Below are 56442 nucleotides of genomic sequence, written 5' to 3' on the forward strand. Positions count from 1 at the left end.
AGTAGGTTTGCTCGGTGGTCAGCTCGGCCAACTCCGCTTGAGATTTCAACTTACCACCTTGAAAAATCGGCGCTGAAATCTGACCCAACACGCTCCACACAGGGTTGGTGAGTAGCGCCTCACTCGGGGTTTGCGCTAGGTCGGTCAAACTGGCTGAAAGACTAAATGAGGGCAACATCGCTTTATAAGCGGCATCGGTGCGCAGTGCTTCCGCTTCAATGTTGTAAAAGGCTTGCTGTAAATCAGGTCGACCAGCCATGTTTTGTACACCCAGACTGTCGAGCGGATTGAGCACCGTCGCAAATACCCCAGGCACTTCGTCTCCGCTCAATTGAGTGGCACGCAGCCCAGTGAGCAGTGCTAAGTTGCGCTGACTTTGGGCCAGGTTCTCTCGATATTCCGCCACAGTCGCGCGCGTGGAAGAGGAGTTGGTTTTTGCACTGTCGAGCTCTTCTAGACTGCCTAGCCCAACTTTGTAGCGCTCTAGCACCAGCACTTCGTTGTTTTCGAGAATGTCCAAGCGTCGCTGCTCTATATCCAACAGTTGTTTATTGACGCTGATTTCAAGCCAGCCCCGCATCACGTTGGCCGCAAGCAGATCTTTTGCCGCCTGCAAGCTCGCCTGTGTGGCGGCAATGTCTTTCTGCGCGGCGGCGCTGCTATCCGCCAATTGACGCCAGATATCCAGCTCCCAACTGACATTAAGCTCACCCGTGTAGCTCTCATCACTGCCTTCTGTTTGCTCACCAGACAACCCAGCACTCAGTGTCGGCCATTGGTCCGCCGCGGTGATACCGTGCTGCGCATACGCCATTTTCAGGGCAACAATACTTTGTTGAAGGCTGGGATTATTCTCCATGGCCGCCGCTAAATAGGGCGCTAGCGCTGGAATGTTCACCAAATCGGTGATCGCCTGCAAAGGCTCATCACTTGGTGACTGTTCATCCACCAACTTGCTGACTAGCTGTTCAATGGCCAGCTCATTGCTGATTTGCGCTTGGTCTACGTAATCGGTGCGATTGCCTGAGCTGCAGCCCAGAAGGCTCGCCACGACAAGGCTGATTAAGGTTGTTCGAAAGGTCATGCTTACATCTCTCCCGTCTGATAACGGTAAGAGTAAACAAGGCGGGGTTAAGAGAGGGTTAAGATACAAAAAAAGAGCAGGCGATGCCTGCTCGATAGGGGAAGGTGAGACTTAGATTACGCCACTTTCGTGTCGCGGGGAGCCATACCTTGTAGCTGGTTGTCGAAAAACTCTTCGTGCAAGGCACAAATCGCCGCTTTGTACTCCTTATCACTGACGACAAACTGCACGTTGACGTTACGCATCGACGAGTGCAAAGCGTAAGGCGTAATGTCAGCGTTCATGAGGGCGCTCACTCCTTTCGCTAACGCTTTGTTGGTATCGATTTGCGAACCAATCACCGAAATCAGCGCCACCATTCGGCCTTTGATTTCTGAATTCGGATAGCGTTTTTCCGCTTTGTACAACACCTTGTTCAGGCTATCGCTGTTACCGCCCAAATAATAGGTAATAGAGTTGGCGTTCATCTCTTTACCAATCAAGCTGACATGGGCATCCGAGATGATCTCCATCAGCTCGTAGCTGAAGTTGTCCGCTTCGCCGACCATGGATTGGTCAAAGAGATGCAGCGCAAAGACCTTCTGCTTACCGGCGATAATTTCCACTTTGTCCGCCGTCGGCTGGAACTGGTTGGAAATCAGAGTACCACGATGCTCAGGCTCAAACGTGTTCTTGATTTGCAGCTCAATGCCGCTTTCACGCAGCCCTGCCGCAGCATTCGGGTGAATGGCTTCCATCCCGAGACTTGCCAACTGATCCGCCACGTCATAGTTAGTGTGGCCAATTGGCAATACTTTCTCAGGGCCAACGACGCGAGGGTCCGCCGAGCTAAGGTGATACTCTTTGTGGATAATGGCGAGATCCGCATTGGTCAGTGTGGCGATGCGGCTAAACGTCATCTCGCTGTAGCCACGATCAAAAGTCGACATCAGGCCGTCTTTACATGACGCATAACCCGTGACGATGGGGAGCTCTTGGCTGACATCAATCTCTTTAAAGGCGTTGAGGATATTCTCATCTAAGCTTTCGACTTTGTCAGAGCTCCAGCCTGAGAGGTCAACAAAACGCGCTTCAATGCCCATATTTTTCAGTTTTAACGCCGTGTTAAATGCACTGTGCGCTTCACCTATTGACGCCAAAAATTCACGTACTTGAGGCAAGTAGTGGCGCAAAGTGAACTGGCCGTATTGGCACGTTTCCAGAATATTTGAGATGCAGTTGCGCGCCTCAGAAATACGCGAGCGAATGAACTTGTCCGCGCGCATCCGGTTCATGGGGTCGGCAAACATGTGCTCGTTGGTCAGCAGCATGCGCTGCTCAACCTCTGCCAATGCATCGCTCCAGCTGTCATCGCGTTTCGCGATCAGCTGATACACCCCAGGTTTGCTGGTCTTTTTACACTCCAGCAGCGCATCCGTGATGCCGCCATACGCGGACACCACAAACACTCGATTATAGAGGTTGTCCCGGTTGGGACGCAGGATTATGTTTTCTAGCACGGCATCAAATGCCGTCATTGAGGTACCGCCGATTTTCTCTACGGTATAAGTCATAATATCGCCTTTCGTTCGATTTAATGGTTAGGATTAGGTGCGTTGTTCCTGCTCATTGCCCCTAATCTGCGATGGGATAGACCCCTTTTTCATCATGCACTTCTGCGCCTGTCAGTGGCGGGTTGAAGACACAGGCCATCACCATGTCGGCCCCTTTGTAGGCGCGCAGATAATGCTCATCGTGCTTATCGAGGATGTACAATGTGCCCGGCTCAATGTGGTATGTCTTACCACCGACGACTTCAATTTCACCTTTACCGCTCATGCAGTAGACAGACTCCAAGTGGTTTTTGTAGTGAATGTGCGTTTCGCTGTCTTCGTAAATCGTCGTGATGTGGAAAGAAAAACCCATGTTGTCGTCTTTGAGCAACATACGCACGCTTTCCCAATTATCCGTCGCGATACGACGTTCACTATCACGACATTCATCTAAGGTTCTGACTATCATTCTCTGTTCCTTTTCATTTTCTTTTTCTGCCAACCGAATGGGGTCGGTACGACGTTGTTTTGAGCTTAAGACGCTTGCTTAAACTGCTTAACCGCGACCCGTTGAACCGCCTCTTCAAAGATGCGCAGACCTTGTTCTAATTCTTCTTCTGTGATGGTCAGTGGGCAGAAAAACTTCACCACTTCATCGTCAGGTCCTGCTGTCTCGATCACCATGCCGAGCTCAAAGCAGTGCTTAGCAATCTCGCTGGCAATGTCGCCGTTGACACACTCAATACCCTGCATCATGCCGCGACCTTTCACTTGCTCAAACAAGTTAGGGTGACGCTTCAAGCTGCGAGTAGTCACTTGCGTCACTTTGTCGGCGCAGTTTTTCACGTGGGCTTCAAACTGTGGATCGGCCCAGTAGGTCTCAAGCGCTTTCGCTGCGGTGACGAAAGCATGGTTGTTACCTCTAAACGTACCGTTGTGCTCACCAGGCTTCCAAATATCCAGTTCCGGACGCAGCAGTACGACCGCCATCGGTAAGCCGTACCCACCAATCGACTTCGAGAGCGTCACGATATCTGGGGTGATCCCTGCAGGTTCGAAACTAAAGAAGGTGCCCGTACGGCCACAGCCCGCTTGAATATCATCAACAATCAAGAGAATACCGTTGGCTTTACACAGTGCGTCGAGTTTTTGTAGCCAAGCGTTAGAGGCCACATTCAACCCCCCTTCACCCTGTACGGTTTCAAGCAGTACAGCGGCAGGTTTGTCCATACCGCTTGAGTTATCTTGCAGCATGGTTTCAAACAGTTTTAAGCCATCAATATCGGCATAACCATCAAACGGAATACGCGTCACTTGGCTCTGCATTTGGCCCATTTCTTGACGATGATGCTGGTTACCCGTTGCAGCCAGTGCCCCAGCAGTACAGCCGTGGAAACCGTTGGTAAAGGCGACAATCGAGCTACGTCCTGTCACTTTACGCGCCAATTTGAGCGCGGCTTCTACCGCGTTTGTGCCCGTTGGGCCAGTAAACTGCAGTTTGTAATTGAGTTCACGCGGCGCAAGGATGATGCGATTAAACGCGTCAAGGAACGCCGCTTTGGCGGTGGAGTGCATGTCTAAACCATGCGTGATGCCATCAGATTCGATGTACTCCAACAAGGCCATTTTTAGTACCGGGTTGTTGTGGCCATAGTTCAATGAGCCCGCACCGGCTAAGAAATCGAGATAGCGCTCGCCCCCTTCAGTTTCTAGCCAGCAACCTTTGGCTTTGGTGAATACCACCGGAAAGTTGTTTGAATATGAACGTACTTTTGATTCTTGCTTATTAAAAATATCCATAATAAGACCGTTTGGGTTCCTCAATTATTTATTGGGACGAGTGTGCGTGAGCACGAGAAAGTGGGATGCGATACAAATACTCAGTATCGTGCTCCCCTTTAAAATGGGTGTTTTGGTCCAAGAAAACCGAAATCTCACCGCGCTTGCCATGACGTTTGTCCAGCTTTTCGAACAACATCCACGACGCCGTATTGTTCTTTGTTATCGTCGTTTCTATCGCGTTGATGTCGGACAAGGTGTCGCGAGCGAGCAGGCGGTCTAACATTTTCGAAGCGATGCCTTTACCTCGGTGATCGCTCGATACCGCCACTTGCCAAACAAACAGCACATCTGGCTGTTGTGGCTTGCGGTAGGCAGAGATAAATCCAGCCACCTCATCATCAATCTCAACCAAAATGCAGGTGTCCGCAAAGTGGGTAGACTGAAGAAAGTTACAGTACGAAGAGTTAACATCCAGTGGCGGACAATCTTTGATGAGTTGGAAAATCTGGTCGCCATCGGTATCACTCGGCTCTCTAAACCGCCACGTTGGGCGTTGGGGTTGTGTAATTTCCGGATACATAACCCAGGGCGCTGACGTAATCATGTGCAGATACATTTCCTTTGAACTCTAATTAAATTCGCCATTATTATGAGCAAAATCGGGCACCAAAAATCAAATCTGGCGCCGAATCAACCGCATTTTTGTGATTAAAATCACATAAATCCAAATTGCACATAAAGTTTAACAATGGTTAGTGCACTAAATTATTTCATTCGGAGTATCATGTCGCGCGCGTCTATGATTAACTAAGCTTATATTTATCTTAAGTGACTCGATTGGAACCCCCGATGATTCGAACCCTAATTAGTTTTCTCATGCTCCTCTCACTGAGTTTCCCTACCCTCGCGGAGCAAGAAAAATACTCCGACTCCGAGATGCTCGATCGCCCGCTAATGGAGCGCTATATCCTCGATGAGCTCAAAGCTCTGCGCCAAGACCAACAAGATTTAGAGCGCCGCTTGGTGGTTCAAATTACCGACCGAGAGCTCGAAGTGGCCGACAAATCCCTCAACTATGCCAACGTCACCGTGACCTACTTTTTCTACATCATCGCCGGTGTCGCGTCGTTGATTGCCTTTGTTGGTTGGCAATCTCTGCGAGAGTTCAAGCACAACACCAAAGACATGGCCGACAAGCGACTCGATGCGATTGCCAAAGAGTACGAGAAGAAATTCAGTGCACTGGAACGCGATCTAAAACGTAAGACGCGCGTGATCAGTGAAAACAACAAAGAGATTGAGAAGATCAATGAAATCCACAACTTATGGCTAAGAGCGCAAAGTATGCCGACCGCCGAGCAGCGAATTGATGTGTATGATGAGATCTTGACCATGCGACCGGGCGATCTTGAAGCGCTGACCTACAAGGCGGATGCAGCGATGGAAATTCGCGAGTACCACTGGGCGTTGAGTCTGTGTAATCGTGTCCTTAACCTCGACAACAATAATGGCCCTGCACTCTATCAGCGTGCTTGTGCCTACTCTCGTTTGGGGATTGAAGAGCAGGCAATTCTGGATTTGGAATTAGCGATTGAATCAAGTCCTTCGATTCGAGAATTGATCAATACGGAGCCGGATTTGGAGGGGCTACATGGCAACCCACGCTTTGATGCCCTGCTCCTCGATGAGCACCACTAAGCTTGATAGATTTCCAGCGGTAAACCATCGGGATCTTGAAAGAATGTGAAGGCTCTACCTGTGAACTCATCCACTCGGATGGGTTCCACCTCTACCCCTTGCTCTGTTAAATATTGCCCGTACGCCTCAACGTCATCCACCACAAAGGCTAAATGACGCAATCCTCGCGCTTCAGGTCGGGTTGGTCTTTCAGGCGGTGATGGAAAGGAAAAGAGCTCAATTTGACCACCACCAGGCAAAGCCAAATCCAGTTTGTAGGAGGCTCTTTCCGCTCGATAGTTTTCCGCGATCACTTCAAATCCTAACACCTGAGTGTAGAACGCTTTCGACGTCGAATAGTCAGAGCAGATAATGGCGACATGGTGGAACCCTTTGATAGACATCAGTCATTTTTCCTTATTTTTTTCAGTGTCCTAGAAAGATTATGGACGATTGCGTCCAAAGTGATTGGACAGGATGACACTTTTTCCATTCATAGACCGCGCTTATAGTAACGCCATCGCTTCGCTGCCTCAACGCAGCGCAGAAAACCTTTTGATAAGCGGGCCAAGTGGTGGTTGACCATTGTGAACATCAGCCCTAGTCATCAGTACAACATAGACAATTTAGGAGCCAACATGACTCACCCAATCATTCAAGATTTGAACTCTCGTTACACCGCGAAAAAATACGACCCGAGCAAACGTATCTCGGCAGAAGATATGGCGGTGATCAAAGAAGCATTGCGTTTATCGGCCTCGTCAATCAACTCTCAACCTTGGAAGTTCATCATTGTTGAGTCTGACGAAGCGAAGCAGCGTTTTCATAATACGTTCGCGAACATGCACCAATTCAACCAACCGCATGCGACCGCGGCCTCACACACCATCTTGTTTGCTTACGATCCTAAGTTCACCAAGGAGAAGTTCGCCAAACGTGTTGACGCTGAAGTTACCTCGGGCCACCTACCTGCTGACATGTACGATGCGTTTATGGGTGCCTATGCGTTTGCTGACATGAACACCGATGAGACCGGCTTCAATGGTCACTGGACCAAAGCCCAAGTCTACCTAGCCCTGGGCAATATTCTTCACACCTTAGCTCGCCTTGGCATTGATTCTACGCCAATGGAAGGAGTGGACCCGGCATTGATTGGTGAAGAGTTTAAACAAGAGCTCGACGGTCACGTGGTAGAAGTCGCACTTGCGATGGGTTACCACCTAGACGGTGAAGACTATAACCACGGCTTGCCTAAAGCGCGCTTGGCGCTAGACGATGTAATCACCACGTTGTAAGGCATCAAAATGACTGAACAACCCGTTACTGTCGTCGCCAATGTGATCGCCAAAACGAACGATATTGAACAGGTAGAAGGCGCTCTGACCAAGTTAGTGACGCAAACTCGCAAAGAAGTAGGGTGTATTTGCTACGATTTGCACAAAAACAACGACAATCCTGCCCATTTCGTTGTGTATGAAATCTGGCAATCCGAGCAAGCACTGCAAGCGCACGCCGCCAGCGCGCACTTTCAAGCCTACGGCGCCGAAGTTGAGGGCATGGTGGAGCGTTTCTCCGTCGATAAGATGACGAAAATCGCTTAAGTCTCGCCCAACAAGCAGGCAAATTCAGATGATAAACATCCCCCGCCTATCCATTGATAAGCGGGGGATTTTATTATTTGTTAACAGTCACGAGGCGGTTACTCTGTTTGAGTGGTTAGCAACGTCGATTTACGGCGCTTGGCGACTCGCAAAGCGATACCGACCAACATCACCAAACCACAGACACCGTACACCTGCATTACCGTCGGGTCATTTGAGACAAAACCTACATTCGAGAACATCACATACGCACCCAACACCATGTATAAGATGATCGCTGACGCTTCAAAGCGAAATGCCCACGGTGTCACGTCCATTGACTCGTTGATAGGCATCTCGTACTCGGTGTCACGAGGAGCAATACGGCCAATGATGAACATCAACGCCGTACAAACAACAAATAGAATGGCCAGTTGGTGCAGGAAGTGAATCGGCGTATCGAACACCAACTGCATGGCCGCGTAGGATGACACAAACACCACCAATGCCACTTTCGCCGCCAGTGCAGGCACACGTTTAGAGATGTAACCGACAAATACGATAGTAAAGATCGGCACACTAAAGAAGCCCGCAACCATCTGCAAGTATTGGAACAAACCTTCCGGTGCGTACATGATAAATGGCGCGATGCAAACCGAGACGATAGCAATCAACACACCAAACACACGTCCTTTGCCCACCAGCTCCTCGTCGCTTTTATCTCTGCCAAACAAAGGTTTATAAACGTTAAGTGCAAAAAGCGTGGTTGAGCTGTTGAGTACCCCGTTGAAGGTACTCAATATCGCACCAAACATGACCGCAACAAAGAACCCCACCAATGGCTTAGGCAACACTTCATTGACAAGGCGCGTGTACATTGAGTCTGGATTGCCTGCATCGGCGCCAAACATGTGAAACGCAATGATACCGGGAATGATCAAAAGCAGCGGCGAAATGACCTTAATCGCACCGGCCAAAATCACACCTTTTTGACCTTCTTTGAGGTTTTTTGCGCCCAATGCACGTTGAATGATCGATTGATCCGTTCCCCAGTAGTAAAGGTTCACCAGCAACAAACCCGTAAATAGGGTTGAGAACGGCAGTGGATCGCTTTCGGTACCGACCGATTGCAGCTTCTCTGGCGCCGCCGTTAGTAGAATATCCAACCCTTCGGCAAAGCTGCCACCACCAAGCACCATTAAGCCAAACACTGGGATCATCAATCCCCCAATAATCAGCCCAACACCATTGATAGTATCAGCGATCACCACCGCTTTCAGGCCACCATAAATAGCATAGAAAAATCCGAGTACACCTATGGTCGCGGAGATCAACGCAATCGAGCCAAACTCAGAAATACCAAGCAAACCTTGCACATCAAAGATCTCACCCAATACCACTGCGCCAGCGTACAAGGTGGTCGGGAGAATGTTAATCACATATTGGCAGAGGAAGAGTAAGGTAACGAACTTTTTCACCGACATGTCATAGCGGCTTTCGAGAAAGTCCGGAATGGTGGTAATACCTTGTTTAAGGTATCGCGGGACCAGCAGTAGCGCGATGATCACCAAGGTGACACCGGACGCGACTTCCCACCCCATCACACTCATATTGTGGGTATAGGATTGGGCACTCATGCCGACAAAACTGGTGGCGCTGAGGTTAGTCAAAATCAGTGAGCTAGCAATCAACCCACCGGTCAGGCTTCGTCCACCGAGGAAGAAACCTTCTTCAGAATTGTTCTTATCGTTACGCACTTTGTTGTAGGTAAATACCACCACAAAGCCCGTAAACAGCAAAAACGACAGCAGTACGGTTATAGACATCTTGTTTCCTTCATTATTGAAATATTCTAATTAGCGCTTGGGGATCGCTTTTTCGTTATGTAGGGGATCACGCTAAACCGTGCCGGGGGTCTGCTTAGAAGCTCAGCAGGCAAAGCCTAGCGTGATGGTAAACTTGTGACGTTAATGGGTCTTTTTCAGATGGACAATCAACGCCGATTCCGGGTCTAAAATGGGTAAAGTCACACCAATTTCTTTGAGGTTGTCGCCGCTTAATTTCAGCGTCTTATCCAACCATTTCGGTCTTTGTTTCATCAGTTGGAAGCTGGTTTGCGGCATTTCGACGATCGTCACTTCATAACGCGCGTGTTCATCCACACAGCTGACACGCAGCGGCGAAGGTAGCGCGTGATTCGGCATCGCCAATTGACACACCGTCAGCAGCATTTCTTCGCCGTTTTCCACGCCATAGATGTGCTGGCGATCATCAGCAGGGTCGATGCGAAATGAGCGGCCGTGATGCAACAAATGGCGATAGCGTTTATGCAAGGCGATATAGTGCGCAAAGGCGGCTTTTTCTTCTTTGCTGACCGACACGGGATCAAGTTCAACCCCCATATGTCCACCCAAAGCAGTCACACCACGCATGTTGATGCTGTGACGACGGTTGGTTGAGTGACACTCAGCGGGGCCAATGTGCGCCCCCATCACCTCCGGTGGGAAAAAGTAGCTCATGCCACGCTGAATGGTTTGACGCTCCAACGCATCGTTGCAGTCTGACGCCCAGAAACGATGGGTTCGTTTTAAGACCTCAAAATCAATACGTCCACCGCCCGATGAACAAGACTCAATCTCCACTGTTGGATGTGACTCAAGTAACTTATCCACCAAGCGATAAAGCGCCTTGGTTTGACCATGCACCGCCGGTTTGCCTTGATGGCCAGGTTGAACCAATTCACGGTTCATATCCCACTTAAGATAGGTGATGTTGTAGCGGCTTAACAGATCGTTAAGCCTGTCATAGAGGTACTCAAAGCAGAGCGGATTTTGCAGATCTAGCACATACTGCCAGCGACCTGACGGCTGATGATAGCCTTGTAAGCCCAGCACCCAATCAGGGTGTGCGCGGTAGAGATTGGAATCTTGGCTCACCATTTCAGGCTCCACCCACAAACCAAACTCCATGCCCTTATCATTAACGTGTGCAATCACTGGCTCGAGCCCATCGGGGTATTTGTTTTCATCCAGATACCAGTCTCCGAGGGCGCTTCGCTCACCGTCGCGGCCCACAAACCAACCATCATCAATAATGAATCGCTCCACGCCCATTTCTGCCGCTTCGCTGGCCATCTGCATGATGTACTCCGGCTTGTGGTCAAAATAGATGCCCTCCCACGTATTCAGATGCACTGGACGAGGCTTGGTTTGAGGGAAACGCACAATATGAGAGCGCACGAACTGATGGAAGCGCTCAGAAATACCGTTGAGACCGGCTTGGCTGTACACGCCATAGAGCCAAGGTGATTGGTAAACGTCGCCGGGCGATAAGCGCATTTCACCAGAGAGCAGCAACTCACCCGCTTGAACAAAACGGCGTCCGTCACTTCGCACATCAGCGCGCATTTGATGGTTGCCACTCCAACCAAGGTGAACACCCCACACCTGACCTTGCTGCTCACTAAAGCCATTGGTTCCGACAAACAAGCCTGGGAAATTCTCGTGAGAGGTACGTCCACGGCGATTCTCTTGCATAAAGCCACCATGTTCAAAGCGCTGACGCTGAGTTTGGAACTCATGACACCAACGGCCGTGGAAGGTCATCAGTTCATTCGCGTGATTCGGCAAGGGTAGGGTCGACGAGAGCTTGCCAAGGTAATAGGTTGATGCACCCACATTTTTCACCGCAACACGTTTTTGCAGCACATCGCTGACAGGATCTAGTCGTAACTCAATCGTGAGCGCGAGCCCTGCGACATCATCACTGAGCTCAAAGGTTGCGCTGTGATCGTTGTGAGAGACTCCCGTCACCTGGAAAACCGGTGCCCAGTCTTCTCCATCACGATGCCCTTCTATACCCGGTGCATTAAAATGCCCACTACCGAGTTCAGGACACAAGGACAAAGGCACATCGACATCCAGTCGAGCTTGAGATATTGGTCGCTCGGTAGAGAGCAGTAAATCCTCATCGATTTGAGCAATCTTCGCTCCCCAATGAAGAATCTCAGGAACGCGATCCACTTTAATGATCACACTGTGTTGTTGACTTGATAAATGAATAAATTGGCTCATACACCCTCTTGATGTTTTCGCAAACATAATGAATAGGTTCATTGTGCTAATTTTCACTCGCGACACGACAAAACCAGCCTGTAAATGTGATCAATATTAACCTCATACTGACAAGACTGTGCACCACTTCAATTTGTTTCCGAAAACAAAAGTGTCGTGTTATGATCACATTAAGTTCGTGATATTGGAGTGGTGTTTTTATGTCCGTCACCTTTAAAGATGTCGCAAAATTGGCCGGTGTATCAACGCAGACTGTCTCACGTGTCACCAATGGTGCTGACAGTGTCTCCCCTGCCACACGCGATAAAGTCAACGCAGCGATCAAGGCGTTGGGCTACGTGCCCAACAAGGGCGCTCAAATGCTCAGCCGAGCGAAAAGTCATATGGTGGGCGTGGTGTCATTGGATCTCTCGTTGCATGGCGTGGCGCTGATTGACAGTGGCATTCGCCAACAAGCGCAACAGTTGGGTTATGGCACCGCACTCTCTGTGGTCAGCCAGACAGACATGGACGCGATGAAAAGCGCCATTCGTGAGCTGATGGCGCAGCAAGTGGACGCCATCATTATCAATGCCCCATTAGATAGTGGCCAAGCGGTGCACTTGGTCGAGAAGTTCTCGCAGCTTCGCTTAGTCTTTATCGACGTTCCGCCCGATACGCCAGCCCACTCGGTGTGCGCCGCTCACTATGAGGGTGCAAGTCTTGCGGCCCAGCATTTGATTCACTGTGGTCGCGAGCGTTTTGTGCTGATCTCAGGGCCACAAGAGTCCACGGCGTCATCCCTACGCTTACAAGGCTGGCAAGAGACCCTCTCAAACCATCAAGCGCAAGTAGTGCTGTGTGAAACTGGGAATTGGCAGGCCGAGAGCGGCTATTTGGCCATCAAAACCGCCCTTGCAAGGCGTCTCTCATTCGATGCGGTCTTAGTGGCCAGTGACCAAATGGCGCTGGGCGTTCTCTGCGCCCTCAATGAACATGGTATTCGAGTACCCGATAACGTTTCGGTGGTGGGCTTTGATGGTCAACAGGACAGCGCCTATTTCACCCCTGCCCTCACCACTGTCGAGCAAGACTTTTTCACCATTGGTCAACAAGCGGTCAAGATCGCGATTGAGAGTGACAACAGAGACCCTCACCAGCGTGCCCAGATCACCGTACCTGTTACCCTCCTCCAACGAGAGAGTAGCGCGATGAAAATCGCCCAGCCCTTGGACAAGAATGCGATTGTTGCCAAGTTGGAAGAGATAAAAGCGCTGCTTTGAACGCGGAGAATGACCGGAATCCAACACGTAAAAAAACCGCCTTGCGGCGGCATGGTCAAACTGCGTTCGACAGAGTTGTGAGCGACCATCAAACCAATACTGAGCCTAAATAGAACCTATCCGTTTAGGCTCTGGTACCTTTATTACTGACAACCGTCCGGGGGGCACTAGTTGTAAGCACGAGCCAAGATACCGTTCCCTTGATATTGGTAAACGTTAGAATTATGGCTGACAAACACCGACTCTCCTGGACGCAGAGTGACGTGTTCATCATTGGCACTGATGACCGCTTCACCCTCAACGCAAAACAAAATTTCTGCGCTGCGCAGGTAGATGGATTTCACTTCATCCGTCGCAGACAGGACATCAAAACCGAAATCATCGACAGGAATCGGATAACTCAACTTGCCCTCTTTAAGTACAGGGTCTAGCTTAATGTGGCGAGGATCAATAGGCTCAAAACGCGTGTTATCTATCAGCTCTGGCACATCAATGTATTTCGGCGTCAGCCCCGCGCGTAGAACGTTATCAGAGTTTGCCATGATCTCCAGCCCTGTCCCTTGTACATAGGCGTGAGGTGTTTCCGCATGTAAGAACATCGCCTCTCCAGGCGCCAACTCAACCGTGTTCAACAACAAGGGTGAGAACAAGCCAATGTCATCTTTATAGTGTTGTTTAAAATCCGCAACGTACTGAAATGCTTCACGTGACATAGCGGTTTTTGCAGGGCGCTCAATCGCGGCATACAGCTCTTCAAGAGCAAACTGCTTCGCAGCGCCCTCGAGTGACATAATCGCGCTAAAAAAGCACTTGAGCGAATCGCTATTGGGTTGCTGCTTAAGCTGCGCCAATTCTTGGCTTAGTGACGATATGTTGGCTTCGTTAAACAGCGCGATGATCTCTGCGATAGGACGAAAACCATTCATGGCTTTGTAGAAGGTTAACGCATACACCAACTCCGGCTTGTGATTCGGATCTTTGTAGTTACGGTTTGGCGCATCTAGGGCAATACCCAAGGCGTTTTCTCTCTCAAAGCCCTGTTGTGCTCTCTCTTTGTTCGGGTGGACCTGTATCGACAACGGCGTTTCTGCCGCCAGTACCTTAAACAGATAGGGCAACTCACCAAAACGAGCAGCCGTATAATCTCCAAACATGCCTTTGCTGTCTTTCGCGATCACCTCTGACAGCAACTCTCCCGTAGCGGCAATTTTAGAACAGCCATTTGGGTGCGCACCCATCCAAATTTCCGCTTGCGGCTCATCGTTAGGGTTCTGAATACCAAACAACTTGGAGATGGCATGTTTACTTCCCCAAGCGTAGTTTTGAATGACGTTTTCTAGTTTAAAAATCGACATGATGCTTCTCACAACAGCTTAACAAGAGCCTGCGAGAACGCAGGCTTATTGGGTTCACGACCGAGTTAAAATTTCACTTGGAACGATTTGGCTTGGCAGGCTTGAAGCGTTGCGAATGATTGCATTTCGACTTCGCTCTCTTTCACTTGCTCATCCAAGCCTGTTTCACGCCATGAGCGGACTGGACGCGTGAATGACACGCAGTCTTCTATCTCACCGCTCTCTGCTGGGTTATAGACACGCAGAATTAAGGCATCCTCGTCTTCCGCTTTTTTCAACACACTGAGCACCGCACCTTGTTGAGACTTGCTCAGTAGTGAGTAAGTTAACGGCTTGTCTTGCTCACCCACATTCAACTTCATTGCGTTGTAAGGAATCTTGTTGTAGCACTCAATCGGTGTGACGTTATCGCGTGCATGCGCCATGATGTTGGCGTCAATGTGATTGCCCGCAAATCCATACAGCGCGAAATGGCACTCCAACGGTCCACGGGTTTGGGAGTCTGGCGTAGGAATTTTAATGCCTGATGGACGACCAGGACGCAGCAACAGTTCTTCTTTACCCAATACACCCACACCACGAAGCAAGGTGAGCGCGAAAGTGTCACGCTGATCGTCACCTTGGCTTGCGATCACTTCAAACTCGCGCAAACCGTTAGTCATGATGGCCATACCGCCCGCCTGATTTTCCACGGCAGCGAAGTTCATCAATTGATAGACAGGAACAGGCGCTTCCTTCCAACCTTCTTGCTCCCACACCGCCATCGCTGGGTCATTCGTTGGACGAGTAATCAAACCAAACTGGTTGTCAGCCACAACGTGCTCTGAAACAAATGGCGTTGGAATCAACACGCGAACTCGATGGTCGTCGGCTTGATTGTCCACCAGCATGCGCACATCAATACGGCGAGAGCCCTGCGCAAGCACCACTTGGCACTGGACATGCACATAGCCATTTTGACCGCTACGAGCCTCTCGTTCTGTCAAATCTGCGGGTACCTCCATGCGAGTTTCGATGGTTGCAACGGACTGGAATCCTTCATGTTTTACCGACGTGTTGGCATCAAACTCATCAGAATAGAGCAACCACTCTTTGCGCGACGGCGAATAATCGTATTCATCACCATCGTCCGAACCATCTTCAATGCGCAGCACTTGATCAAACGTCATGTGCGTTTCTTTATCAAAAATAGTCAGTGTTCCGTTGGCGTTGACTTGGATGCGGTAAAACTCGTTTTCCATCACCTGCGCCTGATCTGGGGTATCCACACCTTTTTGTGTGCCGGTTTGGTTGGCTTCAATATGCAATGTCGTGTAACCCATTGCAGGAACGGCGTGTTTGATTTGAATGTCATATTCGATGAACGGATCGTAGTTGCCGTAATGAACGATTTGACGGTCAATCTTGCCAGGATCAATCACACGCTGATCTTGGATGTAGTACTCAACCGGTTTGCCTTGGTCATCAAACAAGTTAAACGCATCGGCACGAATCGTAATCGTGGTGTTGATCACTTCATCGCGCTCATAGGGCGACAAGTTGAATAGCGCAAGCTTGTCACACCCTTCGCGCTCAGGCATGTGATCAACGATTTTGCGCTTGTAGAAGTTGATGAGGTTCGACGCCATATCATCCGCGAGAATATAACGGTTGAGGATTTCCGCATGCACCTTGTCAGAACAACAGCAGCCGATCGAGTCGTGTGCATGGTTCTTCATGCTCTCTTTCCACATCTTTTCAATCAGACCGTGGTGATACTCAAAACCGAGTGTCCATGCGATAGAAGCTAAGGGCTCAAGAATGTTCACAATCTTGTTCTCAACCTGAGCGTGGATCAGTTTAATGTCCATACGCGTCGAAGAAATGGTGCGATGAACACGCATGTACTTTCCATCATTAAACTCGCCCTTGACGGTATCTAGGTTGTCGCGTTCCTCACGAATGCGGTCAAACACCTCCTCAAAGCGGCTCATCATAAATTCGCGCTCAGGGTAGATCTCACGCAGCTTGTCCATCACCTCAAAGATGTCTTTTTGGATCGGCATCTGGTCATGGCCATTGGGTAACAAAATATCTTTGGTAACTGATGGCTTTTCCAATACCGGGAAGTATTTATCAAGACGCGCACGCAAACCTGCTTCATCTTGAGGTAAGTATTTACCAATCGCGTAACCTAATGGCAGCACTTGTGCCAGAACTTCAGAACCGTCGTTAGACTGCCATACAAACTCAGTCTTGTTGGTCCCATGACGCTCAGAACAACCACGCCAGAACATGGCGGTGTCAATTCCGAAGCCGTTGTAAATCATAGGCAGTTGTGAGCTCATGGAGAATGAATCGGGCAAGTAGCCAATCTTCATTGGCTCCCCTAACGCCAGACAATCACGCATGCCATACAGCATGTTACGAACGATCGATTCACCCGATACTTGCATCGTGTCGGTTTGCGAATACCAAGGACCAATAATCAGTTTGCCCGCTTCTACAAGAGATTGAACGCGCTGTTTGTTTTCCGGCTTGATCGCGAAGTAGTCTTCCAGTACGGCGGTCTGGCCATCCAGTACGTAATACTTGTACTTGGGATCGCTCTCCAGACGTTGCATGATTTCTTCCATATTGTTGATCAGAAGAATGCGTGACTCTTCGGTGGTGAAATACCACTCGCGATCCCAGTGCATGTGAGGAGTAATATGAACGCGTGATGTAGTCATTTTGTGTACCTTTCGAACTGCATTGCAGTGTTGAATTCGTTGTATACCAAGGGAATAGGTGTGCTAAATGAGGGCACAGTTATCCTGTGCCCTGAGTTATTATTTTTATTTAGAGAGAGTGCGGCTTACTGAGCGACCTGGGCTTCAAATTTGCCCTTTTTTACCGCATGTGCTCGCCACATAAGTAGAGTGATAGTCGAGATGGCTGTACCAATGAGCGCTGCGCCCAACCAGATAGCCGCGGCGGTAAAGCCACCTAATCCCGAATCATGAAGTAAGAAGAGAGAGAAGATACCCGCTCCTGGGGTGGAGAGGCCGATCCCCGCCGCGCCAATCATCGCGCCTGTCACCACTGAGCCCAGTAAGAAGGAGCCAATCACTCGGATAGGATCTTCGATCGCCATAGGAATGGCGCCTTCCGTGATGCCAGCAAGGCCAAGCAGCCAAGTGGATTTGCCCGTTTCTATTTCAAAGTCCTTAAATAGACGAGGAGCAAGAAGCGTAGACGCTGTAACAGTGAACGCCGATACCATTTTGACCGAGCCAAAGATAGCGTATGGGCCATAAACACCATTTGCCATCGCGCCTAGACAGAATGCATAAGCGGCTTTGTTGACCGGCCCGCCCAAGTCAAAGGAGACAAAGCAACCAATGACCGCGCCAAGCAGCAACGCATTAGTACCGGATAAACCGTTCAACCAATCTGTGAGCCCTTGGTTTAACCATGCGACTGGCTTACCAATCACAAACAACATCAAAGAACCCGCAACGAGCGTACCGATGACAGGGTAGAGATAAAAGGTCAAAAAGCCTTTAAATGAAGGGCTGAGACGAATGTTCTCTTTCACCCAGCGCATCACGTAACCTGCAATCAAACCGCCAACGACGCCGCCCAGAAAGCCTGAGCCAATCAAGTTCGCGGCAATACCCGCTGCAAAACCGGGACCGAGAGCGGGTTTATCCGCCAATGAGTAAGCCGTATACGCCGCTAAAACAGGCACCATAAGTGTCCCTAGTAGGCCACCGCCCAACTTGCGGTACATCCAAAGCCAAGAATCTTGGGTGGCGTATAAGTCTTGCAAGTCAAAAATTTGCGCGATAAGAACAGCGACAGCAAGGACCGTACCGCCAGCCACAATCAGAGGTACCGCGTAAGAAATACCAGAGAGCAGCGCTTGTTTGAGCTCAGTTTTCAGTGGTAGTTTTTTTGGTTTATCGTCGGTCGCGATAGTGCGCTCAGCCCCGATACCTTTTTTACCTGCTTCGACAGCCTGTTGCAAAATACGCTCAGAATGCTTGATAGGCTCTGCCACGGGAACTTCAACACGCGGAATACCGTTGAAACGCTCGATTTCTTTAATGGCGACTTCAGCAGCAAACACGACAGCCGTGGCTTTGTTGAGTTGCTCTGCGGTGAGCCTATCTTCAATGCCATTTGCGCCTTGCTTCTCGACATGTACGTGATAGCCCAACTTCTTACCCGTTTTCTCAAGGTATTCTGCTGCCATGTATGTATGCGCGATGCCCGCAGGACAGGCAGTGACGCAGACAATTGTCGGCGCATTTGTATCTAAGTTGTCTTGTTTTTTAGGTGTCTCTTGCTCGTTACTGAGTAGCGTGAGAATTTGTTCTACTGTTGTCGCATTAAGGACCGCTTCACGTGTGTCATCATCGACCAATGTGGTCGTCAGCTCAGTGAGCAAATGCATGTGCGTCGACCCAGCTTCTGCATTAGGAATCGCGATAAGGAAGATCAGATTCACCTCTTCTTCTTCATCTAATCCTTGCCACTTGAGATCCTGTTTTAAGGTCGCGACGGCAAACGCCGCCTCTTTGACCGCATCCGTCTTGCCATGAGGTACAGCTAAGCCTTCGCCAAGCGCCGTTGGGCCTTGTTCCTCGCGTACAAACACCGCTTTGAGAAACTCGTCTTTATCATGCAGCTTGCCTTGTTGGTTTAGTTGTTCAGCAAGCGCTTTTATCGCTTCATCACGACTGTTAAACGTCGTTTGTAGGTTGATCAGCGATGGGTTGGTAAGAGATGTCAAATTCATAACTTTTGTCCCATTGTCTCATTCGTGTATTGTTGTCTGTTCAACAATGAGCCCAATAATACATCTTAAATACAAATGATCCATGATCGAGATCTCATTTGCGTCAATATATGTATTAATGTTGTATTATCAACAAAGGAATAACTTACAAACAACCACTTGTCATATTGCACTAAATTCGTATGATACCTCTAAAATATAGCGTATTTGGGACTCAGTACAGCAGGTGTTGTCTCAAAGGGTGAGTAGCAAACGAGGTCCACATGGCAAGACTGCCAATGTATCGACAAATCGCAGATGCGATACGAGAAAAGATCCGCTCGGGAGAGTACAAAGTCGGTCAAGCTCTTCCAACTGAAGCACAGCTGAGAGAAGCCTTTTCCGTCAGCCGCGTGACGGTTCGACAAGCGTTAAAACTGCTGGTCGAAAATGAAGAGCTGGAGAGCATTCAAGGCAGTGGCACCTACGTCAAAGAGAACAAAGTTAACTACGACATCTACCAACAGAGTAGCTTTGCAGAGAAGTGGGCGCATTTAGATGGGGTCACTCACAGTGATGTGTTGTCTTTTGAAATTCAAGCCGCATCGCTGACGATGGCTGAACACCTCGACATCAAAGAAGGAGAGCGTATTTTTTATATCAAGCGCGTTCGCTTTCTTGACAACAACCCCATTACCGTCGAAGAGACCTGGATGCCTACCGCCATGTTCCCTGATCTGACCTACCAAGTGATGCAAGGGTCAAAATACGACTATATTGAAAAGCAGAAAGGATTGGTCATTGATCGCAGCGAACAAGAGATCATTCCCGTTTTACCTCCGCAAGATATTGCCGAACTACTAGGCATAAACCCAGCCGACCCCATCATAGAAAAGCGCACACGAGGCTACCTGCTTGGTGATGTCGTGTTTGAGTACAGCCGAAACTACTTTAAGTCGAGTGACTACAAATTTACCTTAGTCGCCAAACGCCATAAAGGTTAAAGCGTTTCACTCGCCAGACTTGAACCAAGGTCCATCTCAACGCGTAAAAGGTCAAAAACCCTCTGCGAGTGATTAATGAATCTATCTCAAGAAATGCAATCCCGAGTCATCGAAATGGCTTGGGAAGACCGAACCCCGTTTGAGGCCATTGAGTGGCAATTTGGTCTCAATGAATCCGCTGTTATTCAGTTGATGCGTTTCCACCTCAAACCACGCAGTTTTAAGCTTTGGAGAGCAAGAGTCAGCGGACGGGCAACCAAACACCTCCAACGCCGAGATCCACGCGTTTTACGGGCCTATTGTCCCACGCAATACAAGCTGCGTTAGCCCAGGCGACACAGACAAGCACCAAACTCATATAGATAAAAAAATACCCACTAGAGCAAAGCTCTAGTGGGTATGAATATCATCGCTTTAGCGAGTCAACGCATTACTCGTAATCAGACGCGTAAGTGTCTTCATAAGAGTGCGAGTAGAACTCAAATAAGTTACCAAACGGGTCTTCTAGGTACACCATTTGCGCTTGCTTAGAATCATCTTCAGGATGGTAACGGTGAATATCCATGCGCACTTTACCGCCAAACTCTTCTACGCGCTTGATCGCTGGTTCAAATTGCTCTTTAGGGAGTTGAAGACAGAAGTGGAAGATACCTAGGCGAGAGAAATCAACCTTGTGGCGCTCTTCACGGTCAACCATTTCAAACAGCTCAACACCGATCCCATCGGTTGTCACTAAGTGAGCAATGTTAAACCCTTTAAAGCCTTCACCAAAGACAGCAATACACATACGACCGATCGCAGATTCGCGCTCTTCGATCACTTTGGTGTTGTTCATCACAATGCGAAGACCGAGTGCTTTCGTGTAGAACTCGACCGCTTTGTCCATATCACCCACCATGATACCAACGTGGTTCATTTTCATAACTTTCTCCAAAAACTGATTTATTTGTTGCGTGTTTTGTTTCAATAGAGAGAAGTATAAGGTCGACCAAACAAAATGAAAAATTATCGATAGTTATAAAAATAATAACGAAAATTTATGATTTGTAGCCAGAAACCTAAAAAAGTAACCCGAAGAGTGAGAGATGCTACGTGTATGAGCAAGTCGCATCATAATTTAGAGACCGTTCTATCGAGCCCTGACTAGTTCATCTTAATATGCCCAGCCGCTTTGATTTTTACGTGAACCATATTGCCCTGCAGATAACTCAGTGGAATTTCACTGCGCTCGATAATGGAGACATTCTCCCCACATGCACCCGCTTCAATCGCTAACTGCTTTGCCTGCTCTTCTAGTGTTAGCAACACTTCTTCACGCAAAGTGGGTTCAATCGGTACTATTTTATCGAATTGCCCGGAAATCTCCCCAAGAGCAACCCCAATCGCATTAGCAACTTCAAAATGTTCTGGACGAACCACTTGGCTTACCCCTTCGAGATGGTCTGGGAAAAGCGCACTGCCACCCCCGACCATAATCACAGGCACACTGGCAGCAGAGGTTTTCATCTTGTCGATACCCTCTTCCACATCAAGCACCATTTGTTGGTAAACCGCCTTTGCTTGCTGCTGAGTAATGCCGATGTTATCTGTCAAAGGATGAGCAGCTTGCCACTGCATGTTGCCTGTCTTTAGCGCGACATCCGTTAACGTCAGCTCATCACCGCCAAAGCTGCGCGCCGCGGAAGTCAAGGTGTGGCCAACACTTTCAGGTCCCAGTACGATATGTTCTTGATCAATGGCGACCTTGGTTCCGCCACCAATCGCTAATGCCAGAATATCGGGCATTCGGAAGTTGGTACGCACTTCTCCGATTTCGACGGCTAGACTAGACTCACGAGGGTATCCGTGGGTAAGCACGCCAATATCGGATGTTGTACCACCCACATCAACCACAATGGCATCTTTGAGTTTAGTAAGATGACTCGCGCCACGAATAGAGTTGGTTGGGCCACAAGCGACGGTTAAGATTGGGTACAACAATGCGAACTGCTGTGACATCAGTGTGCCATCGTTCTGACCAAAGTAAGGCGTTGTTTGAATACCGTGATTGACTAGAGCACTGCAAAATCCGTCAACAAAGCGCTTGGCTGTGCCTTGAAGCGCTGCATTCAAGATTGTTGCATTCTCACGCTCGAGTAAGCCTAAGCTTCCAACCTTGTGAGACAGTGAGATATTCACACCCGGAAGCTCTTCAGCCACCCACACAGCAGCTCTCAACTCTTGATCACCATTCACCGGAGAGAACACACCACAGATGGCAATCGAGTCAACCTGATCTTTCATCTTTCGGCAGACATCGCGGATCTGCTGCTCTTGTATCTCAGCGATGAGTTGACCATCGTATTCATATCCACCGTGCGTTTGATAGAAGTGTTCACCAAGTAATCTCTGCCATGATTGGCTCCAACCACACAATGGCGGAACGCTATCACCACTAGGTAAAGAGAGGCGGATCATACCCACTCGGTCGAGTCCTTTTTTCTCAACAATCGCATTGGTGCATTGCGTTGTGCCAAGCATCGCATGCTTGACATGCGAGCCATCAATGTTCACCTGCTCCAATAGCTTTGATATTGCATTATCAATCCCGGTTGAAATATCATGAGTGGTGGCGGTTTTGATCTTGGCAATCACGTTGAGATCGGCATCGAGCAGCACACCATCGGTGTTCGTACCGCCAACATCAATACCCAAACGGCAGTAATCTAATCTATTGTTTATCATCCCATTACTCCCCTCTAAGCGCCGATTTCAATTGTTCGATAGGCTGATAATCCACGGTATAACCAAAGTAGTTTGGTCCTGCTACTTCAATCCCTTTCGCTGTGCGCCACTTCGGATCGCAAGGGTAAGCGATTAAGTCGATGCGCTGACCATATCGCAGTTGTTCCGTAGTGATGGGCTTGCCTGTTTCATGGTCAAGGATCGAGATAAGGTCAGGAGTTGATGCCAACAAGTTCTCTTGTGACATATCCGCCCTACTGCGTCCTTTATGGGCGAGTAGAAGCTCATTCTGGAACTGGACAAAGACTAAATCCACCCCCGAGTCTTCAAACTGAGCAAGTTTCTCGATCACCACCCCACCCGTGGCAAAGCCACCATCGGTTTGGCGCTGAATATCAACGATCTTGCCGCTAATCAGGATATGACCACCGACAATATCCAACACCGCTTGAGTGCCGCTTTGGTTGCGCTCATTGGCTTGGCGTATTGATTCACCAATTTTCATCGCTTTGCTCAGCGTCGCTGGCAAAGCACTGCGCTTGAGGGTTTTCCCCTCCATTGGGTAATCACACATGGCTGCAGAGCCGCCCATTTGCTCGGTAATTGGGCGAGCAAACTTTTCAGACCAAACTCCATCAACCGGATAGAGCGCGACCACGTTGCCTCGCTCGTCAGCTAAGGTATTGGGTGCCGATGGCAAGCCATCAAGAAAGAACGTGACCATTTGTGCTTCAGGGAAAGCGCGTCCCATCGCATCACAATCAATGACAGGGATGTTCTTTTGTGCTGCCACCAAGATAGGAATGAGTGAGTTGAAGCCGCCCACTTCAATCGGGAATGTCGCTGCTATTTCGGTTTCAAGCGCCTTCTCCATCGCCTCATACGCCATAAGCATTTGATCTTTAGAGTTCAGCTTTTCAACTGCCACCGTCGGTGCTCCAATCATGGACGAAGGAACGGTCATCCAATCGTCCTGCACGTCATCCAAAGCGATTAATTGCACAGGTTGCTTTGCAGTCGCAATCGCCACCTTGGCCATCAACGCGCCGCTGTATGGATCACCACCACCTCCGGTGCCAAGTACGGTGGCACCCAGAGCGATATCGTCAATCATCTGTTCAGTAATAATCACTACAACTTTCCTTATTACTTAATATCCATTCACTTAGGAAGATTTTGCTGCTTGAATAACTTCATCAGAGCAAGATAGAACACGCCTGAAGCAACAATGCCATCCAGTGCTGAAATGCTGGTCAACGAGAATAGGTCAAAGAACTCTGGGGCCGTACAAGCACTAAATACAGTACCAAACACCCAAGATGCCAAACCTTTAAGCATCCAGTCCGGCACTTGTTGAATGTTCTCAAAGCTCATTTTGTTCGAATCAAGCACATAGTACTGTGCGATATAAACGCCCGCTGCGGGTGCGATAGTGACACTCAATAGCATCAAGAACTCAGTGAACTTGTCCACCATGCCTAATTGGGCAATAGCGATACCCGCGACCGTCATCAAAATCACTAGTATGGGACGTGGCACATTTGGCAATACCATCGACATACATAGGCCGCCAGACGTGAGGTTGCTACTGTTGGTCGTCCATTGAGCGAATACCAACACGATGATGGCAGCCATTCCCAAGCCTAGGCTAAAGAAGACTTCAACTAGGTCATCAGTACCGGTCATTTTAGTCAAAATAAGAGCGATAAGGATGATGGCACTGTTGCCAACGAGAAAACCAATACCTGCACCTAAGATCGCATCTTTACGGGTCTTCGCGTAACGAGCAATATCTGGCGCGGCGACGGCAGCTAGGATCCAGATGGACATCACAAACGAGATTGCTTGCCCCATCGTTAGGGGATCGGTGATTGAAGGGGCGCTACCACCTTTGTAATCCGCCGCCATGAACAAGCCAAGAGTAATGAGGGTGACCATGAGAGGCACAGAGTAAGTACTGAGCTTACCCAGAGCACGGACACCATAGATTGCCGTCGCCATCATCAGAATACTGCCACCAATCAGCGCAGATAGATGAGACACCACAATCTCATAGTTTGCCAGAGCATCAACGAGGATGAATGCAAAGAAGTCTGCTTGGAACGCAAACCAACCGACCAGCGAGATACCGTTGATAAACCCAAGAATCTTACCACCATTACGACCAAAAACGGCGCTACTCACTAAAGGCGTAGACACACCAGATTGAAAGCCGATATTAGCGCACAGCATCGCAATCACCGCGAGCAGGCCAGAGCCGACAAAGGTTGCAATAAGGGCATCTTCAAAACCAATACCACTACTGAGGATAGAGCCCAAGAAAAGCCCAGAAATATCGATACCAATCGCTAACCAAATGAGGCTTATCACCCACCAAGACCGCTTGGCTTTTTCTGGCACTGGCTCTAACTCGAAGTCATCGATTGCCTTGTGAGTCTGAGTTTTTTGGCCTGGCTCTGTCGTCTCTTCTTCTATGTATGTTTCTTTACTCATGCTGCATCCTTGCATTGTTATTCCATTAGCCTGAATAAATCATACTGGTGTATTTTTTATTATTAAATGAATATAATAAAGTTTAAACATAACAAAAAACAAATGTATTAATTAAAATGAGTTCAAACAATAAGTTAGATAAGCGTGACCTACGAAGATTAGAGCTTTTTTGTGAAATTGTTGAGCAAGGAGGCATCAACCAAGCGGTTGCAAGTACAGGACTTAGTCAACCCGTACTAAGCAATCAGCTTATTGCATTAGAAAAGAGTCTAGATTTAACACTATGCCAACGTGGAAGAAAGGGGTTCGAACTGACTCACGAGGGCGAGAAAGTCTATAAATATGCAAATCAGATAAAATCTACCCTTATTGACTTTGCTTATAAATTACGAGGTGTGAAAACTGAACTCTCGGGGCACGTCCGTATTGGCTGCTTAGACAACACTGTTACACTCCCCAATAACCCACTACCTAAAGCAGTTGAGTCATTTTATCAGCGCAGCGATAGCGTCGAAGTGAGCATTGAAGTCGGTGATTTCACTCAACTCAACGAAAAACTCGGCAAAAACCAAATTGATATCATGGTCGTGGTACTGGGGACACATCAAAAGCCTGCCTTCAAGCATAGTTACCCATTGTTTGATGAACGAAGCTACCTCTACGCACGCCGCGATCTAGCCGATAAAATCATGGACCGAGATTTTTCCCTTGATGGCTGTCGTATCAATATGGGCGGCTACGCCAAGGACGAAATGTTAGAACTCCTCAACGTCGAGCAATATGCCTCAGTTAAGCCCTACGATGGTTGGCATGTAGAGTCTAGCGTGCTTCTCACCCTGGCTGGCACCCATTTGAGCTTTCTGCCTTCTCACTTGATTGATCGTGGCCATTACGACCAATCTTTAGTTCCATTGCAACCAGAAAAATGGTTTCTAACTAGCCAGTTCTATGCCGTGATGAAGCAGCCACTTGATTCACTTTCTCCCGTGGCGCAAGCTTTCTTTGAGGAACTGTACAAGTTTACCGATGATCTCTCGGGTTGATTTCATTCATACCAATAACTTTCATGTCAGTGGTTACCGCTCGTCATGCACAAGGTTACTAAAAGTATACTGATTGCATTCAATCTCTAGGTAACTAATATATACCGGAATAGACTTGCAATTAGGTGCCCACTCGAACACCTATTCGAAGTGGGTCTTCTATCACTATGAGTGACGTTTTTATTATCATTGCTGATAAATGACGCGGGGCTGTATGAAAGCAAAAGTTGAAGTTGACCCAAAAGGGCGTAAGAGCGTTGTTGATGCCTGTTCCGAACCTTGTGCGATCGAAAAAGGTATGAGGATTTTGGGCTCCAAATGGAAAGGCTCCATCATCTACCATCTCAAAGATGGCCCAGTGAGGTTTAATGATCTGTCCAGAATGTTGGGCGGCGCTAGCAAGAAGATGGTCGATCAGCGTCTAAAAGAGCTAGAAAGTGAAAACATGGTAATACGTCGTGTGCTCAATGAAAAACCCCTGGCAGTCAGCTACGAACTTACTGAGTTTGGCCGCAGTGCGTTATCGATTCTTGATGAATTGAGAAAATGGTCTGAAAGCAACAATGTGCAACTCAAATAATGAATGTTCCGCTGAAATAGCGTGCGTAACCTTCATCGCTTCCCTCTATAACGTAACAAGGCAACCAAAACGGTTGCCTTGTTGTATCTCTAACCTAACGGCTCAGTAGTCTAGCGTGCCACGAATAGGGTAGTGGTTGTCTGGATTGCGAATCCATGCCAAACCTCGAGTCAGTGCTCCAAGTTCTGGCCTGACAAACGGGTTATTGGATAGATCAACCACGTGTAGGTTGCCGTGTTCATTGACAACAAACACCCCCGGCTCTGCAAAGTTATGGTCGGTTTCAGCTTCGGAGCGTGGTAGCGATATGTAAAGCCCTAATGTCTTCATTTGTTGCTCAGTAAGACCGTAGGCGATTGGGAAACTGATATCGAGCTTGTCTAGGTGTTGCTCCAATTGTTGCTTCGAGTCAGCAGAGACAGCCAGAATATCAACGCCCGCCTCACTAAAGGCTTGTTTATAGGTCTCAATTTCATTCAGATACTTAGTGCAAAGTGGGCAATGTTTACCACGATAGACAAACACCGCTTGCCATGTTGCATCACCTTGAGGCTGGCCTAGCTTGACTGTGGTTCCATCCAGCTTTGTTGCCTCAAATGTAGGAAAAGCGTCACCCGCTTTGAGTTTTTGTGAGTAAGTCATCTCGGCTCCTGGGATTGAAGTCATTACTAACTAGAAAAAACGATAAGATACTAATAGACCAGTTGCAACCAGTATACTTTTAGTAACCTAGCTTTGATTCGTCTGAGCCATTAACTCAGTTAAGATCTGTTTGTAACCTTCCACTGGATGCGCACCAGACACCGCATGTTCTCTGTTGAAAATCACCGTTGGCACACTCGATATGCCCAGTTCTTGCCATTGTTTCTCAGTACTGCGGATTGAGTTACGTCGCTGAACATCATCTAGCCAGCGCATCCCTTCTTCAGGATCTAGGCCGACAGTGATGAGCTCTTGCTTGAGAATCTCACGGTCAGAGACATCTTTCTGTTCACTGAAAAATGCGCTAAATAAACGTAATTTTAGCTCAGTCTGCTTGCCTAAGCTCTTGGCGTAATCGAGTAAAAGGTGTGCATCAAACGTATTTACCATCTTCATGTCATCAAAGTAGTTAAACTTGAAGCCATGTTCAGCGCCAATGCTGGCGATACGAAGGCGCGCGTTGTGACTTTCCTCTGCGGTACTGCCATATTTGCGAGCAACGTGCTCTCGAAGGTTTTCACCTTCAGCAGGCATATCCGGGTTCAACTCAAAAGGCTGCCACTCGATCTCGATGCGATCTTCAATGCCGAGTTGTTTGATCGCCGCTGTTAAATGGTTGTATCCGATGATGCACCACGGACAGACAACATCACTAACAATGTCGAGCTTAATTGTATTATTCATATGGGTCCCCTACTTAAAGCACTGTGCTCAAAACAATCTTCTCAAAAGTGTGCGTCTAAGTGCGCTTCAAAGCGAGCAAAATCGTTCTCAATGTCGGCGTTTTTCATCACGTCGTAGCAAGCAAAGGTTGGCAGTGCAGACATACCAAAGAAGCGGAAGTTTGCGTGCATGTGGAACATCAAGTCATCGACACTACGACCTTGGAACAGGTACTCGCTATCATCATTAAATGACTCTTCTGGAGCATTGAATGTGAAAGACAGCATGTATTTTGTATTGGTACGAGTGCCGCCTGTTCCATAATTTTTCTTTGGCTCTTCCGGCGTTCGACCATCAAAGGCACACAGCGAACCGCCCATCCCCGCCGTGAAGACATCATCCATGTATTTTTTGAAAGACCACGGAATCGTCATCCAGTTGACAGGCGATTGGAGTATTACTCGGTCTGCCCACTCAAAGTTCGCCAGTTGTTCATCCACTACGATGTCATCTTGCATTGTGACAACGCGAACTTCATGACCCTTTGATTCTAACTGGGTGCGAGCTTTCTCTACTAAAGCCGCATTGAGTTTGCCTTCAGAAAATGGAGATGGCTCGTGTGCGTTAATGATTAGAACGTGACTCATGATATTAACCCTTCAATAATTGGCTGTATGACAAAGCGAGCAATAATCTCGCTGTCTTGCGGTTTATTATGGTTACCTACATTTCGAGTGCAATTAGTTAACTTTTAGTAACCACCCTGAATGTTGATAAAAATTACATTAACTACATGTTTAATATGACTTTAATTTTTTGCATTGGAGCAGACATATGAGGGGAAAGGCGACTCTAGGTTACCTCAAGTAGACGAGCTGAAATTATTGGTGGGTTACCGCGGGTTTAGCATCAGGAGATAAAAGCACTGCTAAAAGAGAGAATAGAAAGAAATGAGTAGTCTGTTATCTTGTGACCAGATGTTCCCCCCGCTTTTAATGATTTATGAGCTGCAACTGTGCAATTTTTCGTCGCTCATTGTTGCCTCGCTCCTTCTCAGGACCTGCGAACAGAATACCTGATCAGCACACCAATAGGCCAAGTCAATCTAATGCGTATTTTGATCTCTTATACTACGAAATTTTCCGTAGCTCGCCCCCAAAATTACACGTCGATTCACACAACAGGCTGATATCAGTTGAGTTTCATAACAAATGGCAGAAAAATATACGGAATTCAAAGGTTGAAAAAGTCCGTCTATAAAGCGTTAGCTGACACCTCCATAATTGAGATAGGAGTATTATGAAAGAGGATTTGAGAATATATGCCAAAGGCTTGGCATTTACTGGAGGTAGTTTTAGCCTGCGCTCTCTCGATGTACTTATTTCAAATTATCGAAACATTCTATATCAACTCATAGCTGTTAGTTTAGGAAAGTCTAAAGCGGATAGACATATACGTGAACAAATTGACTATCAAGTAGAAATTAAAGAAGGTTCTATTGAGCTGTTGGTTGATTTCGTTATGAACAACAAGGAGCTTTTTGCGCCTCTTGCCGACGACGGTGGCTATCAACTATCCAATACAATTGTTTCATTGTACAAAGACGCTATTGCGTTAAGGGATGCTGTTGCAACCTGAATGATGGTTCGATCTTAATTGGTGACCCGAAGATTTTACTAGCTGCGCAAACGACCAAATCTGCCGTTGATAATGTCATAAAATCTATAGATGGCTCAAATGTAGAATATGTCGACTTTGGTTCGGGTGTAAATGATCTTCGATTACATTAAAAAATAAGAACTTACTAGGTCGTCGCAAAGAGGAAATACCCACGACACTCAATATTATCGGTCGATTGGATATGATTTCCGTCAGCAGTCACCGAGGTGCAATCGTATCGGATTGTCAGCGTTTTAATGTCACTTGGGATGAAGAGCTTAGGGACAAACTATTGAAAGTTGTTGATGTTGAGGCAACTCAGTTTAAAGCTAGACCCGTAATTGATCATGAATCATTAAGTGACAAAGAAATTGGTTTCCATATCGTCGACTGTTCGCAGTTGCAAATTGACTTAAACGTTTAAGTTAATCAGCTAACAAGTTACTCAAGTGGCCGTCATGGAGCTTGCTATACTCAAAGTGATAGAATAGTATCACTTTTTTATTCCTTTGGAGCAGCTCTCATGAAAGTAGAACTAGTTACATCACTCAAGCGTCAAGCAACTAAGATCCTCGCAGATCTCCACGACACAAAAGAACCAGTGTTAATTACTGAACATGGTAAGCCATCCGCGTATTTAGTTGATGTTGATGATTACGAGTTTATGCAAAATCGTTTGGCTATTCTGGAGGGTATTGCGCGAGGTGAGCGCGCACTAGCTGACGGCAAAGTGGTGAGTCATGATGAAGCCAAGGACAAAATGTCAAAATGGCTGAAATAATCTGGACTGAGCCAGCGTTATCTGACCTCAATGATATCGCTGAATACATAGCACTTGAAAATGTCGTAGCGGCAAAGCAGTTAGTACAAACGATTTTCTCTAAAGTCGAACGCCTAGAAACTTTCCCTGAATCAGGTCGTATTCCGCCAGAATTAGAACATTTAAGTTATCGTGAAGTTGTCGTTAATCCATGTCGTGTTTTCTATAAACAGGACAGTGACAAAGTCTATATTCTGTTTGTTATGCGTGCTGAGCGAGATTTGCGTAAGTTCCTGTTGAGTAAGCAATAACCTTTGGGGATGAGCGCCATACAAGTGTTTAAGGCTACAAGATACTTTTCATCATCTGACCTGATAGCTTTGGGCAGATGAGCTAAGAAGGTTTTGTCCAAATACGCGTTAGCCCAATACAACCCGGCATTGAGATAACCGCAGTGATGGAAACTCAGTGATTTCAGTGCCCTGATCAAGGCTCAGTCTATGCGGGTAATAAAGGTCTGCTCGTCATCCACAAACGCGACAAAGCCGCCGTGATAGATAAACACTCGGCCACGTCCCTCTACGAGACAAGCGAGCTGCGGGTTCAGATCTTCTTGGTTGTCTTGACTTTGAAAAGTCCCGGTGTCGGTGATAACGCCACTGAGCCTAGGCAAACAACCGTACGTGCGCTTAGCTTGATCAATCAAACTCAATTCGCTAGCGGTAGAAAAGCAACGGGGTATCTCACCTGCGTCTTCAATGAATAACGTTTTAAATTCTTCAAAAGCGGTAATCACCAGCCAGTCGATACCGTTTACATGATGGATGAACATAGTGTTTCTCGTTGATTTTGTTGCGGGGATCTTATCACTATCAAGGGCAGTACCTCTATACATAGGTGTTCTTGTTTCAGATGGAGCGTACGCGTCACTCAGATGACATGGTTTTCGCCCCAATAAGAGTCGAACATCGTCTGAACATACTCGTCACCGCTTTCATTCCGCCTTCGCCACAAAAATCACCGCAATCCCGCCAAGCACCAAAGCCGAAGCCAATACAGCGCTATAGGTGATGGACTCACCAAGCCCAATAGAACCGGCGAGAAAGGCGATCACCGGAACGGCGAGTTGTGCGATGGAGGCCTTGAGCACGGTGATCTGCTTGAGCACTTGATACCAAAGGATATAACCCAATCCTGAGGCGGCGATACCCGAGGCAAGCGCCCACATCACGCCCGAAGAGGTTAGGGTGACATCCATAAGCAGCGCGGGGCTGGCGAGCAGTGCGAGGAGGCTGGCGAGAATAAATCCGTGGGTAATCGCAACGGATGCGACACCGCTTTTTTTGCCAAGCACGGTAAACATCGCCCATGCAACGCCAGAGGCCAACATCAAACTCGCTGCGCCAAGGCTCGGTGATTGCGCGGATGGCAGCATCAGAACCACAAAACCTGTCACCGAGGCCAAAATACCGACTTTCTCCAGCTTAGTCAGCGCATTACCTGAGACTACGTGATAGGCAATTAACGTCATTTGCACCATACCAAACAGCAGTAGCGCGCCCGTCCCTGTGCTGAGTTCGGTATAGGCGTACGAGAAACACACCGCATACACAAACAGAGCGATAGCAGACCACCAACTGAGCGGCGAACGGAGAAAACCGAGCGACGCCTTACCGTGAAAGTGACCGCGCATAAACAGTAAAAGGGCTAAAGTGACCGCACCGGAGAAGAGACGCAGCAAGGTGAAGCTGCCCGGGTCAATCGCGCCGCTTGCCAATGCAAGACGACAAAAGAAGGAGTTGGCGGCAAAGGCGATAAGCGCCAAGCACAAGGTCATCATGTGGGGCATAATCAGAGAATATCCAATCTAAGAGGGTATGAGCGGTCCGTTACGAGAAGCGCCAGTATACCCCAGCACTTAGCTTGCACGAGCCAATAAGCCCGCGCGGTTTAGTCGAATCACTTATGACTCATGCCTTTCGGTTATGGTGGCTTAAATACGCCTGCGCGCACTCTCTGCCCATGTACTTGCCCAAAGTTCTTACGGGTAATGACGTCAGTTCAACCACAATCAAACCATCTAAAGCAAAATGAAAAGCAGGGTCAACATTGAAGCACACCAGTTTGCCATTTAGCCCCAGATATTGCCGCAACAGGACCGGCACCCCTACCCCACGCTCTAAGCGCTGCAACACTTTCGACAATAACGGCAGTTCGGCCAATGAACTGAGCATGTCGGGTCGCCAGAAGGTGTTGCCGCTCTCTTTCAGTGGCGTGGTGGGTCGAACCAGTTTCGCCTTGTCTTGATCGTAATGATGCACCGTCATCACCGATGCGATGAGCTGTCGCGCCACTGGGCTGTAATCGTTGCTAATGCTGACAGGCCCAAACAAATGGGTATAGCGGGGGTGGCGCGCCACAAACGCCGCAATCCCTTTCCAAAGAAGCAGCAAGGAGTGCAGATTTTTTTGGTATTGCTCGGCGACCACTGAGCGGCCAAGTTCGATGGATTGCCCCAACTGGCTAACAAACGCGTGATCGTACTCGAACAGGCTGCGAGAATAGAGCGCCTCAATGCCGCCTTGCGCGGTGAGCTCATCCACCAAACCGAGTCGATAAGCGCCCACCAACGCGCGATCGCTGCGATGCCACACAAAGAGTTGATGATATTTGGGGTCGAAATCGTCGACATCACAGCCGCGTCCTGAGCCTTCACCGACGGCGCGAAAACTCTCCTCTCGTACTCGCCCGATCTCTTGCATCATGCGCGGCATCCTCGCGGTGGGCACGCAGTAGACCACAAACTCGCCCTGTTCGAGCAGTTGAAAGTCGCTGAGCGTCGCCATCTCTTGCTCGAGTTCTGCTACGGCCATCGGCGCGATGATCGGCTGCTGGGCACTTTCAGGAGATCGCCGAGTTGCCGTATTCTCCTCTCGACTGCCCATCAAATAGGTGTTCAGCCGCAGATAGTGGGTCAGTTGCTGATCATCATCGAAATGTTGCAGTTCAGAAAACGGGATCGGCGCTCCGACCGAAACAGAAATCGTCTGCCCGGATTTATTGAGCAGTTCACGCCCAAGCATGGCCGTTCTCAATAGCGGATGCACACGACCGGCTTGATAGAACCATTTGCTGTTCATGCCTTGAATAAAAATAGGTACGGTTGTCGCCTCGGCATGGCGGACAAACTTCGCCACCGACTGGCTCCACGCTTTATCGGTGATTTGCCTCGCATCGGCTTGCCATGCCGACACTTCTCCCGCAGGAAAGAGAATCAGCAGTCCGCCCTCTTTTAAGTGCTGATTGGCCTCAGCAATCGCGCGCCGATTGGTGGTTCTTGCCCGTTCACCGCCGAACACATCCACGCCGATGAACAGTGAATCGAGCTCTGGTATCCGCTTAAGCAGCTCATTGGCCAGCACTTTGACATCTTTGCGTACTTGCGCCACCAGCGAGGCTAAAATAATGCCCTCAATACCGCCAAATGGATGATTCGCGACAATCACCACAGGACCTTGCTGTGGAATGGACGACACACTGCCGTGATCAACCGAATACTGAGTGCCGATTCTAGCCAGCGCTTCATGCATAAACTCAAAACTGTCTTGTGGCAGCGCCGCTTGTTGATACAAGGCGTCCAACTGCGACAAACCGGTCGCCCATTCAAGCGCTCTTTCGCCAACACCGAACGGGGTTTTACGTGGTAAACGAAATGGACTGGCGTACATAATCACATCCTCTTGATTAACAAACGTGGCGCGTCAACTCGCCGCTGGCCTTATTGAGCAATCAAACCTGGCCAGTTTTGGTCGGCTTGTTGAATATGCAGAGTGCGCGCGCTGTCCCAGCGCCCTTTGATGTCCGCGTTGTAATTGAGGTACAACTTGCCGTCGACAATCGCCCACTGCTCAGGATCGGAAGGGGCAAAGTCGCTCTTCTCAGACACAGCCCAAGCACAGTAGCCACCATACTGCGGAGCGTACTTTTCCGGCTCTGCTTCAAACATCGCTAAGTGCTCAGCGGATGAGAACAGCCATTGCGCGCCTTGGTATTCGGTTGTCCACTGGCTGTCACCTTTGACCGCTTGGCCTTGAGTGAAATACGCCACGGTATCGTAGCCGCTGACCGCCTTATTACTAAAAAATGAGGTGGAGATAAGATCCGCCGCGTTGGCGGAGACGCTGACCAAAAGCAGCGCAAATAAACGAAGTAGTTTCATGTCATGACTCCTTGATACTGGTGGGTAGGTCAATACTGGTTGGCACGTTGTAGTGGCGTGCATTTGGGGATACATCGGCCAAAGGGCCTGCGTCGATCGCTTGATAGCCCATGATTTTGTCGGTAGGACTGACATGGACGGTCGTAATACTGACGGTGCGCGCGTCTTCTCTGGCCATCAATGGCGAGAGATGAGGCCGCTGGGTATCGTGTCGGGTATGAAAACGCTCACCGAGCGTGTCATCATTCGACTGAGAGGCCAAGTCAGCAAACAGGCTAGTGCGATAGTCGAGCGCGTCATAAAAGAACCGACCAGACGAGACAATCGGCGCCACCGCACGATGATGGCTGAGCGCTTGGCCATCCCATGTCCACATTACGGTTTCATTCGCGTTGCGACTAGTATCGAACGAGACCACAGTAAACGGGGCATAGTGACTCAAGTTCAGCGCCAACATTCTTCTGTCTACTTCTTGACTCGATACACTGCTGGCAAGCTGCTTAACGATTTGCCCGCGACTTGTCAGTGGTCCTTGGGGCATCTGCCCTTGGTAGAAGTTGAGCAGACACACAGTCACGCCATACTCATTGGTCGCGATCCAACTGCCACCGCCTTCTGGATCAAGTGGCATCAGACAGTTAACCTGCTCCAACTGCATGGCTTGGGGCTCAGTGGCGGGCTGCCGAGTTCGCTGCTCATCACGGTTAAAGTAGACGCGGTAATGACTCACGCCGTGATAGGTCCAAGATAAGGTGCACATGCTATTGAGCCCTCTGATAAGTCGCGGTCGCCGGAGCCACGCCAAAACCCGATTCCACTTCGATGCCGCGCAGAGACGCCACCACTTTCGCCATCGCAAAGTGATGAGTGGCGTGCAACGCGGCAAAGGTAATCTCGCGTGCCAAGGTGGATTCCACCTCTTCGACTTGACGCTGAGACATCATCACTTCCGATTCCACACTCACTCGCGCTTCTAGTGCATCTGGCGGCAGTTGGCATAGCCAATCCACCAGCTGCGCTATCTCTCGCTCGGCCACGCGGCAATCTCGCTCGACGGGATGGCCGCGCCGACGCACGTTGTAATCAATTTTGCTCATTTCGCCATGTGGTGGCGCTTGGTCTTGCCCCTGTGCATGGCGAATCGCATGAAACAGATCCAACCAATGGCGAAAGTGCTCACCAATCGAGCTCGATACATGGGGCGCGGCTAACGCAACGTAGTCGTCATTGCTGAGCACACTGAGAAACCGTTGACCTTGGTGCAAGGTTTCAATGCCGCCTAGCACCGCGCCAGAGAGGCTCGCCCTATGTTTATCGCTGAGCGTCGCTCTCGCGGTGAGAGTGGCGGGAGAAGTCATCGCTTTTTTCATCATCATTCCTTTGATCAATCCGTCATGGGGTAGCGCTGCGTTAACGCTTTCTCCTCTCGCCAAGCGTTGAATAACGCCGCCAGAGAAGGTGTGTTCACCCCGCGTTGCTTATGCTGAGAGCCAATTCGGTACAACAAGCGGTACTGTGTCAGTAAGGTGCTAAAGATGTGCAGCAATGGGGTATCGCTATCCCAGATGTGCGCGGCTTCACTGCTCGCACCATTGATTTCCAAAATATCAAAGCGCTTGCCCTGCATCAGCGCGGTGATGGTGTCGAACTTGACGTCAAGACGGCCGTAGTGAAACCCTTCAAACTCACCCAACACGTCATCGAGCGTCGCTTCCAACTCCGGTGTGATAAAGGCGTTGCCGTTGCGAAAAATCGCGCCTCGAGAATGACTGCCCGCAAACGCCAGCGGATACTCTTCGCCCTTTTTCACCACGCTCTCTAACTTGGCCTCATGACGCGGCAAATAGAGATGTTGCAGTCGCCCAGCGCGTGGGCAGCGGGCGATCAATTCTCTAAGCGTCGAAACACCATCGCCTTCCACAAAGGGGGAGTATTTGAGTGTCATCGAGATGACTCTGCCGCGCTTCTCCCCTGGCTGGCGCACGTAAAAGAGCCCGGCTTCTGCGCGGTAACGGGATTTTTGTTGCAAAAGAAAACGGCCACCGGCAGGAAAATGCGCTAAGTAACGTGCCAAATCGTCCGAGTCATTGATGAGCTTGACCCCAGCGCCGCGACACCCCAAATCAGGCTTGGCCACCAGCGGAAAATCGAGCCCGGCATCATGCAGCGCCATCATCGCGTTATTGAGATCTTCGGAGTTTGACGAGTCACCCACTTCGACAGTGATGTAGGGCAAAATCCACTGGCGAGTTTTCCCTCCGGCACTGGCGAAAATGTCGCTTTTTGACTCGCCCACCATGCCGCTTAACTTGATGGCAGGGTTAGCGATAAGTGGCAGTGCCCAATCTAGGTGCCTTGCGCTGAGGAGCGCGCTTTGCACCACAACCGGCGCATAAAAAAGCCACGCTGGCAGAAACTCAAACGGCGAAATCACTCTTTTTGGCTTGCTCAGTACGGGCATCCCTGCGTTGACCTTCCCTTGCGGGATCACTTCCACATCATGATTGTGCATTCTGTTCACTTCTCCAAAACTGTTGCGCTGCGCGGTTTAATGCCCAAAGCGCGAGCAATCCCACAGGTATCATCAACCAGCGAGTCCATGCATCCTCACTGCCTATCCAACCGCCCACTTGATAGAAAGAGGTAAAGATCAGTGCCGTCCACATGGCTGTGGCGATAAAAACGGCCAAAAGAAACACCGGCAACGCTACGCCTAAAAAACCACTGACGGTGTAACTCACGCTGCGCATTCCCGGTACAAAGCGGACGATAAACAAGGTCACAAAAGCGTTGGCATTGAGCTTTTTACACATCCGACGGGCTTTATGGTGTCGGAAACAGCGAACCTTCAACCAACCGATACGCTGTGCTAATCGCCCGAGGGCATAGAGCGCCAAATCGCCGCTGGCAATACCAATAAAGATCGCCAGCAGCGCCCACTCCACCGCCATCACTTGATTAACCGACAAGGTCGCTGCCGTCACCAAAGCGAGATCTTCAAGTAAATAGGAAAGGAGGATCAGCGCGATCATCATCCACCCCAGTGAATGGGAATGAGACAAAATCCAAGCGTTGAGTGTGTGTGCCATGTCCATCTGCCTTCTCTGCTCCCTGATAACCACCGCCACTAACGGGGGAGAATCACAGTGAAAACGACTGTGAACCCCGCGATGCAACGATGTCTTATTGAACAAGATAGGGAATAGACGAAGAAAATTTCATTACAGGGTAGATTTGTGTCGGACAAGAAGCATCGACCTCTTAGTCAGACTTGCCGCCATCGATAGGAAATGGCACCATCCCTTGCGGTTTACAGGCGTTCGTAAAGTAGAGGAATGAGTATGGGTTATTGGTATCTAACCATTGCGATTGTGGCAGAAGTGATCGCGACGGGCGCGCTGAAAGCTTCAGACGGGTTTTCCAAGCTCACGCCCAGTCTCTTGGTCGTGGTGGGGTATGGCGTGGCGTTCTATTTTCTCGCCATGGTATTGAAGACCATTCCCGTTGGCATTGCATATGCGATTTGGTCGGGGCTCGGCATTGTGTTGATCACCGCTGTCGGTGCGGTGGCGTTCGGTCAAAAGCTCGATTGGGCGGCAGTGATTGGCATGTTATTGATCATCAGTGGCGTGATTGTGATGAACGTCTTTTCTCAATCGGTCAGTCATTAAAAGGGTAGTGATTGACTCAATCAGGCAACAATGTGTCAAAAAAAATAGAAAGGTGTGGTTTTGAGGCCACACCTTTTTGCTTATCTATTGGTATTGTAGCTTCGCTTATCGCAGGCGAATTACGCCAGTTTCAACTCGTGTTGCTGGCGATAGAGCACCATATCTTCAATGGTCAGAACTGGCATCGAGTGCAATTTCCCAAACGCGACAATCTCCGGCGTTTTACACATGGTGCCATCCGGGTTCATCACCTCACACAATACGCCAGCAGGTTGCAAACCCGCCATTTGCATTAAGTCGATGGTGCCTTCAGTATGGCCACGACGAGTCATCACCCCACCTTTGCGCGCGCGCAGCGGAAATACGTGTCCTGGGCGCGCTAAATCGTCAGGCTTCGCATTAAGGTTAGCGGCGGTTTTGATGGTGGTGACGCGATCTTGCGCCGACACGCCCGTTGTCACGCCCACTTTGGCCTCAATAGAGACGGTAAACGCGGTTTGATTGGCACTATTGTTGTTTTCAACCATCGGTGGCAAGGCCAATTTGTCGGCTTGCTCTTCGGTCAAGCACAAGCAAACAATACCGCTGCATTCGCGGATCATCAGCGCCATCTGCGCATCCGTGAGGTGCTCAACCGAGTAAATGATATCCCCTTCGTTTTCACGATCTTCATCATCGAGTAACAACACACCTCGACCTTCACGTAAGGCCGTCAATGCGCGTTCAACGCGGGTAATTGGGTCGCCGAATTCGGCAAGTAGTGATGACTGATTCATGGTTAACTCCTAAATTTCACCAGAATCAGGGCATAGAAGAGTTCTGGCGTCAGCGCCAGATAAACGAAATCACCCCCACGACGGTGGCGGCTTGGTTTCATTCTCTCTCATCCGGACTGTAACCGTCGGCTCTGGCTTCTCACCAGATCTGCTGACCTCGACGTATCGAGCGCTCGCGGGCTCACCCATTCGGGCATACCGCCGGTGGGGAATTTCGCCCCGCCCTGAGAATAAAGTAATCGCTGCTTGTGCAGCGCGCTGATTGTAGCGCGGCAAATGATAAATGCCAACGCTCCGCACGGGGTTTGCGCTAAGATAAAGCCATACACCCAGCAAGGAGCACAGCATGCCTCAACATGAGAAACTCAATTACGTCGAATTAGCCGCCCACGATCTTGAAGCCACCAAGGCCTTTTTTAGCCAAGCGTTTGATTGGCGCTTCACCGATTACGGCCCCGACTACACGGCGTTTGCCGACCAAGGGCTCGACGGCGGGTTCTTCAGAGCCGACGCCAAGAGCCAAACTGCATCCGGCGGCGCGCTGTTGGTGTTCTATAGCCAAGACATAGAAGCAACACTGGCCAAAGTGATCGCCAGTGGCGGCGATGTCATCAAACCCATTTTCGATTTCCCCGGGGGCTGTCGATTCCACTTTCTAGAGCCCAGTGGCAATGAGTTTGCGGTGTGGTCTGAGGGCCGATAAACAGCAAAGCCCTCACGAGGAGGGCTTTGTCATCAATCACAGGCGACTTAGAACGTCACGTTTAGACCAACAAAGTGAATACGGCCGTCGAAGGTGCCTTTGATGCCTGCACGTTCAATGTCTACTTCACCTAAATCAGCGTATTCGTAGAACATGTCAAACGTGTACCCATTCCACTCGGTTGCTGCACCCACTGAGTAGCGCCATTGCTCGCCTACTGGCACGTCAACCCATTGTAGTGAGGCGTCGTTTTGCGGTGAACTTTCGTAAGAGATACCCGCTTTTAGACGCCAGTCCGCGTTGAGGCGGTAATCTGCGCCCAATGCTAGTTTCCAAACGTCGCTCCAATCGCGTTCAATTGAAGCATCAAATGGATTACCTCCAACCGTTAAATCCAGTGGTAGCTCCTTCCAATCGCTCCATCGATGCCATTGTGCACTGGCCAACAGGTTTAAGTCCGCATTCACGCCCCAACGTGCACTGAGGTCGTAAATAGCAGGGAGCGATACTTCCGTAGACGCACTAGTAATTCGGTCACCATTTAGAGCACCATTAACTCTAGCATCTAGCTTATGCTTTACTTTTGAGCGGTAGCTAAAGCCAAAATCCAGATCGTCATTGTGACGGTACATTGCGCCAAAAGTCAGGCCCATCGCCCAATCCGTTTCTTCCTCGATAGACATAATTAGCGTGTCTTGCTCAAACGACACATAGTTGATTTGAGCGCCTGCACCCACAGACCACTTATCATCAATTTGGTAAGAGAGCGTTGGGTTGATTTGAAGTAGCATCAGTGTAGTGCTTTCTAGGAACGGTGCACCTGCCCATTGCTTACCGTAATCAAGGCTAGAGCCGCCTGCAGCGCCAAAGCCAATACCAAAGTGCATCTCATCTGTGATTTGACGAGCATGGAAAACTGCCAGTGCAGGTTGCGTAGTCTGAGAAGAACCATCAAGCGCAGAAAAACGATCAGAGTTGTAATTCAACTTAAGATCAAACCCCATCGCGTTCACTGTCGTCTTGCTCTCACCCATAAATGACATCGTCGCTGGGTTGGTCCACATTGCAGCAGCAGAACCGGTGTAAACACCGTCACCTGCACCTGTAGTACCTGCATTCGCCACCACAGCTTCTTGAAGTAGAATACCGCTGGCACTTGCCATCGCAGAGGAGAACGCCACTGCCGTCATAAATGGCCATTTCATTGAACGAGCAATTGAGTTGGGTTTGAACATAAAAAAGTCTCACTGAAAGTGTGCAATTTAAAAACTGCTACTAGTGTAGAGAGAGTTCCCCTTTTTTTCGGAATACCGATTATTCCAACCCTTGCTGTGACGCTTATCACGCACTGGTTGATTGAATCCGCCTTGGTGTATACTGCGCTCCACCCATTAACACCTTGACTGTTATCCTCTTATGAACAAGCAACCTATCAACAAAAGTCTACTCACCAACCTCATCGCCCTTGCACTGCTTGCTGGCGGGATTCAATCCGGTCATCAGATCGCGTTTTATGCGGGTCTGTTTGCCTTTTCAGGCGCCATTACCAATTGGTTAGCTGTCCACATGTTGTTTGAAAAGGTGCCGGGACTGTATGGCTCGGGTGTAATACCTGCGCGTTTTGAAGAGTTTAAAGCCGCCATCAAACAGCTGATGATGAGTCAGTTCTTTACCGATGAAAACATCGACAAGTTCCTCAACAAAGAGATGGCCGGTGAGCACACGCTCAATCTGCAACCTGTAATAGAGACCATCGACTTTAACCCCACGTTCGATTCTTTGGTTGAGGTGATCGCCAACTCATCCTTCGGCGGCATGTTGGCGATGTTTGGTGGCAGTGACGCGCTGGCACCACTTAAGCAGCCTTTCGTTGAAAAAATGCAGCAATCGGTGATTGAAATCAGCCAGAGCGATAACGTCAAGCAAGCGATCAAAGCGCAGCTTGAAGCGCCTGCCATGATGGATGAGATCAAACAGAACATTGAACAAATCATCGATCAACGCTTGAATGAATTGACACCTGCGCTAGTCAAAGAGATGGTGCAAACCATGATCAAACAGCACCTAGGCTGGTTGGTGGTGTGGGGCGGTGTATTTGGCGGCTTGATTGGTGTGGTGTCGTCGTTTTTTGCCTAACTGACACGCCTTTCTACTCCCTATATTGAGCGCCAGCAACACTGGCGCTTTTTTGATCCTCAGTTATTTTGTGTGGAGGCTTGGGCTGGATTTGAAGCGCCAACGCTAGTGCTGCCCAGACTCCCTTCGCAGCGAAGTCAGCATCACACTGAGCAAAATTAACCCCGCGCCGAGACTTTGCGCGAAGGTAAACGTCTCTTGCAACCACAACATGGCAAACAGAGCACCGAAAAGTGGCTCGCTGCCCATCAACAGCGCGACACGAGTGGGAGAGGTGCGGCGCACCGCGTAATTCTGTACATAGAAAGCAAAGAGCGTGCAAAACGCGACCAGATACAGCAGCGTCACCCAGAAGATGGACTCAGTGGGCAGGTGCCATTGAGACTGGGGCAACGTGCTCAAGACCAAGAGAGCGGCAACGCCAGCAACAACCGCTGATTGAATCGCGGTGAGTGTGGTGGTCGTCACGGCGCGACCGAGGCTGAATCGCTTGGTGGTGGTCACCATCAGTGCCCGTAGCAGCGCCGCAATTAGAATCAGATAATCCCCCAGCGTGAAATCGACACGCGCCCCATCGCTACCTGTCAGCAGCAGTACGCCAACCACGCTGGCGACACACAACAATACCAGAGACCAGGCGACCTTCTGGCGGTTCACCAACACTTCAGCCAGCGCAGTGAACAATACGCAAAGACTGATTAAAAACGCCGCGTTCGACGCTGTGGTATGCGCAACGCCAAACACTTCACACAGGAAAATAGCACTTAAAATTGCTCCGGTTGGCAGCGCAACCACCCAATCTTTGTTGAGCCCTGCTTTGAAATCTCTCACCACCAATGGCAACAACACCAAGGCAGTGATGGAAAAACGTAACGTAATGAACATTAACGCCGAGGTGTAAAGCAGCGCACTTTTAGTTAACCCGTAGCTGGTGCCCCAAAAGATCGCCACCAGCAGCAGTAATCCTTCAGTAATGGGTAGCCGCTGTGCGAGCGGCAGAGTTTGCGTTCCTTGCATCATTTTCTCCCAGAGTGGTTGACCCTCCCAGTATCCACAAGTAACTTAAATGAAACAATTGGTCGATTTTGCAAAGGATAATTGCACCATGGACACGAATAAACTTATCCCCTTACTGGCTGAAATGGCGGTGTTTGTTACTGTGGTGGAAGAAGGAAGCTTCGCCAATGCGGCGGTGAAATTGGGTGTGGCGCCCTCATCGGTCAGCCGCTCACTGCGGCGCCTTGAGACAGCGCTGAAAGAGCAGCTCTTGGAGCGCACCACGCGTCAGATGCGATTAACCGTCACTGGGCAAGAGGTGTTCCACCTTTGTCAAACTATGCTAGGGCAAGCCAAACTTGCTGTGAGCGCAGCACACGCCAACAAAGAGGCGATCGCAGGGCCGCTTCGCGTTGCCGTGCCGAAAGCGCTTGCCAAGCAAGTGCTTATGTCACCCATATTGACGTTTGCTAAACAGTACCCCAACGTCAATCTGACCCTTAAAGTGGAAGACCGCTATCTCGATCCCATTCATGACGATGTCGATGTGGTCATCCACATCACACCGAATCCTGTGGAAGGTTTAGTCGCGGTAACGCTTGCCCCTTGCCAACTTGTACTGTGCGCCAGCCCAGAGTACCTAGCGAAGCATGGTACGCCCGCACACCCCAATGACCTGCGCCATCATCAATGTCTCTGTTTGGGTGAATCCCCCAAAGATCGCATCTGGCGGATGACTCAAGGAACACAAACGGTAGCTGTCCCTGTCAGCGGTCATCTTGCCGTGAATCACAGTGAGATCCGTCGCCAAGCCGTACTCGAAGGGCTGGGTATTTCGTTGTTCCCTGAATTTGTGGTCAGAAATGAGTGCCAACAAGGCGTTTTACAACCTATTTTGAGCGACTGGCAATTAGCGGGCAGCTATCAAGGTCAAATCATCGCCCAATATCCACAATCGCCCTTTATCCCTTCTCAGGTCAAAGCGTTCGTCACGCACCTGAAATCAGCGCTCGCGCTCTGATCAGCGAGTCAATAACAAGGTAAAGGTGAAATACCATTCCAAAAATTAGGGATATAGAGGTTCACAAATGTGAGATCTTCACAGAAATTTCACATTGAGGTGGCATTTGTAGTGTGAATTGTATCACTCTTCACGTATGCTTAACTTGCTCATAAAAGTGCATATACAAGGAGAGTGCTATGAAGCGAATGGGAGTATTAGCCATGGCGATACTAGTGGCCACCAATGCCACTGCGTCAGAGCCCAAACCCGCGACACAGGCAACGATTGATGCGAACAACCAACTCAAGCAAAGTCTGCCATTCAGTGACACCAAAGATTTCGATAACGCGCAAAAAGGGCTTATCGCGACTCAGGATGTCGTTACCATTAAAAACCAAAACGGCGATGTTGTTTGGGATTTAGAAGCCTACAAAAAGTACATCGGCCTTGATAAGCCATCACCCGATACCGTCAACCCAAGTTTGTGGCGTAATGCGCAATTAAACATGATCAACGGCCTGTTTAAGGTCACCGATGGTATTTACCAAGTTCGCGGCTACGATTTGTCGAACATCACCTTTATTCAAGGGGATACAGGCTGGATCGTATTCGACCCACTCATCTCTCAAGAAACCGCAAAAGCGGCACTCGACTTCATTAACAGTGAACTCGGCGAGCGTCCTGTTGTGGGCGTCTTCTACAGCCACAGCCACATTGACCACTTTGGTGGGGTGCGCGGTATCGTCGATGAGCAAGATGTCATCGACGGAAAAGTGACCATTATGGCCTCCCCTGGCTTTACCGAGCATGCCGTATCTGAAAACGTGATTGCAGGTAATGCGATGGGTCGACGCGCAGTGTACATGTATGGCGCCCTGCTTCCACGTAACGAAAAAGGCGGCGTCAATGGTGGCTTGGGTCAAACGACGTCAACCGGTCTTGCGACCATGATTGCCCCAACCGACACCATTGAGAAAACCGGTGACGAACGCGTGGTCGATGGCGTGAAAATGGTCTTCCAATACACGCCAGGCACAGAAGCACCGACTGAGATGAACGTCTGGTTCCCTCAGAAAAAAGCGTTGTGGATGGCGGAAAACACCACCAACACCATGCACAACATCCTTACACTCCGTGGCGCTCAAGTGCGTGATGCGCTGAAATGGTCAAGCTACTTGCAAGAGACCATTGAACTATGGGGTGATGATGTCGAAGTGAAATTCCAAAGCCACCACTGGCCAATGTGGGGCCAAGGCGACATCGTCAAATACTTCAAGAAACAGCGTGATATGTACAAGTACACGCATGACCAAACGGTCCGTTTGATGAACCAAGGTTATGTGGGTTCTGAGATTTCTGAAATTATCCAATTCCCAGAGGAAATCGACAAGACCTGGAGCAACCGCGGTTACTACGGCACCCTACGCCATAACAGCCGTGCGGTTTATCAACGTTACATGGGCTGGTACACCGGTAACCCATCGGATCTGAACAACCTGCCACCAACCAATGCTGCTGTGAAGTACGTTGAGTACATGGGCGGCGAACGCGAAGCGATCAAAAAAGCACAAGCCGACTTTGACGCGGGTAACTATCGCTGGGTCGCAGAAGTGATGAAACACGTGGTATTTGCTAATCCACAGAGCAAAAACGGTAAAGCACTCCTTGCTGATGCCTATGAGCAGTTGGGTTACCAAGCGGAATCTGGCCCTTGGCGTTCTGTCTACTTGCAAGGCGCTTACGAGCTGCGTAACGGCACACCAAGTGCGGGCGGTACCAACACTGCATCGCCAGATATTATCAAGAACATGCCACCAGAAATGCTGTTTGATTATCTCGCGGTACGTTTGTTACCAGAAAAAGCGGCTGGGAAGAACTACGCCATCAACATTAACTTCACTGACCTAGATGAGAAGTACACCTTGTACATTGAGAACTCTGTGCTCAATCACACTCATAAGCAAGCAGAGAAGCCGGATGTGGCGTTGACGCTGACCAAAGCGACACTGGATGACGTCCAATTGGGTAACATCACTCTTGAGCAAGCCATTGCTGATGGTTCTATCACGCTCGACGGTGACGGCGATGTGTTCAAAGACTTTGTCGGTATGCTTGATACCTTCAACTTCTGGTTCAACATTGTGACACCTTAAGGAGGCGTTATGATGAAACAGGTCGCGACGTTGCTCACCTGCTCAGTCATCACGCTGGCAAGCCCAATCAGTTGGGCTTGCTCTTACGATGGGTTGTTCAGCAACCCATTTAGTGAGAGCTATCCTGGGGCACTGGATGTCTCCATCGCCACGCAAAAAGCGTTACGTGCACAGTCTATCCAATTGCCTGAAAAGCTTGATGGCGCCCAAGGCCTAAGACGCGCCAGTTGGTGGCTCAATCTGATGGTCGACATCTACCCAGAGTTACCGTCTGGTACGTATGTGTATCTGGTCGACAGACAGTTGTGGTCGCAGCGCAGTGAGCAAAGCATGGTCGTCCATGTCACGCCACCACCGCAGGGTGTTAACGTTGTTCAGTTAAGCGAAGCCGCTTTACATAACTTGATTTCTAACCAGATCTCACTTGAGCAGGCGCGTGAATTAGGCTTGCTGACCGAAAGCTAAGCAACGCATTATCAAAAATAAAAAGCCACACCCTAAGGTGTGGCACAAACAAAAAGTAAGGCAGTGGATTATTCACTTTTTGCACTGACCAGTCGCCAATTCGGCAACCGAAATTCTTCGATTCATTTCGACTCGATTTTGCCTAGCAGGCGCCATTTCTGCCCCTCTCAGCCATGAGCTTTACGACCTAATCAATAGGTCTCAAATACACCCTGATTGTAGTCGCGTACTGCTTGTTCAATCTCTGCCATGCTGTTCATCACAAAGGGACCATAATGCACGACCGGTTCGTTGATGGGCTCACCGACGAACAACAAAACGCCAGAATCTTTGTTGGCGATCAAGGATGCCGAGTCGCCAAGAGTCAACAGAGCCATTTCACCTTGGTTTACGCACTGGCCACCCAATTGGATCTCTCCTTGATAGACAAACAGCATCATATTGTGATGCGCCGGTGTGCCAATGGTGACCTGCTGACCAGCTTGAGTGCGCCAGTCTGTCACGGACAGGGGTACACCCGTATCGGTCAGTGGCCCTCGCTGCACCTCATCGTCAATCTCAATCTCGCCCGCTAAGATACGAAACAGCCCTGAATCCTTGCCAACATACTCGGTAATGGTTTCTGGCTGAAAATCAAAGTACTTGGCAGGCTGCATTTTGTTCTTGGCGGGCTGGTTGATCCAGATTTGAAAACCATGCAGATCGCCCTCTTCCATAATCGGCATCTCACTGTGGATCACACCACGACCTGCGGCCATCCACTGAGCACCACCACTGCGTAGCTCTCCAACGTTGCCCATGTGGTCACGGTGCTGGAAGTGCCCTTTCATCATATAAGTCAGCGTTTCAATCCCACGGTGCGGATGAGGAGGAAACCCACCGACATAATCGGCTTTTTGATCAGATTTCAGTTCATCCATCATCAAAAATGGAGAAAATGCCGTGTTGTTAAATCCAGCGACACGCTGAATTTTCACACCATCGCCGTCAGAGGTGGCGTGGGCGGGGATCAATTGGCGAATTTGTCGTTGGGTGGTCATCACAGGTCTCCTGTTAGGCGATGAAAACAGTCTATCGCCTCTTATCACTAAAGAAGACTCGGTCAGGTTGAGCTAGATATTCGAAATTTTTGAATAATGGGATCTCTCTCACCACTGGCATCGAAATAAGTCGTTACTATCCAGCCAGTTAGCATAGGGAATAGGGAGCGACCGATATGAGTCTTCGATTCTGCCCGCAATGTCAGTGTGAAACCGAGCACAAAGAGTGCATCAAGCAAAAACCTTCGCCGTACGGAAAAAGCCGAAAAGAAACCGTAAAAGCCTTTTTCTCTGGCTTTTTTAGCGGTATGGTCGTGGGCCCGGCGTTGGCCTCGTTAGAATTGATTGATCGTTACGAGCAGTGCCAAACGTGCGGGCATCTGACACTTGATAACCACGGAGAAGAATTTAAGTAGCCACAACAGCTTCAGCGCTGTCGGTTCACTGTATTGTCATGTTAGTTATATCCAATACCGTCACCTTGAGTGACTGGGAAATCCAATTAACCGCCATTCGCGCTCAAGGCTCTGGCGGCCAGAACGTGAATAAGGTGTCATCGGCCATTCACTTGCAGTTTGACATCCAACGCTCTACCTTGCCCGATGTCTACAAACAGCGTCTGTTGGCGCTTTCGGACTCTCGCATTTCAAAAGAGGGCGTGATTACCATTAAGGCGCAGCAGTATCGCACCCAAGAACAAAATCGTGAGGATGCCCTAACCCGCCTAGCCGACATGATCCGCAGCGCGATGGTGGTACAAAAGAAACGCCGCCCAACCAAACCGACCCGCGCCTCCAAAGAGCGCCGTCTGAAAGCCAAAGGCATCAAGGCCAGTACCAAGGCGCTACGCGGTAAACCCTCGTTCTAGCGCACCGTAACATCGCTTATACAAACGGTGACTCGGAGAAAGACAGGCCTACGGATCAACAAAGCTCCACGCATGACATGGAGCTTAGATCTACCCAAGTCGGAGCAATACGCAATGCCGCTCGCTCACATCATCAGGTATGGGCGGCTTTATTTGTGAAGTTGTTGGAATAAATCGTCTTTCATTTGCGCGCGACGCACTTTGAGTGTGTGCATTTCTTCGTCGCTGATAGGAGAGTCTCGAAGTTCGAGGGTACGTATTTGTTTGTCGATGGCGTTGTATTCTTTCATCTGGTCGTTGAAGTTTAGGTCGGTTTCTGCGAGCGATAAAATGTCATCCTTATGCTCTGGAAACTCTTTGAGTAGAGAATGGTCTTCACCTAGCATATTTGCACCTCGTCCTGTCGGTTGTGTTGTACATTTTTTAACCTTAGCACCTCTTACCGATCAGAAATGGGACATTCATCGATTTGTCAGGATCCGATCCATTATCACTCGGTGATAAACTCGGGTTTAACTGCAAGACGCCTTAGTAGAGTTGATGATCTTTCAGCGGCACCTCGAGTGCATTGGTCGATCCTTTCTCAGGTCCACCCACCATCTCATCATACGCACTCTCGTGTCTGAGAAGCTGCTGCGTCGCATTGAGTTTTCGACAGCGCTTTTGCATCTCCACTAATGAGTGTGTCACTAAGCGCTTGCCAGAATTGTCCATCACAGAGTATCGCTCGCCATCCACTTCGACACTGGCCTGATAAAGTGCCAGATCCAGTGAGTGAATAATCAGTTTATCGAGATAAAAAAATTGCTCCAACTTGCTCAATGGCATCTCCATGTCCACCTCTCTTACCGACTTTACTTTTATGCGATCAAACTAATCTTTACGTCGGTCACGAGAAAAAGTTCAGCCTAGAAAAATTTAAAAAATAATCCTGATCGGTGCCAAACTGCACACGTATCAACCAGCGAATCCAACACAACACAGGGACATTCGTTATGATTCGCAAAACACTAATGACGTTCGTTATCGCTATGAGCAGCCTTTTGATGATGTCGACTGCAAACGCTAACCACCACGGCATGAAAAAAGACATTGTCGATGTCGCCGTAGAGAATGGTAGCTTCACCACATTGGTCGCCGCTGTCCAAGCAGCAGGACTGGTAGAGACATTGAAAGGTGACGGTCCTTTCACGGTACTCGCCCCCACCGATGATGCGTTCGCCAAACTGCCCGAGGGTACAGTAGAGACGCTCCTCAAGCCTGAGAATAAAGACAAACTCGTATCTATTTTGACCTACCACGTCATTCCAGCGAAAGCGATGGCTGCCGATGTCGTCAAAATGGATAAAGCCACCACCGTCCAAGGCCAAGATGTGATGATTAAAGTGATGGGCGACAAAGTGATGGTCAATAACGCTAACGTTGTCATGACTGACGTCAAGGCAAGCAACGGCGTCATTCATGTGATTGATACGGTCATTATGCCAAAATAGGTAACCAGCAGATTTTATTAAAAGCGGCGCTCTGCGCCGTTTTTTTGTGCCTTTTGAATCACGTAGGCCACAGCTATATTCATCACTGCTTGTTGCTCATTTTGGAACAAACTGTCCATAATGATTGGGCGCCTCGGCTAATGCATCTAACACCGCCTTTGTGCACAATAGCACTGTCATCACTTACCTTCGGAGCACAATCATGAACGAACAAAAAGTTATTCTAATCACAGGCGCGACCGATGGTATTGGTCTATTGACTGCAAGCCAACTTGTAAAGCAAGGGCATCGCGTATTGGTTCATGGCCGCAACCCTGACAAGCTCGCCAAAGTGGTTGAAACGCTTAATCAAGAACATAACACCACACTCACAGCCTTTATCGCCGATCTTTCTGTCCTCAGCGATGTGCAGCGATTGATTGAACAAGTGAGCGCCACACTGGGAGAGACACCACTTGACGTGTTTATCAACAACGCAGGTATCTTCAACGCGCCAGCGGACAAAACGCCCGATGGCCTCGATATTCGCTTTGCCGTCAATACGGTCGCACCTTATCTGCTGACCCAAGGATTGTTGCCACTCATTCCTGCCCATGGGCGCGTAGTGAACCTCTCTTCTGCAGCGCAAGCCAGTGTGAGCATTGAAGCCCTGCAAGGAAAAGGTCACTTGTCTGACAGAGAGGCTTACGCGCAAAGCAAGCTAGCGATTACCATGTGGTCTCGCGCACTGGGTGAAGCACATCGACACTCGGGGCCAATGATTGTCTCGGTTAACCCGAAATCACTGCTCGGTAGCAAAATGGTCAAAGAGGCGTTTGGTATTGCAGGTGGCGATCTCTCCCTTGGCGCCGACATTCTCGTTAGCGCCAGCCTAGATGACGCCTTCAGAGGCGCAGGCGGACGCTACTACGACAATGATATTGAAGCCTTTGCGCAGCCTCATCCAGATGCACTAGATGATAGAAAGGTGCAGGCGGTGATCGATGCGATAGAAGGGATAGTCGAGCGTTAACGGTCACCCCTTACCAAGATACATCCCCTCAAAGCCTTCAATATGCTGCTCCCAAATCGGTGGCAGGCCGATGAAGGCTTTGACGGCTTGAATAAACTCGCGCACTAATACCGTTTGTTTGCGATGGGGATAGAGGGCATACAGCGCTGTGCCTTGGTTACATAGCCGGTAATCGGTCAGCAACGGGGTGAGGTTCATGGTTTCGACAGACTGGGTTAAGTTACTGGATGAGATCATCACGTAACCGAGACCCGCTTGCACGGCATCGAGTAGAGTGCGGACGTCGTTAACCTTGTATCGCCCTTGCATTTTGTAACTGTGCAGATCGGAGGCGTCGGACATTGCCCCTAAGCGCACTGTGTCAATGGTCACTGAGCCGTTGCTGTAGACCACAGAAGGTAGGCGCACCAACTCTTGTGGTGAGCGAGGCTCGCCATGCTGGGCAATGAAGTCATGGGAGGCGAGGATCACCGGGCGAATCTCTGCGATTTTACTGGCGATCAAGCTTGAGTCTTGCAAGATTCCGAGACGAAATGCGACATCAAAATGCTCAGAGATAATGTCTGAGCGTTTGTCGTCCATCAGCAGCGTCACTTCCACCTCTGGGTAACGGCGCATGAACGCGTTGATCACCGGTTGCAAATATTGCTGACCAATGTGCAAAGGCGCCGTAATACGAATGCGTCCTTTGGGCTCAGCATGGTAGGTGTCGGCAATCAGTTTGACGTCTTCTACCGTTTTACGCAGATTATGCGCTTGCTCTAGGATCTCCTCCCCCGCCGGCGTCAACGAAAAGGAACGCGTGGAGCGATTGAGTAACTGCACACCGAGCTCACTCTCAAGCTTTTTAATTTGCTTGGAGAGCGAGGAGTTATCCATATTATGAAGCGCCGCCGCTTTGGTAAATGAGCCTTGCTGCACCACATCGATAAACAGCGCCAATTGATTGACCAGTGACATACCCCCTCCTCTTGATGTTGAGTAAACTGATTGTTGGGTAAGCAAAGCCTACTCGGGTTTTGTAGGCTTGACCGAACGTTGCCAATGGACCAGCCATTTGTCGAGATGGTTAGCAAATTGCTGCCTATCTGCCTGACTGAGTGGCGGTGGCCCGCCCATCTGGACGCCGCTGCTGCGCATGGTGTCCATAAAATCGCGCATGTTCAAGCGCGCTTTTATGTTTTCTTTGCTGTACATTTCACCGCGCGAGTTGAGCGCCTGTGCGCCTTTAGTGATCACTTCGTCGGCCAAAGGGATGTCACTGGTGATGACCAAATCGCCCGCTTGGCAACGTTTAACAATCTCATTGTCTGCCACATCAAACCCTTGCTGAACTTGCAACATGTTCACCTTTGGTGACGCTGGCGTGCGTATAAACTGGTTCGCGACTAGCGTCACTTCGACGCCAGTGCGTTGCGACGCGCGGTAAAGCACATCGCGGATCACCACAGGACACGCATCCGCATCCACCCATATTTTCATCAAATTGATTGCCTCATTAATTTGCGTTATCGAGAATAAAAAGTTATCGCGATTTATTGGCGAAATTTAACGGCGGTACCGCTAACACTGACCATCATCATACTGCCGCCGCTGCCAATCACTTCGTAATCGATGTCGATACCGACAATACCATCGGCGCCCAGAGACTGCGCGTGTTGCTCCATCTCGGCAAAAGCGATTTCTCGAGCGCGGCCCATTTCTCGCTCGTAAGCACCAGAGCGACCGCCTACGACGTCTCGAATAGCACCAAACATATCTTTGAAGATGTTGGCACCTAATATTGCCTCTCCGACCACAACGCCAAGATAGGCGTCAACAGGTTTGCCCTCGACCACTGAGGTAGTAGTTTTGATCATACGGTTCTCCTTGCCTTGCTTAAGTGCCCTTCGCTGACATCAATGGCGCTGCCGCCTAAAGTGTCAAACGGGGTTTGATAAATTCAATGAACGCCGAAATGCGCTTGGCGACGTGGGAAGATTTGTAATATACCGCGTTGACCTGCTCGCGCGCGGTATTTTCCACTCGCCATTCCTCCAACAAAGACACCAAGGCGCCATTCGCCAAATCTTGATTGACCATAAAACCGGAGAGACACGCAATGCCATTCCCCGCGAGTGCCAATTGACGCACCGTCTCTCCGTTCGCACTACGAAGCGTCGGCGCGATGGGCTCTAGTCCTTTCAGTGGCCAATGGTTGAGCACTTTCGGCGCCGTAAAACCAATGATCTGGTGAGAGGATAAGTGTGAGACGCGAGTGGGTGTGCCATAACGCGCGAGATAATCTGGCGAAGCGACAATATAGAGTCGACTTTTACCGAGCGGACTGGCGTGTAAAGTGGAGTCTTTAAGGTGGCCGATACGAATCGCAACGTCCGTGCGTTTTTCAAGTAAGTCGACGTAACCTTCATTGGACGTCAGTTCGAGTTCGATATCGGGATACGCGACTTTAAACGATTGAATCAACGGCACAAGTTGGTGAAACACAAACGGGCTGGCCGCATCAACGCGTAGTGGCCCTTTGGGCAACTCACCACGAGACATTAAATCCGCTTCGGCTTGACCAATCAGCTGTAACCCTTGGCGAACCGAATCGACGAACAGTTTGCCTTCTACCGTAAGCTCAACACGGCGCGTCGTGCGATTAAGGATGGACACACCAAGTTGCTGCTCGATCTTGCTCACCGCACGAGAGACACGCGCCACTTGGATGTTGAGCGCGTCAGCCGCCGCTGAAAAACCGCCGCTATCGACGACACTGAGCAATATTTGTAAATCATCGGAGCGTGTCAGCATGTCAGACCTAAAGTGGTGACTACGAATGCCCAGAGTATAGCGAAGTCCGCGCTGGCTTTACACTGTAAACCCACCACGAACTTGACACGTAGAACGCTAGTCCACCCGCGTGAGCGCAATCAAAATCGCACTTTCAGGATCCAATATCGGCATGGCTAAGCCCACTTGATGTAGCCATGCGCCAGACAGGGTACAACCTTGTGCTGTCCAAGGGGGCTGACGGCACACCATGGTGTCAAAGTTGAGGGGCTTATCAAGCAAGCTGACATGGTATTGAGCACTGTCGTACAGCCCTGCAAATCTTAATTGGCCGCTCAGTGCATAAGTAGGCATAGCCAGTTGCGCCACTACGGCCACCGCTTGCGATTGATCGTCTGCAACAACGCAGTAGGCTTGGTGCGCACTATCTTCGGTGGGTAAACGCCAGTTAACGCCATGGTGAAGCAGCGGACGAAGCTGCTTATGCAGCGCCACATAACGGGCAAATCCCGCTTTCTCTTGCTCAGATTCAGAAACGGGATCAAGCTCTATCCCCATGTGACCAAACAGCGCGGTGAGGCCGCGAAATTCGATACTGTGCCTGCGGCGGGTACTGTGACAGTGGCCAGAACCAATATGGCTGCCCATCACTTCTGGCGGGAACAACAAGCTCATGCCGCGTTGAATGGTTTGCCGCTCGAGCGCGTCGTTGTTGTCAGACGTCCAAAATCTATGGGTGCGCTTGAGCACTTCAAAATCAATCCGCCCTCCGCCTGCAGCGCATGATTCGATCTCTACCTGCGGATGGGCAGCGCGCACTTTATCGACCAGTTGGTAGTAGCGCTCGACCTGCTTGTGCCCAGCGGCACGGTCGTGATGAGCCGGTTGGACCACTTCTCGGTTCATGTCCCATTTGATGTAGGCAATCGCATAGTTGGAGAGAAAATGATCCAAACGCTCAAATAGGTAATCAAACGCCTCAGGGTTTTGTAAATCAATCACATATTGATGACGGCCGGTGGGCTGATGATAGCCCTCCACCGCCAGTAACCACTCGGGGTGGCGACGATAGAGATCCGAGTCTTTGTTGATCATTTCAGGTTCAAACCAAAGACCAAACTCCATGCCTAGTTCGTTGACGTGGTTGACGATGTCCGTCAGCCCTTCGGGGTATTTACGCTCATCCAACACCCAATCGCCTAATGCGGCTTTGTCGTTGTTGCGCCCTTTGAACCAACCATCGTCAATGATGAAACGCTCAACGCCCATACGTGCCGCTTCAGTCGCCATCTGTTTGATGTATTGGGGAGCATGATCGAAATAGATCCCCTCCCACGTATTGAGATGGATAGGCCGAGGCTGTTGTGTGACTGAACGGGCGACAATCTGCTCTCTCACATGGCGATGGAACTGCTGACTCATGCGGCTCAGCCCTTGCTCACTGTAGGTAGCATAGAGCCAAGGGGTGGATATCGACTCTCCTTCAGCCAGTGCGATTTCGCCCGGTAAATAGAGCGCTTCGGCCTGCATTACGCGCCGCCCATCCGCTTTGACGTCCACTCGCAGGCGGTGATTGCCACTCCATGCCAGATGAAAGCCCCATACGTCACCCGAAAGCTCACCAAAGCCTGGTGTGCCCGCGATTAGCGCCGGGTAGTGCTCATGCGAGGTGCGCCCGCGTCGATTCTCTTGTTGGTAACCACCGTGATGGAGCGTAAGGCGCTCGGTTTGAAATTCATTAACCCAGCGACCATGAAAGGTGAGCAGTTCTTCAGCGCGCCTATCGAGTGGTAAGGTATGAGCAAAGCGCGTCACCCAATAGGGGCCCTGCGCTAAATTAGTGACCGTTTGACGAGTTTTGAGCACGTCATCCTCACCAAGATGCACGTCAATGGTTAAACGCAGCTCAGCCTGTGCGTCTTGGTAGATGAGTGTCAGTGAATGTAAGTCATGTTCGCAGTGGGTAAGAGAGAAAACCGGCGCCCACGCTAGACCATGACGGTGTCCTTCAAGGCCAGGCGAGCCAAACGATCCGCGCCCCAGTTCGGGATGCAAAGAGACCGGCACATCCTTATCAAGACGGCCAAACGGCACCGGGCGTTGCAGCGCCAAAGAGGCGTTAGGCAACCCATGCTCTGGACTTAGCAGACGTTTACCCCAGTGCAAGACTTCGGCGACCTCACCGATCTCCACCAGCAGTTGCGTGCGCGACCCGACTAATTCTATGCGTTGCGTTGGCTCCATCATGACATCCTTTGTACGAATTGAGCCGAATATCATAACGCAACCACGCTGTGATTCTGTGAGCAGAGGCAGAAAGATGGAAACGTTTACATTCGCATACATCCCCGCCCATTTGGCCTAGGCGTTATTACGCTTTTTGATGACGGCTTAATACCGGCGTGTTCTTTGGTA

At 49.6% G+C, this 56442-nt stretch carries 59 protein-coding genes and 1 riboswitch (2 of these 60 running past the window's edge); of the genes, 21 read left to right on the forward strand and 38 right to left on the reverse strand.

The features are described 5' to 3' along the window. The 5 genes from AC6R0S_RS03365 to ectA form a co-directional block, all read right to left on the reverse strand. Positions 1-1084, reverse strand: the 5' portion of a protein-coding gene (locus tag AC6R0S_RS03365) for a TolC family protein (RefSeq protein ID WP_500637207.1). 290 nt of this gene lie to the left of the window's left edge; only the first 1084 of its 1374 coding nucleotides appear in the window; it begins with the start codon at positions 1082-1084; the stop codon falls past the left edge of the window. 116 nt (positions 1085-1200) lie between these two features. Further along, the gene (locus AC6R0S_RS03370) at positions 1201-2637 is read right to left on the reverse strand and encodes an aspartate kinase (RefSeq protein ID WP_334553273.1); all 1437 of its coding nucleotides are present in this window, start codon (positions 2635-2637) and stop codon (positions 1201-1203) included. 61 nt (positions 2638-2698) lie between these two features. Next, on the reverse strand, positions 2699-3085 hold the full coding sequence (locus AC6R0S_RS03375) for an ectoine synthase (RefSeq protein ID WP_334553271.1): 387 nt from the start codon (positions 3083-3085) through the stop codon (positions 2699-2701). A 65-nt stretch (positions 3086-3150) separates the two neighbouring features. Then, the gene (gene ectB / locus AC6R0S_RS03380) at positions 3151-4416 is read right to left on the reverse strand and encodes a diaminobutyrate--2-oxoglutarate transaminase (protein WP_487902757.1); all 1266 of its coding nucleotides are present in this window, start codon (positions 4414-4416) and stop codon (positions 3151-3153) included. 28 nt (positions 4417-4444) lie between these two features. Continuing rightward, positions 4445-5002, reverse strand: a complete 558-nt coding sequence (gene ectA, locus AC6R0S_RS03385; protein ID WP_487902758.1) for a diaminobutyrate acetyltransferase — start codon at positions 5000-5002, stop codon at positions 4445-4447. A 272-nt stretch (positions 5003-5274) separates the two neighbouring features. Between ectA and AC6R0S_RS03390 the strand changes: the two genes are divergently transcribed. Next, positions 5275-6096: a tetratricopeptide repeat protein gene (locus AC6R0S_RS03390; RefSeq protein ID WP_420378219.1), complete on the forward strand. Its 822-nt coding sequence runs from the start codon at positions 5275-5277 to the stop codon at positions 6094-6096. Here AC6R0S_RS03390 and gloA2 read toward each other — a convergent pair. After that, on the reverse strand, positions 6093-6479 hold the full coding sequence (gloA2, locus tag AC6R0S_RS03395; protein WP_487902759.1) for an SMU1112c/YaeR family gloxylase I-like metalloprotein: 387 nt from the start codon (positions 6477-6479) through the stop codon (positions 6093-6095). The two genes, AC6R0S_RS03390 and gloA2, sit on opposite strands and share 4 nt — an antisense overlap. 234 nt (positions 6480-6713) lie before the next feature. On the opposite strand from gloA2, the gene AC6R0S_RS03400 reads away from it, so the two are divergent. Continuing rightward, positions 6714-7370 carry a nitroreductase family protein gene (locus AC6R0S_RS03400; RefSeq protein ID WP_500628203.1) on the forward strand — a complete coding sequence of 219 codons (657 nt, stop codon included), beginning with the start codon at positions 6714-6716 and terminating at the stop codon, positions 7368-7370. 9 nt (positions 7371-7379) lie between these two features. Further along, entirely contained in the window at positions 7380-7676 is a 297-nt protein-coding gene (locus tag AC6R0S_RS03405; protein WP_500630893.1) for a putative quinol monooxygenase, read from the forward strand. A gap of 98 nt (positions 7677-7774) precedes the next feature. Here AC6R0S_RS03405 and AC6R0S_RS03410 read toward each other — a convergent pair whose 3' ends face one another. Together AC6R0S_RS03410 and AC6R0S_RS03415 are read right to left on the reverse strand one after the other, a co-directional pair. After that, positions 7775-9481: a solute:sodium symporter family transporter gene (locus AC6R0S_RS03410; RefSeq protein WP_500637208.1), complete on the reverse strand. Its 1707-nt coding sequence runs from the start codon at positions 9479-9481 to the stop codon at positions 7775-7777. Positions 9482-9622: 141 nt separating this feature from the next. Beyond that, on the reverse strand, positions 9623-11728 hold the full coding sequence (locus AC6R0S_RS03415) for an alpha-galactosidase (protein WP_500637209.1): 2106 nt from the start codon (positions 11726-11728) through the stop codon (positions 9623-9625). A 200-nt stretch (positions 11729-11928) separates the two neighbouring features. Here AC6R0S_RS03415 and AC6R0S_RS03420 point away from each other — a divergent pair, with 200 nt between their 5' ends. Continuing rightward, on the forward strand, positions 11929-12990 hold the full coding sequence (locus tag AC6R0S_RS03420) for a LacI family DNA-binding transcriptional regulator (protein WP_500637210.1): 1062 nt from the start codon (positions 11929-11931) through the stop codon (positions 12988-12990). A 167-nt stretch (positions 12991-13157) separates the two neighbouring features. On the opposite strand, the gene manA is transcribed toward AC6R0S_RS03420, so the two are convergent. From manA to mngA, 3 genes are all read right to left on the reverse strand, one after another. After that, complete coding sequence (manA, locus tag AC6R0S_RS03425) at positions 13158-14345, reverse strand: mannose-6-phosphate isomerase, class I (RefSeq protein ID WP_500637211.1); 1188 nt, start codon at positions 14343-14345, stop codon at positions 13158-13160. 65 nt (positions 14346-14410) lie between these two features. Further along, the gene (gene mngB, locus AC6R0S_RS03430; RefSeq protein WP_500637212.1) at positions 14411-17056 is read right to left on the reverse strand and encodes a mannosylglycerate hydrolase; all 2646 of its coding nucleotides are present in this window, start codon (positions 17054-17056) and stop codon (positions 14411-14413) included. A gap of 125 nt (positions 17057-17181) precedes the next feature. Continuing rightward, the gene (mngA, locus tag AC6R0S_RS03435; RefSeq protein WP_500637213.1) at positions 17182-19110 is read right to left on the reverse strand and encodes a PTS 2-O-a-mannosyl-D-glycerate transporter subunit IIABC; all 1929 of its coding nucleotides are present in this window, start codon (positions 19108-19110) and stop codon (positions 17182-17184) included. A gap of 263 nt (positions 19111-19373) precedes the next feature. Here mngA and AC6R0S_RS03440 point away from each other — a divergent pair, with 263 nt between their 5' ends. After that, the gene (locus AC6R0S_RS03440; protein WP_487902768.1) at positions 19374-20093 is read left to right on the forward strand and encodes a GntR family transcriptional regulator; all 720 of its coding nucleotides are present in this window, start codon (positions 19374-19376) and stop codon (positions 20091-20093) included. A gap of 75 nt (positions 20094-20168) precedes the next feature. Then, positions 20169-20420, forward strand: a complete 252-nt coding sequence (locus AC6R0S_RS03445) for a TIGR03643 family protein (RefSeq protein WP_500637214.1) — start codon at positions 20169-20171, stop codon at positions 20418-20420. A gap of 103 nt (positions 20421-20523) precedes the next feature. On the opposite strand, the gene AC6R0S_RS03450 is transcribed toward AC6R0S_RS03445, so the two are convergent. The 4 genes from AC6R0S_RS03450 to AC6R0S_RS03465 form a co-directional block, all read right to left on the reverse strand. Beyond that, positions 20524-21015, reverse strand: coding sequence for a VOC family protein (locus tag AC6R0S_RS03450; RefSeq protein ID WP_334553242.1), 492 nt, complete (start codon positions 21013-21015; stop codon positions 20524-20526). A 221-nt stretch (positions 21016-21236) separates the two neighbouring features. After that, positions 21237-22817, reverse strand: coding sequence for a hydantoinase/oxoprolinase N-terminal domain-containing protein (locus tag AC6R0S_RS03455; protein ID WP_500630901.1), 1581 nt, complete (start codon positions 22815-22817; stop codon positions 21237-21239). A gap of 4 nt (positions 22818-22821) precedes the next feature. Beyond that, on the reverse strand, positions 22822-23949 hold the full coding sequence (locus AC6R0S_RS03460) for an S-methyl thiohydantoin desulfurase family protein (RefSeq protein ID WP_500637215.1): 1128 nt from the start codon (positions 23947-23949) through the stop codon (positions 22822-22824). A gap of 29 nt (positions 23950-23978) precedes the next feature. Then, complete coding sequence (locus AC6R0S_RS03465) at positions 23979-25325, reverse strand: purine-cytosine permease family protein (RefSeq protein ID WP_500630903.1); 1347 nt, start codon at positions 25323-25325, stop codon at positions 23979-23981. A 101-nt stretch (positions 25326-25426) separates the two neighbouring features. Here AC6R0S_RS03465 and AC6R0S_RS03470 point away from each other — a divergent pair, with 101 nt between their 5' ends. Both AC6R0S_RS03470 and AC6R0S_RS03475 read left to right on the forward strand, forming a co-directional pair. Beyond that, positions 25427-26353, forward strand: coding sequence for a LysR family transcriptional regulator (locus AC6R0S_RS03470; RefSeq protein WP_500630904.1), 927 nt, complete (start codon positions 25427-25429; stop codon positions 26351-26353). A 214-nt stretch (positions 26354-26567) separates the two neighbouring features. Next, on the forward strand, positions 26568-26933 hold the full coding sequence (locus tag AC6R0S_RS03475; protein WP_334553241.1) for a winged helix-turn-helix transcriptional regulator: 366 nt from the start codon (positions 26568-26570) through the stop codon (positions 26931-26933). 102 nt (positions 26934-27035) lie between these two features. Here AC6R0S_RS03475 and AC6R0S_RS03480 read toward each other — a convergent pair whose 3' ends face one another. From AC6R0S_RS03480 to AC6R0S_RS03490, 3 genes are all read right to left on the reverse strand, one after another. Next, a complete protein-coding gene (locus AC6R0S_RS03480; RefSeq protein WP_500637216.1) occupies positions 27036-27575 on the reverse strand; it encodes a peroxiredoxin family protein in 540 nt (179 codons plus the stop codon). 87 nt (positions 27576-27662) lie between these two features. Further along, on the reverse strand, positions 27663-28319 hold the full coding sequence (locus tag AC6R0S_RS03485) for a DsbA family oxidoreductase (protein ID WP_500637217.1): 657 nt from the start codon (positions 28317-28319) through the stop codon (positions 27663-27665). A 41-nt stretch (positions 28320-28360) separates the two neighbouring features. Then, the gene (locus tag AC6R0S_RS03490; RefSeq protein ID WP_500637218.1) at positions 28361-28945 is read right to left on the reverse strand and encodes an NAD(P)H-dependent oxidoreductase; all 585 of its coding nucleotides are present in this window, start codon (positions 28943-28945) and stop codon (positions 28361-28363) included. A gap of 652 nt (positions 28946-29597) precedes the next feature. Between AC6R0S_RS03490 and AC6R0S_RS03495 the strand changes: the two genes are divergently transcribed. The 3 genes from AC6R0S_RS03495 to AC6R0S_RS03505 all read left to right on the forward strand — a co-directional run bounded on the left by AC6R0S_RS03495 (position 29598) and on the right by AC6R0S_RS03505 (position 31028). Further along, the gene (locus AC6R0S_RS03495) at positions 29598-29936 is read left to right on the forward strand and encodes a hypothetical protein (RefSeq protein ID WP_500637219.1); all 339 of its coding nucleotides are present in this window, start codon (positions 29598-29600) and stop codon (positions 29934-29936) included. Between the two features lie 544 nt (positions 29937-30480). Next, the gene (locus AC6R0S_RS03500) at positions 30481-30738 is read left to right on the forward strand and encodes a type II toxin-antitoxin system Phd/YefM family antitoxin (protein ID WP_005448240.1); all 258 of its coding nucleotides are present in this window, start codon (positions 30481-30483) and stop codon (positions 30736-30738) included. Beyond that, entirely contained in the window at positions 30726-31028 is a 303-nt protein-coding gene (locus AC6R0S_RS03505) for a type II toxin-antitoxin system RelE/ParE family toxin (protein ID WP_086495638.1), read from the forward strand. Before AC6R0S_RS03500 ends, AC6R0S_RS03505 begins: the two co-directional genes overlap by 13 nt. Before the next feature lie 182 nt (positions 31029-31210). Here the strand turns inward: AC6R0S_RS03505 and AC6R0S_RS03510 are convergent, their stop codons facing one another. From AC6R0S_RS03510 to AC6R0S_RS03545, 8 genes are all read right to left on the reverse strand, one after another. Continuing rightward, on the reverse strand, positions 31211-31549 hold the full coding sequence (locus tag AC6R0S_RS03510) for a cytosolic protein (RefSeq protein WP_500630909.1): 339 nt from the start codon (positions 31547-31549) through the stop codon (positions 31211-31213). 162 nt (positions 31550-31711) lie between these two features. Continuing rightward, positions 31712-32566, reverse strand: coding sequence for a DMT family transporter (locus AC6R0S_RS03515; RefSeq protein ID WP_500637220.1), 855 nt, complete (start codon positions 32564-32566; stop codon positions 31712-31714). A 121-nt stretch (positions 32567-32687) separates the two neighbouring features. Beyond that, entirely contained in the window at positions 32688-34445 is a 1758-nt protein-coding gene (locus tag AC6R0S_RS03520; RefSeq protein ID WP_500637221.1) for a bifunctional lysophospholipid acyltransferase family protein/GNAT family N-acetyltransferase, read from the reverse strand. Between the two features lie 50 nt (positions 34446-34495). Beyond that, entirely contained in the window at positions 34496-34936 is a 441-nt protein-coding gene (locus AC6R0S_RS03525) for a YHS domain-containing (seleno)protein (RefSeq protein ID WP_500628188.1), read from the reverse strand. 1 nt (position 34937) lies between these two features. Beyond that, on the reverse strand, positions 34938-35696 hold the full coding sequence (locus AC6R0S_RS03530) for an NRDE family protein (RefSeq protein ID WP_500637222.1): 759 nt from the start codon (positions 35694-35696) through the stop codon (positions 34938-34940). Position 35697: 1 nt separating this feature from the next. Beyond that, positions 35698-36294 carry a hypothetical protein gene (locus tag AC6R0S_RS03535; protein WP_500637235.1) on the reverse strand — a complete coding sequence of 199 codons (597 nt, stop codon included), beginning with the start codon at positions 36292-36294 and terminating at the stop codon, positions 35698-35700. Positions 36295-36320: 26 nt separating this feature from the next. Further along, positions 36321-37448 carry a D-alanine--D-alanine ligase gene (locus tag AC6R0S_RS03540; RefSeq protein ID WP_500637223.1) on the reverse strand — a complete coding sequence of 376 codons (1128 nt, stop codon included), beginning with the start codon at positions 37446-37448 and terminating at the stop codon, positions 36321-36323. Further along, positions 37435-38031, reverse strand: coding sequence for a DedA family protein (locus AC6R0S_RS03545; protein ID WP_500637224.1), 597 nt, complete (start codon positions 38029-38031; stop codon positions 37435-37437). Before AC6R0S_RS03545 ends, AC6R0S_RS03540 begins: the two co-directional genes overlap by 14 nt. Positions 38032-38277: 246 nt before the next feature. Between AC6R0S_RS03545 and AC6R0S_RS03550 the strand changes: the two genes are divergently transcribed. Then, positions 38278-38607, forward strand: a complete 330-nt coding sequence (locus AC6R0S_RS03550) for a DMT family transporter (RefSeq protein ID WP_334553205.1) — start codon at positions 38278-38280, stop codon at positions 38605-38607. Between the two features lie 119 nt (positions 38608-38726). Here AC6R0S_RS03550 and ribB read toward each other — a convergent pair whose 3' ends face one another. Next, the gene (gene ribB, locus AC6R0S_RS03555) at positions 38727-39383 is read right to left on the reverse strand and encodes a 3,4-dihydroxy-2-butanone-4-phosphate synthase (protein WP_500630916.1); all 657 of its coding nucleotides are present in this window, start codon (positions 39381-39383) and stop codon (positions 38727-38729) included. 95 nt (positions 39384-39478) lie between these two features. Next, positions 39479-39619: riboswitch (FMN riboswitch) on the reverse strand. 110 nt (positions 39620-39729) lie between these two features. On the opposite strand from ribB, the gene AC6R0S_RS03560 reads away from it, so the two are divergent. Then, entirely contained in the window at positions 39730-40086 is a 357-nt protein-coding gene (locus tag AC6R0S_RS03560; protein ID WP_500628183.1) for a VOC family protein, read from the forward strand. A gap of 47 nt (positions 40087-40133) precedes the next feature. Here the strand turns inward: AC6R0S_RS03560 and AC6R0S_RS03565 are convergent, their stop codons facing one another. After that, the gene (locus AC6R0S_RS03565) at positions 40134-41303 is read right to left on the reverse strand and encodes an OmpP1/FadL family transporter (RefSeq protein ID WP_500637236.1); all 1170 of its coding nucleotides are present in this window, start codon (positions 41301-41303) and stop codon (positions 40134-40136) included. Positions 41304-41517: 214 nt separating this feature from the next. On the opposite strand from AC6R0S_RS03565, the gene AC6R0S_RS03570 reads away from it, so the two are divergent. Then, positions 41518-42222 carry a DUF445 domain-containing protein gene (locus tag AC6R0S_RS03570; protein WP_500634190.1) on the forward strand — a complete coding sequence of 235 codons (705 nt, stop codon included), beginning with the start codon at positions 41518-41520 and terminating at the stop codon, positions 42220-42222. Between the two features lie 105 nt (positions 42223-42327). On the opposite strand, the gene AC6R0S_RS03575 is transcribed toward AC6R0S_RS03570, so the two are convergent. Next, entirely contained in the window at positions 42328-43242 is a 915-nt protein-coding gene (locus AC6R0S_RS03575; RefSeq protein WP_500637225.1) for a DMT family transporter, read from the reverse strand. Between the two features lie 85 nt (positions 43243-43327). Between AC6R0S_RS03575 and AC6R0S_RS03580 the strand changes: the two genes are divergently transcribed. The 3 genes from AC6R0S_RS03580 (at position 43328) to AC6R0S_RS03590 (ending at position 46839) form a co-directional block, all read left to right on the forward strand. Beyond that, on the forward strand, positions 43328-44239 hold the full coding sequence (locus AC6R0S_RS03580) for a LysR family transcriptional regulator (protein WP_500637226.1): 912 nt from the start codon (positions 43328-43330) through the stop codon (positions 44237-44239). Positions 44240-44418: 179 nt separating this feature from the next. Continuing rightward, the gene (locus AC6R0S_RS03585) at positions 44419-46374 is read left to right on the forward strand and encodes an alkyl/aryl-sulfatase (RefSeq protein WP_500637227.1); all 1956 of its coding nucleotides are present in this window, start codon (positions 44419-44421) and stop codon (positions 46372-46374) included. Between the two features lie 9 nt (positions 46375-46383). Then, on the forward strand, positions 46384-46839 hold the full coding sequence (locus tag AC6R0S_RS03590) for a hypothetical protein (protein ID WP_487903001.1): 456 nt from the start codon (positions 46384-46386) through the stop codon (positions 46837-46839). Positions 46840-47030: 191 nt separating this feature from the next. On the opposite strand, the gene AC6R0S_RS03595 is transcribed toward AC6R0S_RS03590, so the two are convergent. Beyond that, the gene (locus AC6R0S_RS03595) at positions 47031-47879 is read right to left on the reverse strand and encodes a pirin family protein (protein ID WP_500630920.1); all 849 of its coding nucleotides are present in this window, start codon (positions 47877-47879) and stop codon (positions 47031-47033) included. 176 nt (positions 47880-48055) lie between these two features. Here AC6R0S_RS03595 and AC6R0S_RS03600 point away from each other — a divergent pair, with 176 nt between their 5' ends. Both AC6R0S_RS03600 and arfB read left to right on the forward strand, forming a co-directional pair. Then, positions 48056-48295, forward strand: coding sequence for a hypothetical protein (locus AC6R0S_RS03600; RefSeq protein WP_334553191.1), 240 nt, complete (start codon positions 48056-48058; stop codon positions 48293-48295). A 38-nt stretch (positions 48296-48333) separates the two neighbouring features. Continuing rightward, entirely contained in the window at positions 48334-48747 is a 414-nt protein-coding gene (gene arfB, locus AC6R0S_RS03605; RefSeq protein ID WP_500637228.1) for an alternative ribosome rescue aminoacyl-tRNA hydrolase ArfB, read from the forward strand. A 149-nt stretch (positions 48748-48896) separates the two neighbouring features. On the opposite strand, the gene AC6R0S_RS03610 is transcribed toward arfB, so the two are convergent. Continuing rightward, positions 48897-49133 (reverse strand): HP1242/YdcH family protein, encoded by a 237-nt coding sequence (locus AC6R0S_RS03610; RefSeq protein WP_500637229.1) that lies wholly within the window; start codon positions 49131-49133, stop codon positions 48897-48899. A gap of 142 nt (positions 49134-49275) precedes the next feature. Then, positions 49276-49581, reverse strand: a complete 306-nt coding sequence (locus AC6R0S_RS03615; RefSeq protein ID WP_500630923.1) for a DUF6482 family protein — start codon at positions 49579-49581, stop codon at positions 49276-49278. 179 nt (positions 49582-49760) lie between these two features. Here AC6R0S_RS03615 and AC6R0S_RS03620 point away from each other — a divergent pair, with 179 nt between their 5' ends. Next, positions 49761-50240 carry a fasciclin domain-containing protein gene (locus AC6R0S_RS03620; protein WP_500637237.1) on the forward strand — a complete coding sequence of 160 codons (480 nt, stop codon included), beginning with the start codon at positions 49761-49763 and terminating at the stop codon, positions 50238-50240. A gap of 202 nt (positions 50241-50442) precedes the next feature. Beyond that, positions 50443-51252 (forward strand): SDR family NAD(P)-dependent oxidoreductase, encoded by an 810-nt coding sequence (locus AC6R0S_RS03625; protein ID WP_500637230.1) that lies wholly within the window; start codon positions 50443-50445, stop codon positions 51250-51252. Between the two features lie 3 nt (positions 51253-51255). On the opposite strand, the gene AC6R0S_RS03630 is transcribed toward AC6R0S_RS03625, so the two are convergent. The 6 genes from AC6R0S_RS03630 to yegS all read right to left on the reverse strand — a co-directional run. After that, the gene (locus AC6R0S_RS03630; RefSeq protein WP_487902994.1) at positions 51256-52212 is read right to left on the reverse strand and encodes a LysR family transcriptional regulator; all 957 of its coding nucleotides are present in this window, start codon (positions 52210-52212) and stop codon (positions 51256-51258) included. A 48-nt stretch (positions 52213-52260) separates the two neighbouring features. After that, positions 52261-52734 (reverse strand): YaiI/YqxD family protein, encoded by a 474-nt coding sequence (locus AC6R0S_RS03635; RefSeq protein ID WP_500625434.1) that lies wholly within the window; start codon positions 52732-52734, stop codon positions 52261-52263. Positions 52735-52787: 53 nt separating this feature from the next. Then, on the reverse strand, positions 52788-53111 hold the full coding sequence (locus AC6R0S_RS03640; RefSeq protein WP_334553164.1) for a heavy metal-binding domain-containing protein: 324 nt from the start codon (positions 53109-53111) through the stop codon (positions 52788-52790). A gap of 55 nt (positions 53112-53166) precedes the next feature. Further along, on the reverse strand, positions 53167-54048 hold the full coding sequence (locus AC6R0S_RS03645; RefSeq protein WP_500630927.1) for a LysR family transcriptional regulator: 882 nt from the start codon (positions 54046-54048) through the stop codon (positions 53167-53169). Between the two features lie 96 nt (positions 54049-54144). Further along, a complete protein-coding gene (locus AC6R0S_RS03650) occupies positions 54145-56274 on the reverse strand; it encodes an alpha-galactosidase (protein WP_500637231.1) in 2130 nt (709 codons plus the stop codon). 124 nt (positions 56275-56398) lie between these two features. Then, a protein-coding gene (gene yegS, locus AC6R0S_RS03655; protein WP_500637232.1) for a lipid kinase YegS crosses the window boundary here: on the reverse strand, positions 56399-56442 show its 3' portion. 865 nt of this gene lie beyond the right edge of the window; the window shows 44 of its 909 coding nt (coding positions 866-909); its start codon lies beyond the right edge, outside the window; the stop codon is at positions 56399-56401.

It is taken from the genome of Vibrio sp. R15-SG3-ISO1B, from assembly GCF_059833835.1.

Coding starts and splice junctions, on each gene's coding strand:
- AC6R0S_RS03440 (WP_487902768.1), top strand. CDS start 19,374: ATGGCAAGACTGCCAATGTATCGACAAATCGCAGATGCGATACGAGAA.
- AC6R0S_RS03580 (WP_500637226.1), top strand. CDS start 43,328: ATGGACACGAATAAACTTATCCCCTTACTGGCTGAAATGGCGGTGTTT.
- AC6R0S_RS03405 (WP_500630893.1), top strand. CDS start 7,380: ATGACTGAACAACCCGTTACTGTCGTCGCCAATGTGATCGCCAAAACG.
- AC6R0S_RS03610 (WP_500637229.1), bottom strand. CDS start 49,133: ATGCTAGGTGAAGACCATTCTCTACTCAAAGAGTTTCCAGAGCATAAG.
- AC6R0S_RS03635 (WP_500625434.1), bottom strand. CDS start 52,734: ATGAAAATATGGGTGGATGCGGATGCGTGTCCTGTGGTGATCCGCGAT.
- arfB (WP_500637228.1), top strand. CDS start 48,334: ATGTTAGTTATATCCAATACCGTCACCTTGAGTGACTGGGAAATCCAA.
- AC6R0S_RS03615 (WP_500630923.1), bottom strand. CDS start 49,581: ATGGAGATGCCATTGAGCAAGTTGGAGCAATTTTTTTATCTCGATAAA.
- AC6R0S_RS03560 (WP_500628183.1), top strand. CDS start 39,730: ATGCCTCAACATGAGAAACTCAATTACGTCGAATTAGCCGCCCACGAT.
- AC6R0S_RS03550 (WP_334553205.1), top strand. CDS start 38,278: ATGGGTTATTGGTATCTAACCATTGCGATTGTGGCAGAAGTGATCGCG.
- ectB (WP_487902757.1), bottom strand. CDS start 4,416: ATGGATATTTTTAATAAGCAAGAATCAAAAGTACGTTCATATTCAAAC.
- mngB (WP_500637212.1), bottom strand. CDS start 17,056: ATGACTACATCACGCGTTCATATTACTCCTCACATGCACTGGGATCGC.
- AC6R0S_RS03625 (WP_500637230.1), top strand. CDS start 50,443: ATGAACGAACAAAAAGTTATTCTAATCACAGGCGCGACCGATGGTATT.
- manA (WP_500637211.1), bottom strand. CDS start 14,345: ATGTCGATTTTTAAACTAGAAAACGTCATTCAAAACTACGCTTGGGGA.
- AC6R0S_RS03510 (WP_500630909.1), bottom strand. CDS start 31,549: ATGTTCATCCATCATGTAAACGGTATCGACTGGCTGGTGATTACCGCT.
- AC6R0S_RS03530 (WP_500637222.1), bottom strand. CDS start 35,696: ATGTGCACCTTATCTTGGACCTATCACGGCGTGAGTCATTACCGCGTC.
- AC6R0S_RS03590 (WP_487903001.1), top strand. CDS start 46,384: ATGATGAAACAGGTCGCGACGTTGCTCACCTGCTCAGTCATCACGCTG.
- AC6R0S_RS03600 (WP_334553191.1), top strand. CDS start 48,056: ATGAGTCTTCGATTCTGCCCGCAATGTCAGTGTGAAACCGAGCACAAA.
- AC6R0S_RS03415 (WP_500637209.1), bottom strand. CDS start 11,728: ATGAGCCAATTTATTCATTTATCAAGTCAACAACACAGTGTGATCATT.
- AC6R0S_RS03520 (WP_500637221.1), bottom strand. CDS start 34,445: ATGTACGCCAGTCCATTTCGTTTACCACGTAAAACCCCGTTCGGTGTT.
- AC6R0S_RS03490 (WP_500637218.1), bottom strand. CDS start 28,945: ATGAGTCACGTTCTAATCATTAACGCACACGAGCCATCTCCATTTTCT.
- AC6R0S_RS03480 (WP_500637216.1), bottom strand. CDS start 27,575: ATGACTTACTCACAAAAACTCAAAGCGGGTGACGCTTTTCCTACATTT.
- mngA (WP_500637213.1), bottom strand. CDS start 19,110: ATGAATTTGACATCTCTTACCAACCCATCGCTGATCAACCTACAAACG.
- AC6R0S_RS03545 (WP_500637224.1), bottom strand. CDS start 38,031: ATGGACATGGCACACACACTCAACGCTTGGATTTTGTCTCATTCCCAT.
- AC6R0S_RS03585 (WP_500637227.1), top strand. CDS start 44,419: ATGAAGCGAATGGGAGTATTAGCCATGGCGATACTAGTGGCCACCAAT.
- AC6R0S_RS03650 (WP_500637231.1), bottom strand. CDS start 56,274: ATGATGGAGCCAACGCAACGCATAGAATTAGTCGGGTCGCGCACGCAA.
- AC6R0S_RS03495 (WP_500637219.1), top strand. CDS start 29,598: ATGAAAGAGGATTTGAGAATATATGCCAAAGGCTTGGCATTTACTGGA.
- AC6R0S_RS03620 (WP_500637237.1), top strand. CDS start 49,761: ATGACGTTCGTTATCGCTATGAGCAGCCTTTTGATGATGTCGACTGCA.
- AC6R0S_RS03475 (WP_334553241.1), top strand. CDS start 26,568: ATGAAAGCAAAAGTTGAAGTTGACCCAAAAGGGCGTAAGAGCGTTGTT.
- AC6R0S_RS03485 (WP_500637217.1), bottom strand. CDS start 28,319: ATGAATAATACAATTAAGCTCGACATTGTTAGTGATGTTGTCTGTCCG.
- AC6R0S_RS03465 (WP_500630903.1), bottom strand. CDS start 25,325: ATGCAAGGATGCAGCATGAGTAAAGAAACATACATAGAAGAAGAGACG.
- AC6R0S_RS03645 (WP_500630927.1), bottom strand. CDS start 54,048: ATGCTGACACGCTCCGATGATTTACAAATATTGCTCAGTGTCGTCGAT.
- AC6R0S_RS03370 (WP_334553273.1), bottom strand. CDS start 2,637: ATGACTTATACCGTAGAGAAAATCGGCGGTACCTCAATGACGGCATTT.
- AC6R0S_RS03410 (WP_500637208.1), bottom strand. CDS start 9,481: ATGTCTATAACCGTACTGCTGTCGTTTTTGCTGTTTACGGGCTTTGTG.
- AC6R0S_RS03515 (WP_500637220.1), bottom strand. CDS start 32,566: ATGCCCCACATGATGACCTTGTGCTTGGCGCTTATCGCCTTTGCCGCC.
- AC6R0S_RS03525 (WP_500628188.1), bottom strand. CDS start 34,936: ATGAAACTACTTCGTTTATTTGCGCTGCTTTTGGTCAGCGTCTCCGCC.
- AC6R0S_RS03630 (WP_487902994.1), bottom strand. CDS start 52,212: ATGTCACTGGTCAATCAATTGGCGCTGTTTATCGATGTGGTGCAGCAA.
- AC6R0S_RS03640 (WP_334553164.1), bottom strand. CDS start 53,111: ATGATCAAAACTACTACCTCAGTGGTCGAGGGCAAACCTGTTGACGCC.
- ectA (WP_487902758.1), bottom strand. CDS start 5,002: ATGATTACGTCAGCGCCCTGGGTTATGTATCCGGAAATTACACAACCC.
- AC6R0S_RS03595 (WP_500630920.1), bottom strand. CDS start 47,879: ATGACCACCCAACGACAAATTCGCCAATTGATCCCCGCCCACGCCACC.
- AC6R0S_RS03445 (WP_500637214.1), top strand. CDS start 20,169: ATGAATCTATCTCAAGAAATGCAATCCCGAGTCATCGAAATGGCTTGG.
- AC6R0S_RS03540 (WP_500637223.1), bottom strand. CDS start 37,448: ATGCACAATCATGATGTGGAAGTGATCCCGCAAGGGAAGGTCAACGCA.
- AC6R0S_RS03535 (WP_500637235.1), bottom strand. CDS start 36,294: ATGACTTCTCCCGCCACTCTCACCGCGAGAGCGACGCTCAGCGATAAA.
- AC6R0S_RS03505 (WP_086495638.1), top strand. CDS start 30,726: ATGGCTGAAATAATCTGGACTGAGCCAGCGTTATCTGACCTCAATGAT.
- AC6R0S_RS03575 (WP_500637225.1), bottom strand. CDS start 43,242: ATGATGCAAGGAACGCAAACTCTGCCGCTCGCACAGCGGCTACCCATT.
- AC6R0S_RS03455 (WP_500630901.1), bottom strand. CDS start 22,817: ATGATAAACAATAGATTAGATTACTGCCGTTTGGGTATTGATGTTGGC.
- ribB (WP_500630916.1), bottom strand. CDS start 39,383: ATGAATCAGTCATCACTACTTGCCGAATTCGGCGACCCAATTACCCGC.
- gloA2 (WP_487902759.1), bottom strand. CDS start 6,479: ATGTCTATCAAAGGGTTCCACCATGTCGCCATTATCTGCTCTGACTAT.
- AC6R0S_RS03390 (WP_420378219.1), top strand. CDS start 5,275: ATGCTCCTCTCACTGAGTTTCCCTACCCTCGCGGAGCAAGAAAAATAC.
- AC6R0S_RS03470 (WP_500630904.1), top strand. CDS start 25,427: ATGAGTTCAAACAATAAGTTAGATAAGCGTGACCTACGAAGATTAGAG.
- AC6R0S_RS03375 (WP_334553271.1), bottom strand. CDS start 3,085: ATGATAGTCAGAACCTTAGATGAATGTCGTGATAGTGAACGTCGTATC.
- AC6R0S_RS03400 (WP_500628203.1), top strand. CDS start 6,714: ATGACTCACCCAATCATTCAAGATTTGAACTCTCGTTACACCGCGAAA.
- AC6R0S_RS03450 (WP_334553242.1), bottom strand. CDS start 21,015: ATGAAAATGAACCACGTTGGTATCATGGTGGGTGATATGGACAAAGCG.
- AC6R0S_RS03420 (WP_500637210.1), top strand. CDS start 11,929: ATGTCCGTCACCTTTAAAGATGTCGCAAAATTGGCCGGTGTATCAACG.
- AC6R0S_RS03500 (WP_005448240.1), top strand. CDS start 30,481: ATGAAAGTAGAACTAGTTACATCACTCAAGCGTCAAGCAACTAAGATC.